This is a genomic window from Nocardia sp. NPDC050435 (genome assembly GCF_040655395.1).
Classification (GTDB): Bacteria; Actinomycetota; Actinomycetes; order Mycobacteriales; family Mycobacteriaceae; genus Nocardia.
On the sequence record NZ_JBFAJW010000012.1, the window covers coordinates 111800 to 165959 of the forward strand.

58 protein-coding genes (1 of these 58 only partly in view) are annotated in these 54160 nt (G+C 69.6%); 39 read left to right on the top strand and 19 right to left on the bottom strand.

Annotated features, from left to right (window positions below):
- Positions 1-81 precede the first annotated feature (81 nt).
- From AB0I43_RS32115 to AB0I43_RS32125, 3 genes are read right to left on the bottom strand one after another with little or no spacing between them, the layout of a single operon-like run.
- A complete protein-coding gene (locus tag AB0I43_RS32115; RefSeq protein WP_356976375.1) occupies positions 82-699 on the bottom strand; it encodes a class I SAM-dependent methyltransferase in 618 nt (205 codons plus the stop codon).
- Between the two features lie 35 nt (positions 700-734).
- Positions 735-1061 (bottom strand): hypothetical protein, encoded by a 327-nt coding sequence (locus tag AB0I43_RS32120; protein ID WP_356976376.1) that lies wholly within the window; start codon positions 1059-1061, stop codon positions 735-737.
- Between the two features lie 19 nt (positions 1062-1080).
- Positions 1081-2343, bottom strand: a complete 1263-nt coding sequence (locus AB0I43_RS32125) for a cytochrome P450 (RefSeq protein WP_356976377.1) — start codon at positions 2341-2343, stop codon at positions 1081-1083.
- A 243-nt stretch (positions 2344-2586) separates the two neighbouring features.
- On the opposite strand from AB0I43_RS32125, the gene AB0I43_RS32130 reads away from it, so the two are divergent.
- From AB0I43_RS32130 to AB0I43_RS32145, 4 genes are all read left to right on the top strand, one after another.
- Positions 2587-3573 carry an AraC family transcriptional regulator ligand-binding domain-containing protein gene (locus tag AB0I43_RS32130; RefSeq protein WP_356976378.1) on the top strand — a complete coding sequence of 329 codons (987 nt, stop codon included), beginning with the start codon at positions 2587-2589 and terminating at the stop codon, positions 3571-3573.
- Positions 3574-3759: 186 nt separating this feature from the next.
- Positions 3760-4953 (top strand): phosphotransferase, encoded by a 1194-nt coding sequence (locus AB0I43_RS32135; RefSeq protein ID WP_357433176.1) that lies wholly within the window; start codon positions 3760-3762, stop codon positions 4951-4953.
- Positions 4954-5115: 162 nt separating this feature from the next.
- A complete protein-coding gene (locus AB0I43_RS32140; RefSeq protein WP_357433178.1) occupies positions 5116-6591 on the top strand; it encodes an alpha-amylase family protein in 1476 nt (491 codons plus the stop codon).
- A gap of 106 nt (positions 6592-6697) precedes the next feature.
- Complete coding sequence (locus AB0I43_RS32145; protein ID WP_356976382.1) at positions 6698-7033, top strand: ubiquitin-like protein; 336 nt, start codon at positions 6698-6700, stop codon at positions 7031-7033.
- A 32-nt stretch (positions 7034-7065) separates the two neighbouring features.
- Here AB0I43_RS32145 and AB0I43_RS32150 read toward each other — a convergent pair whose 3' ends face one another.
- The gene (locus AB0I43_RS32150) at positions 7066-8409 is read right to left on the bottom strand and encodes a 2OG-Fe(II) oxygenase (protein ID WP_356976384.1); all 1344 of its coding nucleotides are present in this window, start codon (positions 8407-8409) and stop codon (positions 7066-7068) included.
- Positions 8410-8573: 164 nt separating this feature from the next.
- Here AB0I43_RS32150 and AB0I43_RS32155 point away from each other — a divergent pair, with 164 nt between their 5' ends.
- Together AB0I43_RS32155 and AB0I43_RS32160 are read left to right on the top strand one after the other, a co-directional pair.
- The gene (locus tag AB0I43_RS32155; protein WP_356976386.1) at positions 8574-8909 is read left to right on the top strand and encodes a DUF732 domain-containing protein; all 336 of its coding nucleotides are present in this window, start codon (positions 8574-8576) and stop codon (positions 8907-8909) included.
- A gap of 135 nt (positions 8910-9044) precedes the next feature.
- Positions 9045-9314 (top strand): hypothetical protein, encoded by a 270-nt coding sequence (locus AB0I43_RS32160; RefSeq protein ID WP_356976388.1) that lies wholly within the window; start codon positions 9045-9047, stop codon positions 9312-9314.
- On the opposite strand, the gene AB0I43_RS32165 is transcribed toward AB0I43_RS32160, so the two are convergent.
- The 5 genes from AB0I43_RS32165 to AB0I43_RS32185 form a co-directional block, all read right to left on the bottom strand.
- Positions 9301-10023, bottom strand: a complete 723-nt coding sequence (locus tag AB0I43_RS32165) for a respiratory nitrate reductase subunit gamma (protein WP_356976389.1) — start codon at positions 10021-10023, stop codon at positions 9301-9303. The genes AB0I43_RS32160 and AB0I43_RS32165 overlap by 14 nt on opposite strands.
- A gap of 131 nt (positions 10024-10154) precedes the next feature.
- Positions 10155-10391 carry a hypothetical protein gene (locus AB0I43_RS32170; protein ID WP_357433180.1) on the bottom strand — a complete coding sequence of 79 codons (237 nt, stop codon included), beginning with the start codon at positions 10389-10391 and terminating at the stop codon, positions 10155-10157.
- Between the two features lie 52 nt (positions 10392-10443).
- Entirely contained in the window at positions 10444-10569 is a 126-nt protein-coding gene (locus AB0I43_RS32175) for a hypothetical protein (protein WP_356976392.1), read from the bottom strand.
- Between the two features lie 4 nt (positions 10570-10573).
- Positions 10574-10867, bottom strand: a complete 294-nt coding sequence (locus AB0I43_RS32180) for a hypothetical protein (protein WP_356976394.1) — start codon at positions 10865-10867, stop codon at positions 10574-10576.
- 61 nt (positions 10868-10928) lie between these two features.
- Positions 10929-11981: an alpha/beta fold hydrolase gene (locus tag AB0I43_RS32185; protein ID WP_356976396.1), complete on the bottom strand. Its 1053-nt coding sequence runs from the start codon at positions 11979-11981 to the stop codon at positions 10929-10931.
- 181 nt (positions 11982-12162) lie between these two features.
- Between AB0I43_RS32185 and AB0I43_RS32190 the strand changes: the two genes are divergently transcribed.
- From AB0I43_RS32190 to AB0I43_RS32215, 6 genes are all read left to right on the top strand, one after another.
- Positions 12163-12504, top strand: coding sequence for a hypothetical protein (locus AB0I43_RS32190; RefSeq protein WP_356976398.1), 342 nt, complete (start codon positions 12163-12165; stop codon positions 12502-12504).
- A 100-nt stretch (positions 12505-12604) separates the two neighbouring features.
- A complete protein-coding gene (locus tag AB0I43_RS32195; protein ID WP_356976400.1) occupies positions 12605-13798 on the top strand; it encodes a helix-turn-helix domain-containing protein in 1194 nt (397 codons plus the stop codon).
- A 140-nt stretch (positions 13799-13938) separates the two neighbouring features.
- Complete coding sequence (gene lpdA / locus AB0I43_RS32200) at positions 13939-15387, top strand: dihydrolipoyl dehydrogenase (RefSeq protein ID WP_356976401.1); 1449 nt, start codon at positions 13939-13941, stop codon at positions 15385-15387.
- An 11-nt stretch (positions 15388-15398) separates the two neighbouring features.
- Positions 15399-16505: a pyruvate dehydrogenase (acetyl-transferring) E1 component subunit alpha gene (gene pdhA / locus AB0I43_RS32205; RefSeq protein ID WP_356976403.1), complete on the top strand. Its 1107-nt coding sequence runs from the start codon at positions 15399-15401 to the stop codon at positions 16503-16505.
- Positions 16506-16525: 20 nt separating this feature from the next.
- Entirely contained in the window at positions 16526-17518 is a 993-nt protein-coding gene (locus tag AB0I43_RS32210; protein WP_356976404.1) for an alpha-ketoacid dehydrogenase subunit beta, read from the top strand.
- Positions 17511-18776, top strand: a complete 1266-nt coding sequence (locus AB0I43_RS32215) for a dihydrolipoamide acetyltransferase family protein (RefSeq protein ID WP_356976405.1) — start codon at positions 17511-17513, stop codon at positions 18774-18776. The genes AB0I43_RS32210 and AB0I43_RS32215 overlap by 8 nt, the downstream gene beginning before the upstream one ends.
- Before the next feature lie 63 nt (positions 18777-18839).
- Here the strand turns inward: AB0I43_RS32215 and AB0I43_RS32220 are convergent, their stop codons facing one another.
- Positions 18840-19628, bottom strand: coding sequence for an IclR family transcriptional regulator (locus AB0I43_RS32220; RefSeq protein ID WP_356976406.1), 789 nt, complete (start codon positions 19626-19628; stop codon positions 18840-18842).
- 119 nt (positions 19629-19747) lie between these two features.
- On the opposite strand from AB0I43_RS32220, the gene AB0I43_RS32225 reads away from it, so the two are divergent.
- Entirely contained in the window at positions 19748-20446 is a 699-nt protein-coding gene (locus AB0I43_RS32225) for a class II aldolase/adducin family protein (RefSeq protein WP_356976407.1), read from the top strand.
- On the opposite strand, the gene AB0I43_RS32230 is transcribed toward AB0I43_RS32225, so the two are convergent.
- Positions 20435-20890, bottom strand: a complete 456-nt coding sequence (locus tag AB0I43_RS32230) for a MarR family transcriptional regulator (protein ID WP_356976408.1) — start codon at positions 20888-20890, stop codon at positions 20435-20437. The genes AB0I43_RS32225 and AB0I43_RS32230 overlap by 12 nt on opposite strands.
- Positions 20891-20992: 102 nt before the next feature.
- Here AB0I43_RS32230 and AB0I43_RS32235 point away from each other — a divergent pair, with 102 nt between their 5' ends.
- The 15 genes from AB0I43_RS32235 (at position 20993) to AB0I43_RS32305 (ending at position 37486) form a co-directional block, all read left to right on the top strand.
- Positions 20993-22081 (top strand): NAD(P)-dependent alcohol dehydrogenase, encoded by a 1089-nt coding sequence (locus AB0I43_RS32235; RefSeq protein WP_356976409.1) that lies wholly within the window; start codon positions 20993-20995, stop codon positions 22079-22081.
- The gene (locus AB0I43_RS32240) at positions 22078-23505 is read left to right on the top strand and encodes an aldehyde dehydrogenase family protein (RefSeq protein WP_356976410.1); all 1428 of its coding nucleotides are present in this window, start codon (positions 22078-22080) and stop codon (positions 23503-23505) included. Before AB0I43_RS32235 ends, AB0I43_RS32240 begins: the two co-directional genes overlap by 4 nt.
- 172 nt (positions 23506-23677) lie before the next feature.
- Positions 23678-25267 (top strand): bifunctional 3-(3-hydroxy-phenyl)propionate/3-hydroxycinnamic acid hydroxylase, encoded by a 1590-nt coding sequence (locus AB0I43_RS32245; protein ID WP_356976412.1) that lies wholly within the window; start codon positions 23678-23680, stop codon positions 25265-25267.
- A complete protein-coding gene (locus AB0I43_RS32250) occupies positions 25260-26189 on the top strand; it encodes a VOC family protein (protein ID WP_356976414.1) in 930 nt (309 codons plus the stop codon). The genes AB0I43_RS32245 and AB0I43_RS32250 overlap by 8 nt, the downstream gene beginning before the upstream one ends.
- Positions 26190-26191: 2 nt before the next feature.
- Complete coding sequence (locus AB0I43_RS32255; protein ID WP_356976416.1) at positions 26192-27022, top strand: fumarylacetoacetate hydrolase family protein; 831 nt, start codon at positions 26192-26194, stop codon at positions 27020-27022.
- Positions 27019-27990: a TAXI family TRAP transporter solute-binding subunit gene (locus AB0I43_RS32260; protein WP_356976417.1), complete on the top strand. Its 972-nt coding sequence runs from the start codon at positions 27019-27021 to the stop codon at positions 27988-27990. Before AB0I43_RS32255 ends, AB0I43_RS32260 begins: the two co-directional genes overlap by 4 nt.
- A gap of 21 nt (positions 27991-28011) precedes the next feature.
- Positions 28012-29004 (top strand): hypothetical protein, encoded by a 993-nt coding sequence (locus AB0I43_RS32265; RefSeq protein ID WP_356976418.1) that lies wholly within the window; start codon positions 28012-28014, stop codon positions 29002-29004.
- A complete protein-coding gene (locus AB0I43_RS32270) occupies positions 29001-30098 on the top strand; it encodes an alcohol dehydrogenase catalytic domain-containing protein (protein ID WP_356976419.1) in 1098 nt (365 codons plus the stop codon). The genes AB0I43_RS32265 and AB0I43_RS32270 overlap by 4 nt, the downstream gene beginning before the upstream one ends.
- Before the next feature lie 29 nt (positions 30099-30127).
- Entirely contained in the window at positions 30128-30802 is a 675-nt protein-coding gene (locus AB0I43_RS32275; protein ID WP_356976421.1) for an MBL fold metallo-hydrolase, read from the top strand.
- Positions 30803-30888: 86 nt separating this feature from the next.
- Positions 30889-31380: a DUF6069 family protein gene (locus AB0I43_RS32280; RefSeq protein ID WP_356976423.1), complete on the top strand. Its 492-nt coding sequence runs from the start codon at positions 30889-30891 to the stop codon at positions 31378-31380.
- Positions 31381-31415: 35 nt separating this feature from the next.
- Positions 31416-32831: a glutamate decarboxylase gene (locus tag AB0I43_RS32285; protein ID WP_356976425.1), complete on the top strand. Its 1416-nt coding sequence runs from the start codon at positions 31416-31418 to the stop codon at positions 32829-32831.
- 83 nt (positions 32832-32914) lie between these two features.
- On the top strand, positions 32915-33778 hold the full coding sequence (locus AB0I43_RS32290) for an alpha/beta hydrolase (protein ID WP_356976427.1): 864 nt from the start codon (positions 32915-32917) through the stop codon (positions 33776-33778).
- An 81-nt stretch (positions 33779-33859) separates the two neighbouring features.
- The gene (locus AB0I43_RS32295; protein ID WP_357433182.1) at positions 33860-35365 is read left to right on the top strand and encodes a carboxylesterase family protein; all 1506 of its coding nucleotides are present in this window, start codon (positions 33860-33862) and stop codon (positions 35363-35365) included.
- A gap of 49 nt (positions 35366-35414) precedes the next feature.
- The gene (locus tag AB0I43_RS32300) at positions 35415-36023 is read left to right on the top strand and encodes a TetR/AcrR family transcriptional regulator (protein ID WP_356976431.1); all 609 of its coding nucleotides are present in this window, start codon (positions 35415-35417) and stop codon (positions 36021-36023) included.
- An 11-nt stretch (positions 36024-36034) separates the two neighbouring features.
- Entirely contained in the window at positions 36035-37486 is a 1452-nt protein-coding gene (locus AB0I43_RS32305; protein ID WP_356976433.1) for a hypothetical protein, read from the top strand.
- Here AB0I43_RS32305 and AB0I43_RS32310 read toward each other — a convergent pair.
- Positions 37478-38206 carry an ATP-binding cassette domain-containing protein gene (locus tag AB0I43_RS32310; protein WP_356976435.1) on the bottom strand — a complete coding sequence of 243 codons (729 nt, stop codon included), beginning with the start codon at positions 38204-38206 and terminating at the stop codon, positions 37478-37480. The genes AB0I43_RS32305 and AB0I43_RS32310 overlap by 9 nt on opposite strands.
- Before the next feature lie 102 nt (positions 38207-38308).
- Positions 38309-39544, bottom strand: a complete 1236-nt coding sequence (locus AB0I43_RS32315) for a family 2 encapsulin nanocompartment cargo protein terpene cyclase (RefSeq protein WP_356976436.1) — start codon at positions 39542-39544, stop codon at positions 38309-38311.
- Positions 39545-39788: 244 nt separating this feature from the next.
- Here AB0I43_RS32315 and AB0I43_RS32320 point away from each other — a divergent pair, with 244 nt between their 5' ends.
- Positions 39789-40814 (top strand): acyl-CoA dehydrogenase family protein, encoded by a 1026-nt coding sequence (locus AB0I43_RS32320; protein ID WP_356976438.1) that lies wholly within the window; start codon positions 39789-39791, stop codon positions 40812-40814.
- A gap of 79 nt (positions 40815-40893) precedes the next feature.
- Positions 40894-41814 (top strand): helix-turn-helix transcriptional regulator, encoded by a 921-nt coding sequence (locus tag AB0I43_RS32325; RefSeq protein WP_356976440.1) that lies wholly within the window; start codon positions 40894-40896, stop codon positions 41812-41814.
- Between the two features lie 5 nt (positions 41815-41819).
- Here AB0I43_RS32325 and AB0I43_RS32330 read toward each other — a convergent pair whose 3' ends face one another.
- The gene (locus tag AB0I43_RS32330; RefSeq protein ID WP_356976442.1) at positions 41820-42227 is read right to left on the bottom strand and encodes a hypothetical protein; all 408 of its coding nucleotides are present in this window, start codon (positions 42225-42227) and stop codon (positions 41820-41822) included.
- Between the two features lie 21 nt (positions 42228-42248).
- Positions 42249-42581, bottom strand: coding sequence for a hypothetical protein (locus AB0I43_RS32335; protein ID WP_356976444.1), 333 nt, complete (start codon positions 42579-42581; stop codon positions 42249-42251).
- A 193-nt stretch (positions 42582-42774) separates the two neighbouring features.
- Here AB0I43_RS32335 and AB0I43_RS32340 point away from each other — a divergent pair, with 193 nt between their 5' ends.
- The 3 genes from AB0I43_RS32340 (at position 42775) to AB0I43_RS32350 (ending at position 44149) form a co-directional block, all read left to right on the top strand.
- On the top strand, positions 42775-43287 hold the full coding sequence (locus tag AB0I43_RS32340) for a nuclear transport factor 2 family protein (protein WP_356976446.1): 513 nt from the start codon (positions 42775-42777) through the stop codon (positions 43285-43287).
- Between the two features lie 167 nt (positions 43288-43454).
- A complete protein-coding gene (locus AB0I43_RS32345; protein WP_356976448.1) occupies positions 43455-43679 on the top strand; it encodes a hypothetical protein in 225 nt (74 codons plus the stop codon).
- Between the two features lie 206 nt (positions 43680-43885).
- Positions 43886-44149, top strand: a complete 264-nt coding sequence (locus tag AB0I43_RS32350; RefSeq protein ID WP_356976450.1) for an acyl-CoA-binding protein — start codon at positions 43886-43888, stop codon at positions 44147-44149.
- Here AB0I43_RS32350 and AB0I43_RS32355 read toward each other — a convergent pair.
- Positions 44136-44360 carry a hypothetical protein gene (locus AB0I43_RS32355; RefSeq protein WP_356976452.1) on the bottom strand — a complete coding sequence of 75 codons (225 nt, stop codon included), beginning with the start codon at positions 44358-44360 and terminating at the stop codon, positions 44136-44138. The genes AB0I43_RS32350 and AB0I43_RS32355 overlap by 14 nt on opposite strands.
- Positions 44361-44573: 213 nt before the next feature.
- On the opposite strand from AB0I43_RS32355, the gene AB0I43_RS32360 reads away from it, so the two are divergent.
- Together AB0I43_RS32360 and AB0I43_RS32365 are read left to right on the top strand one after the other, a co-directional pair.
- Positions 44574-45470: an alpha/beta hydrolase gene (locus AB0I43_RS32360; RefSeq protein WP_356976454.1), complete on the top strand. Its 897-nt coding sequence runs from the start codon at positions 44574-44576 to the stop codon at positions 45468-45470.
- Positions 45467-46006, top strand: coding sequence for an ABATE domain-containing protein (locus AB0I43_RS32365; RefSeq protein WP_356976455.1), 540 nt, complete (start codon positions 45467-45469; stop codon positions 46004-46006). The genes AB0I43_RS32360 and AB0I43_RS32365 overlap by 4 nt, the downstream gene beginning before the upstream one ends.
- A 7-nt stretch (positions 46007-46013) precedes the next feature.
- On the opposite strand, the gene AB0I43_RS32370 is transcribed toward AB0I43_RS32365, so the two are convergent.
- Positions 46014-48959: a BTAD domain-containing putative transcriptional regulator gene (locus tag AB0I43_RS32370; protein WP_356976457.1), complete on the bottom strand. Its 2946-nt coding sequence runs from the start codon at positions 48957-48959 to the stop codon at positions 46014-46016.
- Positions 48960-49030: 71 nt separating this feature from the next.
- On the opposite strand from AB0I43_RS32370, the gene AB0I43_RS32375 reads away from it, so the two are divergent.
- The 4 genes from AB0I43_RS32375 (at position 49031) to AB0I43_RS32390 (ending at position 52510) form a co-directional block, all read left to right on the top strand.
- Positions 49031-49582 carry a carboxymuconolactone decarboxylase family protein gene (locus AB0I43_RS32375; RefSeq protein ID WP_356976459.1) on the top strand — a complete coding sequence of 184 codons (552 nt, stop codon included), beginning with the start codon at positions 49031-49033 and terminating at the stop codon, positions 49580-49582.
- 47 nt (positions 49583-49629) lie between these two features.
- Positions 49630-50118, top strand: coding sequence for a DoxX family protein (locus AB0I43_RS32380; protein WP_356976461.1), 489 nt, complete (start codon positions 49630-49632; stop codon positions 50116-50118).
- A 26-nt stretch (positions 50119-50144) separates the two neighbouring features.
- Positions 50145-51458: an FAD-binding protein gene (locus AB0I43_RS32385; RefSeq protein ID WP_356976463.1), complete on the top strand. Its 1314-nt coding sequence runs from the start codon at positions 50145-50147 to the stop codon at positions 51456-51458.
- 80 nt (positions 51459-51538) lie between these two features.
- Complete coding sequence (locus AB0I43_RS32390; RefSeq protein ID WP_356976465.1) at positions 51539-52510, top strand: pyridoxal-phosphate dependent enzyme; 972 nt, start codon at positions 51539-51541, stop codon at positions 52508-52510.
- On the opposite strand, the gene AB0I43_RS32395 is transcribed toward AB0I43_RS32390, so the two are convergent.
- Positions 52507-53721 (bottom strand): lipase family protein, encoded by a 1215-nt coding sequence (locus AB0I43_RS32395; protein ID WP_356976467.1) that lies wholly within the window; start codon positions 53719-53721, stop codon positions 52507-52509. The two genes, AB0I43_RS32390 and AB0I43_RS32395, sit on opposite strands and share 4 nt — an antisense overlap.
- A 145-nt stretch (positions 53722-53866) precedes the next feature.
- Positions 53867-54160, bottom strand: the final stretch of a protein-coding gene (locus AB0I43_RS32400) for a metallophosphoesterase (protein WP_356976468.1). 1116 nt of this gene lie beyond the right edge of the window; 294 of the gene's 1410 nt are visible here — the last part of the coding sequence; its start codon lies off the right edge, out of view; it ends in the stop codon at positions 53867-53869.

Below are 54160 nucleotides of genomic sequence, written 5' to 3' on the forward strand. Positions count from 1 at the left end.
CCTGAAACGTCGGAGCCGAAGCGCCGATGTCGACATGGCTCGCCGTGATCCCACCAGAATCGATGCCGTATACGGTCCGAGCTACTCGTTCACCCAGCGCCACTGAATGGCCGACCACGGCTGGGCCTGTGGCAGGAGTTCATTCACCGCGGCGACGACGCCCGGCCAGGCGGACGGGATGTAGTCGTCGCCCGAAAGCCATCCGCCCGGGCGCACTTTAGGGCGCCAAGCCTCGATATCTGCCTTCACGCTCTCGTAGTCGTGCCGGGCATCGATGTGGACCCAGGTCAGGGAAGCGTCGGCGAACAGGGCCGCGGTGGACTCCGAATCGCCGACCACGATCAAGACTTGGTCGGCGAAGCCGCAGTCGATGACATTGCGGTGCAGCAATCCGGCGAAGGTGCCGCCACCGGAGGACACCGCGGGGCCGTGGGCATTGATGCCGCGCACGCCTTCGGGCCCGCTGCCGCGGCAGGTGTCGACTCCGACAATCGTGAAGGCTTTGCCGCTGTCGGCTACGACTTCGGCCAGTGAGCACAGGCTGCGGCCGAGATAGTTGCCCACTTCGACGAAGGTGCCGCCGCCGGAGAAATGAGCTACCGCTTCTTCCTGCGCGTCTCGCCACGTGAACCAGCCGGGAATGTCCTGCCAACGCTGGACGGGGACGTCGGCCTCAGGTTTGCCCGGATTCGACAGCATGTCCCGACTGTACGGTGTGCCCGAGACCGGGTGCGCTACATCGAGTCGCCGGATCCCGCCGCTTCGGAACCGTCGGCGCGACCAGGTCCACCCCGCCAGACTCTGATCAGACCGAACACACCGAGGCCCAGCAGCCACACCGTTGCCGCGAGGCCCGCGGTGGCGGTGGTGCCGTAGAGCATGACGAACGGTCCGAACTCCGCCAACCGTGCCCAGTAACCGCAGGGCCCCACATCCCCCGGAATGCTGGCGCATTCGGGATGCGAGCCGGCCGCGAAAGCGAGCGTCGCGGCCAGCGGAATCGCCAGGACGACAACACCTGTCGTGACGAGCAATGTCCTGAGGCGGATCCGTGCGGTCATACCACCGAACCTAGTGCGATCACCGCCCGGCCAGCGGGAGCGGCGGAGCCGGTGGAAACGTGACGGGCAAGGCCGCCAGCGCCCGATGGAACGGCCCCGGCCGCCAGGTGGGCGCGACGCCGGGCCGGGCCGGCCGCAGCTCGGGCAGCGCGTCCAGCAGTTGATCGATGGCGTCCTGCGCGATCTGGTACGCCAGCGACTGCGCCGGGCAGGAGTGCTGCCCGATGCCCCAGGCCAGATGCGAACGGTTGCCGGTGTGATCGTCGGCGCTGGTGGCGGGATCGTTGTTGCAGGCGGCGATGCTGATCAGGACCGGCTGATGCGCGGGCAGCCAGACGTCGTCGACCAGGATCGGCTGCCGGGGGTAGGTGATGAGGAAGTTCGCCAAGGGCGGGTCGTTGAACAAGACCTTGTCCAGGGCGTCGCGGGTGGACAGATTCCCGCCGAGCACGCTGCCGCCGAAATGGTCGTCGGTGAGGATCAGTCGCAGCGCGTTGGCGATCAGGTTCTGCTGGAATTCGATACCGGCGCCGTAGTGGCCGGCGACCTGATGGACCATCTCCTCGTCATCGAGTCCGGCCGGATGCCGCAACAACAGTGAGGTGATGTCGTTGCCGGGGCGGGTCTTCTTGAGCGCCACCAACTCCAGCATCGCCTCGCTGATCATCCTGTTGCCGTCGTCGGCATCGATGCCCTCGACCAGCGCGGCCATCCCGGTGGCCACGCGCTGCCCGATCTCCGCCGGACAGCCGAGCACGACGTTGACGACCACGAAGGCCAGGGGAAACGCATAATCACGGATCAGATCGGCGGAGCCGGTTTCGCAGAACCCGTTGATCAGCCGGATCGCGATCCGCTCCACCTGGTCGTGCAGCGCGTACAGATCCACGTCCCGATTGCTGTCGGTGATGGCGTTGCGATAGCGCGCGAAGTCGGCGCCGGTATTGCGGCTGGCGGTGGGACGCCACTGCATGATCGGGAGCACGGGGCAGTCGGCCGGAATGTCCTTCTGCCAGGTGCGCGGGTCGGCGGGGAAGTGCGCGGGATCGTTGAGAATCTGCCGCGCGGTGTTGTATCCGACGACCAGCGTCGCGGGCACGCCCGGTGCCAGTTCCACCGGCGCCAGGGAGCCGAATGTCGCACGCATCTCCCGATATACGCGGTGCGGATCGGCCGCGAACTCCGCCGAGTACAGCGGGACCGCGGCGGCCCCGGGGGCGAGCGGCGAACCGTGCCGGATCGGAGCGGGCGGTGTGGCGGGCACGGGATTCGGCGACGACATGGTTCCTGACGGTTGCGGCGAACACTTGCGGACATGGCACAGCGAAGCCCGAATCGGCGACATCGATGATTCGGGCTTCGCCGTGGACGATGGTGGCATCCGACCCGGCCGGACGAGAAGTGCCGCAGGTGCCAATGTGGCGGCGAACCGCGCCAAAGGTGCGCCGAACCGCCCCCGGCTGGTCGACTAGTGTCACTGACCTGCTCGCTGGGATGTCGGACGCACGGATGAGGTTGTTCGGAAGTGGATACGGTAGACAATGTTTCGTTCTCGAAGTTCATCCTGGAGAACGCCGGTTTGACCGAATCCGCGCGTCGGCAATTGGCGCGCTCGGCCGAACTGCCGCAATGGCTGCTGGACGACGGCGCGGCGATGGTGCCCAGCGCCGTTCAGCTGCGACTATGGGAGCTGGTCGAGCACCAACTCGACAACCCGGCGATCGCGCTGCACATCGGGCGCTTGAACACGCTGGGCCGCTTCGGTTTACACGATTACCTGTTCAGCACCGCGCCGACCCTGGGTGCGGGCCTGGCCCTGGCCGAGCAGCATGCCGATCTCATCACCACCAATATCGGGTTCGCGGTGTCCGGTGATTCCGAGGACGAGGCGAACGCGGATTTCCGGCTACTCCGCGGTCACGGGCGCGGACGCCAATTGGCCACCCAATTCTCCATCGCGGCGGTCGTCGCCCGGGCGCGCGCCGCCACCGGGCAGGATGTGCATCCGATCCGCGTCCGGCTCCGGCAGCGTGCGCCACGGCGGCATCGGCATTTCGTCGAGGCGTTCGGCACCAGCCGCATCGATTTCGGCGCGCCGACCGATCAGATCGCCTTCCGCACAAGCGATTTGATGTTGCCGCTGCGCAGCACCGACGCGGCGCTCGCCGCGGTCCTGCGCCGGTGCGCGACGCTGCTGCCACCGCCGCCCCGGCTCGAGGCCGGCTGGTCCAGCCAGGTGCGGCACACGCTGATCTCGATGCTGGGCGACGGACCCGTGACCATCGACCGGGTGGCGCGCCACCTGGCGACCAGCAGGCGGAGTCTGCAGCGCCGGCTCGCCGACGAGGGGACGACGTGGTCGCGCGAACTCGACCGCGCCCGCAGTGCGCTGGCGGAGCACAGCGCGCGCACCGATCCGGACCGCAGTCCGGCGGCGCTGGCCCGTCGGGTCGGGTACTCCGACACCGGGACGCTGCGGCGGGCCCGGCAGCGCTGGGACTCGCGGCCCTGAGCCCGACGCCTGGCCCGCGCGCCAATCATCCGGTAAACCGCGCCACTTCTGCGGTTTCGAGAACCTGACTTCGCGCAGGTGAGAGCCGAGAAACGCCGGCTCGGACCCGCCGCACGGCCCTCTGCGACGCCGATTCCGCTGTCACATACTGCTCTTCACCACGGCGAACGACGAAGGGCAGATGGCATGAACGAAACACTCTCCGGCGGTTCCGCGGAAAGCGTCGTGTCCGGAGTGCTGCGGCTCGGCGGGCACCGGCTGGCCGAGAAGCTCTTCCGGCGTGGCGCCGGCACCATCCCGATGCGCGGGAACGAGATCGACGCGCAGTGGCTCACCAGCGTCCTGGCGGCCGAACATCCTGGTGCGCAGGTGGATTCGTTCGAGATCCGCGACGCCGACGGTGGCACCACGAGCCGATGGACCGCGACGATCCACTACAACGAGGCAGGCAGGCAGGCGCGGCTGCCCGAGCATCTCTTCGCCAAGACGACCCTGACCTTCACCCAGCGCTTGACGCAGTACCTGGCGCACGCTCTGCCCGGTGAGCCCGGCTTCTTCCAGGACCTCCGCCCGCGGCTCGACATCGAAGCCCCCCGAGGCTATTTCGGCGCGGCGGATACGCGCACCGGCCGTTCGATCACGCTGCTCGAGGACATCAGCGTCACCAAGCAGGCGCGGTTCTGCACCCCGTTGGAGTCCATCACCTTGCCGCAGATCCAGGGACTGCTGGCGAACATGGCGGTCTGGCACGGCCACTACTGGGAGTCGCCGGAGCTGGCCCAGCGCGACTGGTTGAAGACACCGGGCGCGCACTTCGCCAACTTCGACCGCCTGCTCGGCATGAAGAAGCGAGCGACCGTCGGCCTGCGCCGCGCACCCGAAATCGTGCCCGACACACTGCCTCCCGTGCAGGACAGGCTCTACGACGCCTGCGCGCGCTCGTTGCTGATCGCCGAGCAGAGCCCGCAGACGCTGCTGCACGGTGACCCGCACATCGGCAACGCCTACGTCTGCGCCGACGGGGCGATGGGCTTCACCGACTGGCAGCTGATCCTGCGCGGCAGCTGGGCTTTCGACGTCGCCTACACGATCACCTCCGGCCTGGAGGTGGAGGATCGCCGGGCGTGGGAGCGTGAGCTGATCGCGTACTACATCGATCGCCTGCACGCGGCGGGCGGGCCCGCCCTCGCCTTCGACGACGCGTGGCTCGCCTACCGCCAACAGTGCCTGTATCCGTACTTCGCCTGGATGATCACCATCGGACGCAGCGCCCTGATGCCCGAATTCCAGCCCGCCGACGTATGCCGCGCGATCGTGCACCGCACCTCCACCGCGATCATGGACCTGGACGCGCTACGGGCGGTCGATCCCGGGCTGTGATGCTCCGGTGAGTGCCGCCGGATTCGACCGCGGCGCCCCTCGGTCGTTTCGAACGACGCACCGGACAAGCGCCTGTGCTGGATAGCGAAACGAAATTCTGATAAGCACTATTCGGCGCTTTGGGTTCGATTCCTTGACAATGCGAAATCCCGGGGAGTTGTCGTGGGCTGCACCAGCTACCTGAACCCGAAGCCGGGGCGGCGGTCACTACGCGCGCTGACCCGGGTGCCGGCAATCGTGCTTCTGGCCGGAGTTTTCCTGTGGGTGCCCGCGCGCGCTGAGCCGACACCAACGGGCGATGTCATCGCGCAGATGTTCGGATGGAATTGGCGGTCGATCGGGCGGGAATGCCGCGAGACGCTCGGCCCGCTCGGGTACGGGGCCGTGCAGACGGCGCCGGCGCAGGAGCACTCGCGGTGGCCGGAAAGAGGGTATCCGTGGTGGTCGAGCTACTCGCCGGTGTCGCATTCTCTGGACAGTCGCTGGGGCACTCGCGCGGAGTTGGCGGAGATGGTCCGCAGTTGCCACGGGGCGGGGGTGCGGGTCTACGTGGACGCGGTCGTCAACAATATGTCGGGTGTCCGAGGTTGTGACACGGGGAGCGCGGGTGCGGAGTACTGCCATTTCTCCTATCCCTCGGTGCCCTATTCCCGCGCCGACTTCCATCATTGCGGCACACCGCACGACGCGATTCAGGACTTCCGCGATCGCTACCACGTCCAGCACTGCGAGACGTTCGAGCTCGCTGATCTCGCGACGGAAAAGGACCACGTTCGCGATCGCATCGCGGACTACCTGAACGACCTCCTCGCGCTGGGCGTGGACGGATTTCGGATCGACTCCGCTAAACACGTTGCCGCCGAGGATCTTTCCGCCATCTTCGATCGCCTCGACCGACCGGCGTACATCTATCAGGAGGTCGTCTACGGGGTCGACGAAGCGGTTCGGCCGGAGGAGTATCTCGGCAACGGCGACGCCATCGATCTGCGCTACGCCGCGGGCTTGAGTGCGATTTTCCGGCACGGGCGGCTGCGGGAGCTGGGAAATTTCGGCTCGGAGCTGCCCTCGGCGTCATCGGTGGTCTTTGTCGACAATCATGACACCAAGCGCAGTCGCGCCACCCTTTCCCAGCTCGATGGCGAGCGCTATGTACTGGCCAGTGCCTTCGTGCTCGCCTGGCCTTACGGTCGGCTGAAAGTGCTGAGCGACTACGTGTTCCGCCACTACGATCAGCCGCCGCCCTCCGATCCGGACGGCCGGGCCGCGGATGCCGATTGCGCGGACCCGCGCTGGCTGTGCGAACACTCCGCTGCGGGCATCGCGGGTTTGATCGGTTTCCGCCGGGCTGTCGGTGACGCCCCGGTCCGGGACTGGGCAGACGACGGAGCGAACCTGATTTCCTTCGGGCGCGGCGAGGCCGGGTATCTCATCCTGAACGGCGGCACGAGCGACGCGCGTGCGACGTTCCGCACAGCGTTACCGGCGGGCACCTACTGCGACGTCATGCACGGCCTCGTCAGGAATGGTTCCTGCACCGGCCCGGTCTACACGGTCGACCACGGCGGACGGCTGCACGCCGAGGTGCCCGCGCTTTCCGGAATCGCGCTGCACGTCGGCTCCGCGATCTCCGGCGGGTAGTGGCCCTGAACAGTGGTCGCTTCGCCGACATGCCGTGCCCGACATTTCCGGCCGGGTGCAGTCCAATAGGAGCATGCGTATCCGAACATGCTCTGCTCTCCTCGCCGTGGCTGCGTCCGGGCTGATCGGTGCGGGCATATGTACCGCGGGTGCGGAAACGTTCTCCGCTGGCTCGACACCCGGGATCGGTCGTACCGAAGTGGCGTCCCACTATTCGATCAATATCCAGAGCCTCACCGGTAAGAAATTCGCGATCGAGACCGAACCCTCGGCGACGATCGAGAATGTCAAAGCCTTGATCCAGGACCACGAGGGCATCCCGCCGGATCAGCAGAGGCTGATCTATGCCGGGAAACAACTCGAAGACGGCCGGACCCTGCACGACTACAACATTCCCAATGGCGGCACACTCCACCTGGTGTTGCGCCTGCGCGGCGGCTGATCCCGCGTTGCCCGGCCGCGTACAGGTCAGATCTACCGACGCGGCCGGACGACGATCGCCGCACGCCGATACCAGAAATTCGCGTTGTTTCCCTCGTTGCCCATGTACCCCTCCAATTCCGAGGCGAAGGGCTCTAGCGGGGATTTCGTCGCGCCCGTGCACAATTCTTCCGCCGGAACCCGCGCCATCTCGGGTTTACCCGCTGCTCCCGACCGATCGATCAGCCATGTCAGCGTGAGGTCGGACCAGCGCAGCCCGCCGAGTTCGTCCGAGTCCGGTGCCAATGGCAGATCGGACCGCAGCGGCAGGTCCGCGGGATCCTCGGACACCGGGTCGATCATCTCGCCTTCGTCGTCGAAATCCACCTCGGAGCTTTCGACGCATTTCCACCCGTCGGCTACCCGCTCCCAGCGTTGCCGGTAGATCAGCATCGAGGTGGTGTAGTCGTCTTCCTCGTAGCATTCCTCGGCCTCCGCCAGCGCCAGCGAGGTGTCGCAGCCCGCGAGATCGGCTGCCGCGAGCAGCATGCCGGTCCGGGTCGCGTCGCGGCCTTTGAGCCGGTCCCACCCGAAGCCGCTCTGGGAATACTGATGATCCATCAGGTAGACGAGTTGGCGCGGTGGCCGCGGGGCCGATCGAGGGTAGGAATCCGCGGACTCGACGGGGGTGTCGAAGTGTGCGCGCAACTGCTCGGCCATCAGCGCGGCGGAGGGATGCCGCGCGAAATCAGGGCTGCTGCATTCCGTTGCTATCAGGTTGTAGGTCAACGCGATTCGGAACCCCTCGGTCACCGGCCGCACCTCGTGCGCGCAGTCGCTGTAGAACGCGACGAAGGACAATCGCTCCGGTGAACCTGTGTCGACGACCTGCGCCCCCTGCTGCTCGATGACGAGTTCCCCGCCGGTGAACGCCGAAGGCAGCGACACCACCAGCGTGCCGATCATGCCTGCCGCTTTCTCCGAATCCTGATGGCGCTGAAAGAACTGACCCGGTTCGTAGACCAGCATCGAATGCAGTTGCGCGGACAACTCCGAGTCCGGGGGCAGGCCCAGGTCGGTCCGCAGAGTGTCCAGCAGCGGCAGCAGCGTCGCGCGCCACCGATCCTCGTCGATGGTCAGCAGGTCGCGCGGAACCTCCCAGGTGTCGCGCACATTCGGGTCCAGCAGGGTCTGCTCGCGCAGGCCGTAGTGCGCCGGGTGGGCGACCTCGCACAATTGCCGCGCCTGATCGGGCGGCACCGGGAATTCGAGTCGCCCCACACCCCGCACCGTCAGCGCGAGGTGCTCCGCGGATCCGGAGCGCTGTGTGGCGAAAGCGCCTGCCTGCGGCACCGCGTCCAGGATCTCACCGATCGCTCGTAAAGTGTTGTCCGTCATCGTGTCTCCCTTGTTCGCCCGGCGTCGCAGAGCATCCTCTCCCGAGCCACCGACAACGCGGGGGGTGGGGCCGGACCAGCCCTGGGGTCGGTTCTCCAGCGATCGTGATGGCGGGATCGTTGGTGCTACGCCGGATTCGGCGACCTACCCCCAAGGAGCACACCATGCAGATCGACCGAATTCGCCTCCGCGCCGCCGCAATGACTTGCGCCGTGACCGCCTTCGCGCTCGGCACCGCGGTGCTGGGCGGCGCGGCCGCGACGGCCGACACCACCGCCGAGGCCGCGTTCGTCGACGAGATCAGCCTGAACAATGCCACCCTGCCCGGTAAGTCGGCCGCCGAGATGATCAGCGCGGGGTACCTGACGTGCGATCACCTGCGCGCGGGCGCCTCGGTTCTCGACGAGACCGCCGCGGTCGAGCGGGCCTACCGGTTCGAGCAGGGCACGTTGTTCGTCAGCGCGGCGGCGACGAATCTGTGCCCTGATTTCGCTGGCTGATCCGAAAACCATCAGAGTCCAAAACACTTGGTGGAGCGTGTCATTCGGCGTGTTGAGCTACGGTCGCCGGTAACGGAACCGGGCTTGCCGGACGCGCTCATACTGGGGCCACGGACCGAACGATGGAGAATTGTCGTGGCTCAACCCGTTAACGCGAATCAGAACGAGGCCGCGGTCGTCGCGGCGGCGAATCTGGCGGCAGACGCTGTCCTCGGCACGGCGGCCAATCCCGGCACCCAGGCCCAGCTGGCGCAGAACACGACCGCCGCCGGACGGCAGAACATGCACACCGGCCTCGAAGCTCATTCGGATGCTCTGGACGCGCTGCCCCACACCGCCCTGGTAGCGGCGGCCACCGCCCGCGTGCAAACGGCGCTGGAGTGGCTCGAGGCTATCGACCCTTAGGAAGCCATTGCGGGTCCGTCGCCGCCCCGGCCCCGGCGAATTCCTGACGACCTCGTGCAGCGCCCCGGATCGCGCGTGCCACAAAGATGATCGCGCGGCAGATCGGCCGGGCGAAGGTGCCCGCCAGGCGCGTGTAGGGCCAGATCGCGATGAGTAGCACCAGGATCAGCGCGCGGGCCTGGTACAGCAGCGGGGCGTGCTGCATCACGTCCACCTGCGGGTGGGCGGTGAGCAGGGAGCGGAACCAGCTGTAGAGGGTTTCGGCGCTGCGATAGCGGGTGCTGTCGGAATACGGGTCGACCTGGATGGCGACTCGCGACAGCACGCTGGCCGTCAGCAGCGGGAACGTCACGCGGTCGAGCGGTGTCACCGGTCGACCGGCGGTGGCCGTGATCAGGTTCGGCACCAGCAGCAGCGCCGCCCCGATGATCGCGGGCGCGACGGCGACGAGCTCGACGAGGGTGATGGTGAATCGGATGGCGCTGCTCGGCGGGGTGTGCGGGCCCGATGCCGCCACGTCGACGATCCGCGCGAGGACGACCACGCCGACCGCGAGCCCGAACGTCGTCGCGCCGAGGCGTTCCACGCGTTCCAATCCGGCGCCGCTGGTGTAGTGCCGGAAGCCGTCGTGCCGTAGTCGCCACACGTGGCCCAGGATGAAAGAGAGGAAAGCGCCGTAGGGCAAGACGATCCAGATCAGCGCTGACACTCCCGCACCCTTTCGCCGGCGAAATTTCTGCTCGGCAATGACCCTGGCAGGGATGCGCATCGGTCGCTAGGGACCAACGGCACCTACCCGCCGGGACCATGTTCGCTGCGCGGGCGGCGTCAGCCGAGACGTCAGTCGACCGGCCCGCGCGCGGTGAGTACGGTCCTGAGGACGTGCTCGACCGCGGACTCGAACACCGCGCCGCGCAACTCATCTCGTGCGGCGAGAGTGCGCGTGGCGAGATCCAGCACCTGATCGGGGCTCAGGCGGCGCACCACCAGGGCGGCGATGTCTTCCAGATCGAGTTCGCTGTTCGCGTGGTCCAGTCTGGTGAGCGCGAACGAGACGACGATCTCCTCCTCGGTCATACCTCACCTCCGCCTGGTCAGGCCCTGATCCTACGTCGCGGCCGGGCCGCTCTCACTGATCGAAGCCACGGAAGACCCCGTCGTCGTCGACGTTACCGGCGTAGTCCTCGAAATCGACACTGGCCAGCAAGAAATTGACCTCGACCTCGGCCACCGCGCGCGGCGCGATCCGGAACACCGGCTCACCGTCCCCCCCGAACCTCCGCGTCGCTGGTATCGACCACCAGCAACGGATGCTCCGGATCGGTCATGGTGACGCCATCGGCGAGGAACACATAGGTCCGATCCTCGCTCAGCTCGCCCAGATCATCGACCGTCAGCCCGTCGAACACCACGTCGTCCACGGGCGTCAGCTCCGACGCCGTGTCCTCGTCGTAGGAGCCGAGGACCGCCGCGAGCGTCTGCGCCCACGCAGCGTCATCGGTGAAATCCGTACGCACCAGCAGTGATTCACCCTCGGGCAGCGATCGTGTCATAGCCCGATTGTGCAGCACCACCGGCGTTACCCCGGAGCCGGCACCCACGCGGCGGCCGAGCTCAGCGGTTCGTCGTCTCGCGCAGCCAGGATTTCACGTAGTCCAGGACGGCAGGATCGATGGTGGTCGGGATGGTCGCGTATTCGTCGGGCATGCCGGTGGTCGCCTGTTGCAGGAGGTGGTTGGCGCCCTCGACCGTGTGGACGGTGGCGGCCGGGCCGGCGGCGAGGAACGAGCGCATCAAGGGGGCGTTCGCGGCGGCGTCGACCTGGACGTCCTTGCTGCCGAACACGGCGAGGACGGGGATGCGCAGGGCGCGGAGGGCGGGCTCGGGGTCGTAGGTGGCTTGCGCCGCGTAGGCCTGGTCGATCGCATGGTCGATGTCTTCGGGGCGGGCCTGCTGCGCCGGTGGCAGGTGCCGGTTCGCTTCGCGCGCGTTCTGTCGGGCCTCGTCGAACCGGCCGTTTCGCAGCAGGTCGCATTCGAGCTGCTGGGCGTTGTCGGCCGCCGCGAGCTGCGCGGCGGAGACCGGACCGGTCGCTTGCCGTTGTACGCGCATCTGGTGTTTCAGGATTTCGCAGCCGGTCTGGGCGGGGCCGGCGAAGAGGATCGTGAAGGCGATCCGGTCGGGGGCTTGCGCGGCCGCCAGCGGCGCGAGTGATCCGCCCTGACTGTGACCGAGGATTCCGATGCGGGAGCGGTCGATCTCGGGCTGTTCGCGGAGGTAGGAGACCTGGACGAGGATGTCGGACACGAGATCGTCGTAGGTGGCGTCGTCCTTGTTTCCGGTGGTCGCGCCGACGCCGCGGTCGTCGGTGCGCAGGACCGCGTATCCGGCGGCGGTCAGCGAGTCGGCCAGGGTGCGAAAGGGCTTGTGCCCGGCGAATTCTTCGTCCCGGTTCTGTTTGCCGCCGCCGGGCACCAGGATCACCGCGGGAAACGGTCCGCCGTGGTGCGGCCTGGTGAGGGTGCCGCCGATCGAGACCGCCTCGTTCCGGATGGTGACCTCGGTCGAGTGGTACGGCGCGGCCGAGGGCTCGGGCGTCGGCGTACACGCGGCCAGCGCGCCCGAGAGCAGCAGCACGGCGGTGAGCGAGGCATGGAAGCGGGTCATGCTCGAACGGTAGGCAGCGCGGGCCGGGGCGCGGATCGGGGAAGACCCGGAGCTTTGCCCGGAAATGGTGGAACCCCCGGGCACGCGGCAACGCCGTTGGGATACCGCACGTTTCACGGCAGGACAAACGGGAAGATCCTGACCAGGCCGGCGGCTGATCGGCTCGGAGGAGGTCACTATCTTGTCGGAAGAGCAGCGCGTACCCGGGGCGGAGACGACACCGGAGAACGGCGTCGAGAGGCGTCCGGGCCTAGCCGCCCTCAGCCTGAGCGAAGCCAACGGTGTGCTCACCCTCGTCGCGGCCGAGGGAACCCTGTTGCCCGCGAGCATCACCGCCGTCGATGCCACCGGGGCGCCCGTGGCGGTGTATTCGGCGCAGCTGGTCTCGGGCTCGCTGTCCTCGGGTGCGAACCCGGGTGACGGCGTGGAGTTCGGGCTGGTCGACCTCTACGGCGAGGCCATCGTCGGCGACCTGGCCAAGCAGCAGGACGACCCGGCGCCCGCGATCGAGGCGTCGCACTAGAAACTCGGAACCCGGCCCGCTCCAGGCGCTCGCCTGCGGCGGGCCGTGCTCATAAAGCCTGGTTGGAGCGGTGCGAACACGGCCGGGTAGCGTTCGACGGATGGCGGCTACCCCCAAGCACACCGGGCTTCCGGCCGGGACCCGGCAGCTGGCGGTCGAGTGCCGGGCCGAGGTGCCCCTGCTGACCAAGCGCCTGATGTCGGCGATCTTCACCGATATCCCCGAGTGGACCGATTACTCCCCGGTGAGCCGGGATGATCTGCGCGCCGGCTGCCAGAGCTATCTGACCGAGGTGCTCGACCGGCTGGCCGGTGCCGCGGCCGCCCGCGCCGACGTCGCCACCGCGATCGGCCGGGATCGTGCGGCGCAGGGCGTTCCGCTGGAGGTCATGCTGCGGACGTTCCGGCTCGGCGGCCAGGTCGTGTGGGAGGCGCTGCTCGACCGGGCCGGGGAACTGCCGGCCGCCGCCGTCCGGGAAATCGGCGCGGCGACCTGGTCGGCGATCGACGGCATGTCCTCGGCGCTGGTCACCTCCTATCGCAGCACCGAATTGGAGCAGGTGCGCCGGGACGAGCGGCACCGCCACGGGTTGATCGAGGACCTGCTGGCCGGCAGCGCGCGGGATCCGGCGTTCGCCGCGCGCGCGGCGCGCGAGCTGAATCTGCCCACCCACGGCGGCTATCTGGTGGTCGCGGTGCGCGGCGACCGCCCGAACATCGAGCTGGGTACCGAGCCGGCGTTGGCCGCCTTGGGGATTCGCTCGGTGTGGCACGATCGAGTCGACACCGTGGTCGGGCTGGTCTCGATGGAGCAGCGCGCGAGCGCGTTCGTGCTCGAGCAGGTCGGGCAGCGGATCCGGGGGCGCGCGGCCGCCGCACCCGTTGTCGCCGGACTGGCGCAGATCGGCACCGCGCACGCGCTGGCGACTCTCGCACTGGAGACCCTGCCCGCCTCCGCGCACGGCGTGGTGTCGCTGGAGGATCGGTACCCGGAGGCGCTGCTGCTGCGTTCCCCCGATCTGACCGAGCTGATGATCGCTCGCACCCTCGGTCCCGTGCTCGCGCTGCCCGGCAAGGAGCGCGAGATCCTGCTGAGCACCCTGACGGTCTGGCTGGCGGAGAACTGCTCGGCGGCGCACGCCGCACCGCGCCTGCACTGTCACCGCAATACCGTCATCAACCGGTTGCAGCGAATCTCCGCGGTGCTGGGCCGGCGGCTGGAGGGGCAGCGCTCCTACCTGGAGCTGTCGCTGGCCTTGGCGGCGTTGGAGCTGACCGCCGACACCGCGCACTGATTGGGCTCCGCGCCCATTTTCGACGCGGGAAATCTGGGCTGTCTGTCCGTTGATTGGGCAATCGTGGACCGTGAGACTCGATGAACAGCCCGCACCGCGACCGCGGCGCGGCTGTTCCTGCGAGCTGAGGAGCACCACGAGTGCCGGATTTCGATCTATTGGTGATCGGTGGCGGACCGGGCGGATACGTCGCCGCGATCCGCGCCGCGCAACGCGGCCTGCGGGTCTGCGTGGTGGAAAAGGAGCGCCCCGGCGGCGTGTGCCTGAACTGGGGCTGTATCCCCACCAAAGCGATGCTCCGCTCCGCGGAGGTCTTCCAGATGCTTTCCGACGCCGCCGAATTCGGCGTCCACGCGGACAACGTCCGCTACGACTTCGCCGCCGTGCGCGGCCGCAAGGACGGCATCGTCAAGGAGCTGACCGACGGCGTCGCGGGCCTGCTGAAGGCCAACGGCGTCACGGTGGTCGAGGGGCACGCCCGGTTCGTGGCGCCGACCGTGGTGGAGGTGCACGAAGCCGGGCCCTCGCCGGTCTTCGACGGCGGCCCGCGATACGCTGCGGCCGCGGGCGCGCCGATCCGCCGGGTGAGCGCCCGCGACGTCATCGTCGCGACCGGCTCCGTGCCGGTGCGGCTGCCGATCCCCGGCGCGGATCTGCCCGGCGTTGTCACCTCCGACGGCGCGTTCGGATTGACCGAGGTGCCGAGGCGATTGGTGATCGTCGGCGGCAGCGCGGTCGGGGCCGAGTGGGCCAGCCTGTTCGCCACCTTCGGCAGCCAGGTCACGGTGGTCGAGATGCGGGATCGCCTGGTTCCGCTGGAGGACCGGGAGATCGGCGAGGCGCTCGGGCGCTCGTTCCGCAAGCGTGGCATCACCGTGCTGACCGGCGCCACGGTCACCGCGATCACCGAGACCGACGCGCTGCGGGTCTCGGTGGGCGGTCCCGACGCCCGGGAGATCGACGCCGACATCGTGCTCGTCGGGGTCGGGCGGCGCCCGAACACCGCCGAACTCGGGCTCGACACCGCCGGAATCGCCACGGACGCACGTGGTTTCATCGTCGTCGACGATCAGCTGCGCACCGCCGCCGAGCACGTCTACGCCATCGGCGACGTGACCGGCCGGGCCCTGCTCGCCCACGTCGCCTCGCATCAGGGCCTCACCGCGGCCGAGGTGATCGCCGGCAACGAGGCCCACATCGACTACTCGGTCATCCCCGCCGCGACGTTCACCCATCCGGAGATCGCGAGCGTCGGCCTGACCGAGGAGGCGGCCCGGGCGGCCGGGCACGAGGTGGTCGTCGCCAAATTCCCGGTCGCCGCGCTCGGCCGGGCCAAGACCTACGGCGAGACCGAGGGCTTCGTCAAAATCGTTGCAGGGCAATCGCATCAGGAAGTGCTCGGCGTGCACATCATCGGCCCCTCGGCCAGCGATCTGATCGCCGAGGGCGCGCTGGCGATCACGCTGGAAGCCACGCTCGACGAGCTGGCCGACACCATCCACGCCCACCCCACTCTCGGCGAGATCGGCATGGAGGCGGCCATGGCCGGCCTCGGCCTGCCGGTACACATCGCGCCGCGCAAGCGTTGAGGAGCCCCGACATGACCACGACCACCGCGCGCAGCAAGCCTGCCCGCAAACCCGCGAAAGCCGTTGCCCCGGTAGCGATCACGGCGGATATCGAGTCCGGTTTCGCGGGCGAGAGTCCCGAAACCCTGCGTGGCCTCTACCGCGACATGCTGTTCGTCCGGCGCTTCGAAGAGCGCACCGCGCAGAGCTACCAGCAGGCCAAGATCGGCGGATACTGCCACCTCAACCTCGGTGAGGAAGCCACCGTCGTCGGCCTGGGCGCGGCGATGCGGCCCACCGACTACCTGTTCACCAACTATCGCGAACACGGCTACGCGCTGGCCAAGGGCATCGAACCGGGCCGGGTGATGGCCGAACTCTACGGCCGCGCCACCGGCACCTCGAAGGGCTGGGGCGGCTCGATGCACATGTACGACACCGCGACCCGGCTGCTGGGCGGCTACGCCATCGTCGGCGGACAGGTGCCGCTGGCGATCGGCGCGGCGCTGGCCATCGACTACCGCGACGGCGACGACGTCGTGGTGTGCCAGATGGGGGAGGGCACCACCAATATCGGCGCCTTCCACGAGTCGCTGAACATCGCGGCGCTGTGGCGGTTGCCCGTGGTGTTCCTGGTGATCAACAACCAGACCGGCATGGGCACCACGGTCGAGAAGTCCTCGGCCGAACCGGATCTGTGGAAACGCGCCGCGGGCTACCGGATGCGCGGTGAGCGCGTGGACGGCACCGACGTGCTGGCCGTGCGCGACATGGCGAGCGAGCTCATCGAGCAGGCCCGCCGGGATCGGAAACCGGCCCTGCTCGAGGCGGTGAGTTACCGGCTCAAGGGCCACTCCGTCGTCGACCCGGCCAAGTATCGCAGCACCGACACCGTCGCCGAGGCGCGCGAGCACGATCCGATCGAGTTGTGGCGCGAGCGCCTGCGCACCGCCGGCGTGCTGACCGCGCAGGCGCTGACCGATCTGGACCGCGAGGTGGCCGACACCGTCGCCGCCGCGGTCGAATTCGCCGATTCGAGCCCGCATCCGGAGCCGTCGAGCCTGTTCGACTACACCTACGCGACCCCCGTGCCGGGCGATTCCCGCCGTCTGCCCGCCGACCCGCTCTTCACCCACTGAGGAACCCCACTGTGCCTGTCATGACCTATCGCGAAGCGTTGCGCGAGACCCTGCGCGAGGAGATGCGACGCGACGACGACGTTTTCCTGATCGGTGAGGAGATCGGCGTCTTCGAAGGCTCCTACAAGATCACCGCCGGCCTGCTGGACGAATTCGGTGAGAAGCGGGTGCGCGACACCCCCATCGCCGAGGAGGGTTTCGTCGGTGCGGCGATCGGCGCCGCCATGCTCGGCCTGCGCCCGGTCGTGGAGATCATGACGATCAACTTCTCGCTGCTGGCGCTGGACCAGATCGTCAACCACGCCGCCAAGATCTACGGCATGTTCGGCGGGCAGACCAGCGTGCCGATGGTCATCCGCACGCCCGGCGGCGGTGGCCAGCAGCTCGGCGCGACGCATTCGCAGAACATCGAGTTGTACTACGCCTTCGTGCCCGGTCTGAAGGTCGTGGCGCCCAGCACGCCCGCCGATGCGCGGGCGCTGCTCAAGGCCGCGATCGAGGACGACGATCCGGTGCTGTTTCTGGAGAACCTGTCGCTCTACAACACCAAGGGCGAGGTGCCCGAGGATCTGCCGCCCGTCCAGATCGGCAAGGCCGCCGTCACGCGCACCGGGTCCGACATCACGCTGATCGGCTACTCGCGCATGGCCACCGTCGCCACGCAGGTGGCCGAACGCCTTGCGGGGGAGGGCATTTCGGCCGAGGTGATCGACCTGCGCAGCCTGCGTCCGCTGGACCGCGACACCATCGTGGCCTCGGTCCGCAAGACCGGGTGCGCGGTGATCGGCGAGGACGACTGGCTCACCTACGGCATCGGCGCGGAAATCGCCGCCTCGATCTCCGAGGGCGCGTTCGACTATCTCGACGCGCCCGTGCGCCGCGTGGCCATGGCCGAGGTGCCGCTGCCCTACGCCAAACCGCTGGAGACCCTGGCTCTGCCGTCCGCGGACTCGCTCTACACCGCTGCGAAACAGACCCTGGCGGCCGTCGGGAAGGACACCCGCAATGCCTGAGATCATCATGCCCCGCCTGTCGGACACCATGGAGGACGGTGTCGTCTCCGTCTGGCTCAAGCAGGTGGGCGACCAGGTCCGCCGCGGCGAGATCGTCGCCGAGATCGAGACCGACAAGGCCCTGATGGAGCTGGAAGCCTACGACGACGGGGTGCTGCAGCAGATCCTCGCCGAGCCGGGCGTGCGGATCGCGATCGGTGAGCCGATCGCGATCGTCGGGGACGGTACCGCGGTCGAGACGACCCCGCCCGCGGTGCCGGTTGAGGCCGCCCCGCCCGCGGTGCCGGCCGAAACGGCCCCGCTGGTCGCAGCCGCCCTACCGGTCGAAGAGGCTGCGCCACAGCATGTTCCGGGCAGCTCCGGCCCGGACCGGGGCGAGGTGATCAAGTCCTCGCCGCTGGCCCGCAAGATCGCGCGCGAATTGCGGGTCGACCTGGCGGCCGTCATCGGTACCGGTCCGGGCGGGCGGGTCACCAGGCGCGATGTCGAGGCGGCGCACAGCGCACCCGTCCCGGCACCGCCCGCCCTCGCGGAGCCCGTTGTGGCGCAGGATGTTCCGGCGTCCGGCGAGTTCGAGGAGATCGCGCTGACCAGTATCCAGCGCGTGTCCGCGACCCGGCTCACCGAGAGCAAGCAGCAGGCGCCGCACTTCTACCTGACCAGCGCGATCGACGTGACCGAGCTGTTCGGCTTCCGCGCACGGGTCAACGCCACGCTGGACGCGACGGGCGCGGGCAAGGTCAGTGTGAACGATCTGCTGGTCAAGGCGGTGGCCGCCGCGCTGCGCGCCGACGGCGCGGTCAATGTCAGCTTCGCCGGAGACAAGCTGCTGCGGCACAAGGGGATTCATATCGGCGTGGCGGTGGCGACGCCGGTGGGCCTGCTGGTTCCGGTGATCCGGGACGCGGACCGCAAGAGCGTCTCCGAGATCGCGGCCGAGAGCCGGGACAAGGCGGCCCGCGCCCGCGACCGCAAACTGCGCGCCGAGGAGATGACGGGCGGCACCTTCACCATCTCCAACCTCGGCATGTTCGGCATCGAGCAGTTCACCGCGGTCATCAACTCGCCCGAGTCCGCCATCCTCGCCGTGGGAGCCGCCGCCGACGAACTGCGCCTGGACAACGGCGAGGTGGTCGCCCGCAAGATCCTGCGCGTCACCCTGTCGGCGGACCACCGCGCGCTCGACGGCGCGGTCGCCGCGCAGTTCCTGGCGACCCTGAAGGAGCTGGTCGAAAACCCGCTGCGGATCGTCACCTAGAACGTCTCCGGCCGAGCACGGCGAAGCGGCCCCCTCGTTACGGCGAGGGGGCCGTCTCGATGTTCAGGAGTCGCGGAGTTCGAGTTCGTGCGAGATCGCCGCGGCGGTGCTGCGCACCGCGCTCTCCACCTCGCGCAGCCGGGTGCGGGGAATGCGGGCGGCGAGGGCGGCGATGCTGACCGCGGCGCAGACCGATCCGGCGGCATTGCGCACCGGCGCGGCCACGCCGAGGATGTGCGGGTCGAGTTCGCCCTGCGACACCGCGATTCCGGCCTTGCGGATCCGGGCGAGCCGGGTGCGCAGCGCGTCGGGATCGGTCAGCGTCTTGGGGGTGAATCGTTCGAGCGGGGCCTGTTCCAGCACCGCGGTGACCTCGTCGGGGTCGGCCCAGGCCAGCAGGACCTCGGCCGCCGCGCCCGCGTTGATCGGCAGCACCTGGCCGCGTTCGTAGGAGAGCCGGACCGTGTGCTGGGCTTCGACGAGATCCAGGCACACCACCGAGCGGCCGGAACGCCGGGTCAGGAGCACTGTTTCGTCGAACTGCCCGGCCAGCGCCCGCATCACCGGCAACGCCGCCTCGGACAGGCCGAGGCCGGCGCGGGCCAGGCGGGCGAGCTGAAAGATCCTGGGGCCGAGCCGGAATCCGCCGGCGGTCTCCTCGACGAAGCCGTTGCCGGACAAGCTCTGCAGGTAGCGATAGCCGGTTGACCGGGCGACGCCGAGCCCGGCGGCGACCTCGGCCCCGGTCCACACCGGCTTGTCGGCGGAGAACAGCAGCAGGATGTCGAGCGCGCGATCGGCGGTGGAGTTGCGTTCCCGGTAGGTGCTCGCCGCGGCGGTGCGTTCGGTCATGGACACACGGTAGACGCGTGAGGAATGTCCTGTAAAGCAGGATGTATGTGCCGCAATGCAGGATCCTGCCGCTATCGTGGCAACGGCGGAGGATCTAGGCTCGGTCGGAGGAGGTTCACATGGAAGACCCCAGGTACGCGGTGGTCCGGGCCGGTCGCGCGCTGGCCGCCGCCGGGCTCGGCGACATGGTGTGGGGGCACGCGTCGGTGCGGGACCCGGGCGGCGACGGCGTCTGGATGAAGTCGGCCGGGTGGGGCTTCGAGGAGGTCGAGCCCGACACCGTCGTGCTGGTCTCGCCGGCGGGGGACGTGCTGGCGGGCTCCGGGCGCCGGCATCTGGAATTTCCCATCCACACCGAGATCATGGCGGCCCGGTCCGATGTCGGGGCGGTGGTGCACACGCACGCCCCCGCGCTCGCGGCGTTCGCCTCCCTGCGGCGTGAGTTGCTGCCGATCTCGCACGACGCGGTGCCCTTCACCCACCCGCAGCTGCCGCGATTCGAGGAAACCGGCGCGCTGATCGCGACGGCGGAGCTGGGTGGCGCGCTGGCTCGGCGGCTCGGCGACGCCCACGCGATCCTGATGCCCAACCACGGGGCGGTGACGGCGGGGCCCGATATCGGCACCGCCGTCATGTACGCCGTGCTGCTCGAACGAGCTTGCCGCACACAGCTTCTCGCCGCCGCGGCGGGCGGGCCGGCGGTATGGTCGGATCGGGCGGAGACGGAGTTCAAACGCGAGCAGGTCTGGAATCCCGCGCAACTCGATGCCGGGTGGCAGTACCTGGTCCGGCGCGGCGGGCCCGGTTCAGCGGTGTGAGTCCAGCGCCGCGGCCAGGGCCCGCAGGTCCGGCAGCGCCGCCGTGATCCGGGCCCGGGCCCGCTCGCTCAGCGTGGCCAGCGCCTCGGACACCCCGGCGTCCAGGCGATCGGCGAGTTCGGTGCTCGTGGCGCGCATCTTGGCGGTGGGATGGAGCTGGATCACCCGGCCGTCCGCCGGGTCGGCGCGCCGTTCCAGGAATCCGGCCTTGGTCAAGGCCGAGACCAGGGTGCTGACATTGTTGGCCTGCATGCGCAGCGTCGCGGCGATCTCGCGCACGGTGATGCCCGGGCGGCTGTCGACCAGCATGAGGACCTCCACCTGAGCCAGTGGCCGCGGGTTTTCGCCGCGCGGGGTTCCCTGGCTCTGTCGCAGCGCTCGGTGCAGCGTCCAGCTGGTGCGGGTGATCTCGGCCGGCAGGTCGGCGGGGTCGGTGGTGGGCACACCGCAGTTTACCTCTAGCGGTAGACCGTTCCCGTAATGAGAGTGTCCTGTATTACAGGATGGAACTACCGTAATGCAGGACCCGATCGTAGCGTGGCCGCCATGCCGATCGAAACCATTGCCGCGGTCGCTCGTCCCGCGGCCGACGAGTTCTCCTGGGAGACCGTCATTCTCGACGACCCCGGACCCGGTGAGGTGCTGGTTCGCCTGGTCGCCGCCGGGGTCTGCCACACCGACCTGTCGGTCCTCGCGGGCCGGCTGCCGACGCCGCTGCCCGCCGTGCTCGGACACGAAGGCGCCGGCGTGGTCGAAGCGGTGGGCCCGGGCGTCACCACCGCCGCCGTCGGCGACCGCGTCGTCCTGTCCTTCGCGTCCTGCGGTGCGTGCCCGCGCTGCCGGACCGGCCGTCCCACCCAGTGCCCCAGCTACTTTCCGCTCAACTTCGGCGCCCGCAGGCCCGACGGGACGACGCCGTTGCGCGATCGGTCCGGGCAGCCGATCGGCGGCCTGTTCTTCGGCCAGTCGTCGCTGGCGCGGTACGCGGTGGCCTCGCAGCACAGCGTGGTGCCGGTGGACGCCGCGGACGAGGACGAACTGGCGATGTTCGCCCCGATCGGGTGCGGTATCCAGACCGGCGCCGGCGCGGTGCTGAATCTGCTACGCCCGCCGCCCGGTTCGCGCGTCGCCGTGATCGGGGCGGGCGCGGTCGGCCTGTCGGCGGTGATGGCCGCGCGGCTGTGCGGTGCGGCCGAGATCGTGGCCGTGGATCGCGTCCCCGCCCGGCTCGGGCTGGCCCGCGAACTCGGCGCCACCGCGACGACCGACCGGGCCGAGGAACTGTGCGATGTCGACTACCTCCTGGAGACGACCGGTGTGCCGCGCCTGCTCGAAGCGGCACTCGGGCAGATCCGGGCGGGCGGCACCGTCGCCGTCATCGGCGCGCCCGCCGCTGGCACCCGGATCGCGGTCGACGTCAACGCCATGATCGACGGCCGGACCCTGCTCGGCGTCACCGAGGGCGGCAGCGACCGGATCACCTTCATCCCGGCGCTGATCGCGCTGTACCGCGCCGGCCGGCTGCCGCTGGATCGGCTCGTCCGCTTCTATCCACCGACCGAGCTGCGGCGCGCCGTCCAAGACGCGCGCTCCGGCAGCACCGTCAAACCCGTCATCCGATTCGAGGCCCCATGACACTCCCGCACGCCCGCAACCTCATCGACGGCCGATGGCACGACGGCCACGACGTCGGCACCAGCCTCGACCCGGCCACCGGGCAGCCGCTGGGCACCTTCGCCGACGCCGGCGCGGTCACCGCGCGGGCCGCGCTCCAGGCAGCCCGCCGGGCATTCGACAGCACCGGCTGGTCCCAGGACCGGCAGGCTCGGGCGACCGCGCTGAACGCGCTCGCCGACGCGATGGCCGCGCGCCGCGACGAACTGGTCGAGCTGCTGTCCCGCGAGAACGGCAAACGGCTCGCCGACGCCGCGATGGAGGTCGACGCCACCATCCCGAAACTGCGGTACAACGCCGCCCTCGCACTGACCGACAGCGGCCGGGCGGCGCAGGTGGCGCCCGGCGCGTACTCGATGGTGCTGCCCCAGCCGATCGGTGTGGCCGCGGTGATCGTGCCCTGGAACTCGCCGATCATCCTGGCGGTGCGCTCGTTCGCGCCCGCGCTCGCCGCGGGTTGCACCGTGGCGATGAAGATGCCCGCGCAGACCGCGCTCACCAACGGACTGCTCTACGAGCTGATCGCCGGCGCGCTGCCCGCCGGCGTCGTCAACGCGTTCACCGAGTCGGGCAATACCGGTGCGCCGGTGCTGGTTTCGGACCCGGCCTCCGATGTCGTCAGCTATACCGGCTCCACCGCGGTCGGGCGCGCCATCATGGCGGCCGCGGCGCCCGGGCTCAAACCGGTCTCCCTCGAACTCGGCGGCAAGTCGCCGATGATCGTGTTCGACGACGCCGATCTGGACGCGGCCGTGCCGGTGCTGACGGCGGCGATCACCACCTTCGCCGGACAGTTCTGCATGGCGGGCAGCCGAATCCTGGTGCAGCGCGGCCGCGCCGACGAACTCCGGGAGCGGCTGACCGCGGCGTTGTCGCGGGTCGTGGTCGGCCCCGGGGCCGATCCGGCCACCGACATGGGCCCGCTGATCGACCGGGCCGCGGCCGAGCGCGTCGAGCGGCTGATCGAGGAGGCGGCCGGGTACGCGACGGTGCTCGTGCGCGGCGGATTGGTCGAGCCGACCGGGGTGGACGCCTTCGTGCGGCCCGCGCTGATCGAGGTGGCCGATGTCGGGACGCCGGTGGTGCGGGACGAGATCTTCGGTCCGGTGGCGACGTTCGAGATCTTCGACACCGAACTCGACGCGATCGAGCGCGCCAACGCCACCCAGTACGGGTTGGCCGCCTCGATCTGGACCCGGGACGTCGATCGGCCGCTGCGCGTCGGCCGCCGGATCGACGCGGGCACCGTGTGGACCAATACCTGGGGCGTCATCCACGACCAGATGGAGGAGGGCGGCTTCAAGCACAGCGGGGTCGGCAGGCTAAACGGCACCCGCGCGCTGGAGGAGTTCCAGGAGCTCAAGCACCTCGTTCATCAAGTCTAACACTATAGGTATAGCACTAGAGTAAAGTGAGAGGCGCGAGGTGAGTGCGGTATTCGCGGACCGAATCGCAATGTCCTGCTTTATAGGACGATGCTTTCGGAATATAGGACACCATGCCTAATGTCGGTACATCGAATCCCCCGACAGTGCGAGAAGTGAGGTGATGGCGCCGGTGAAGTCGCCAGAGGAGACCGAGGTGGTGATCTGCGGCGCGGGGCCGGTCGGCCTGACGGCCGCGGTCCTGCTCGCCGCCCGCGGCGTCGAGGTGATCGTGGTCGAACAGAATTACTCGACCAGCGACGAACCCAAGGCGATCAGCATCGACGACGAGTCCCTGCGGGTGTATCAGCGAGCGGGCATCGTCGAGCAGGTGCTGCCGATCGTGGTGCCGGGCACGGGCACCCGCTACTACGACCGCCACGGGAAGCCGCTGTTCCAGGCGCGCGGTCCGCGGCCGTTCCGCGCGGGCCACCCGTTCAAGAACCCGTTCGCCCAGCCCGATCTGGAGCGGGTGCTGGTCGACGCGCTGGCGCGGATGCCCAATGTGTCGCTGCGGTTCGGCGTCGAGGTCACCGGCTTCGACCAGCTGGCCGACTCGGTGCGTGTGCACGCGCACACCGCCGCCGGCCCAGCGGTGTTCGACGCTGCCTACGTCCTCGGCTGTGACGGCGGCCGATCGATCACCCGGCTCGGTCAGGGCATCGAGATGACCGGCCGGAGCTACCCCGATGTGTGGCTGGTCGCCGACACCCTCGACGATCCGCACACCGAACGCTTCGCCATGCATCACGGCGATCCGGCCCGTCCGCACGTCATCGTGCCCGGGCTGGACGGCCGCTGCCGCTACGAGTTCCGGCTCTTCGACGGGGAGGGATCACCCGCCGAGCCGCCCTCGTTCGACCTGATCCGCGCCCTGGTCGCGCCCTACCGCGACCTGCGGCCCGAGCAGATCGAACGCGCGGTGAACTATCGGTTCAACGCGGTCGTCGCCGACGAATGGATGGTCGGGCGTTCCTTTCTGCTCGGCGACGCGGCGCACATGATGCCGCCCTTCGCCGGACAGGGCCTCAACTCCGGCATCCGCGACGCCGCCAACCTGACCTGGAAGATCGCCGACGTGCTCGCCGGGCGGCTGGCGCCCGCGGTGCTGGCCAGCTACCAGCGCGAGCGGGCAGCCCACGTGCGGGACACGGTGCGGATGTCGGAGCGGTTGGGCCGCGTCGTGATGACCACCTCGCCGCGCTTCGCGGCGCGCCGCGACAGCGTCATCGAGCGGGCGCTGAGCACGGCGGACGGCCGCGCCTACCTCGAGGAGATGCGCTACCGGCCCGCGCAGCGCTGCACCGAGGGGCTGGTCCTGGACGCCGATCGGCACCCCGGAGTCGGTGTCGTCGTGGGGCAGCCGCTGGTCTTCGACACCGCCGGGCACACCGTCGCCCGCTTGGACGACGTGCTCGGCAGGGAGTGGGCGCTGATCGGCGTCGACGTCGAGGACCGGGACTGGGCGGCGGTCGAACCGCTCGTGCGCCGGCTCGGGGCGACCACGGCGACGCTCGCGCTGCGGGAGCGCCTGCCGCGCACCCGGCGCCGGGTCCTGATCGACGTCGACGGGGCCGCGATCCGGGAATTCGACACTTACGCACAACAATTCGTGCTGCTGCGGCCCGACCGGGTGGTCGCGGCGGCCTGGCCGCCGGACCGGAGCGCCGACACGGTGACCGCCATCTCGACCTGGACAGAAAGGGCCCTGACCCATGGATAGACCACAGCGAATCGTCTTGCGGGAGCGCGAGGCGGCCGGCACGCTGACCCGGACCACCGTGTCCCACATCGGCTTTCGAGTACCCGATGTCGCGGCGGCGGCCGCCTTCTACGGCCGCGTGCTCGGATTGCAGGTGCACGAGCGGCTCCCCGGGGGCGGACTGCGCCTGGGCTGGGGCGCCGGACATCACGTCATCGAGCTGCTCGAGGGCGAAAAGGGGCTGCACCACTACGGTTTCGAGGTCCGCGACCTCGACGGCGTCGCGGGCATCGCCCAGCGGCTGACCGCCGCCGGGCACACCGTGTCGCCCCTGGACCCGGCCTATCTCGACGCCGGTCTCGGCGCCGCCACCGGCATCGTGGTCGCCGACCCGCACGGCACGCCCGTCCACTTCCACACCGCGGTGGCCCGCGAGGGCGAGAACGCCGCCGACACCGGGCGCCGGCCGATCAAATACCAGCACATCACCCTGGCCACCGACGATGTGGTGCCGATGGTGGCGTTCTTCGTCGACACCGTCGGTTTCCGCATCTCCGATCAGCTCGAGGACGGCCGGTTCGCCTGGCTGCGCAGCGACCGCGACCACCACACCCTGGCGGTGGTGAACGTCGGCGCGGGCGGCGACATCGACCACTACTCCTTCGATCTGGCCGAGTGGGCGGACTTCAAGGCGTGGTGTGACCGGCTGACCGACGAGAACGTCGATGTCACCTGGGGTCCCGGCCGGCACGGTCCGGGCAACAACCTGTTCGTCTTCTTCGACGACCCGGCCGGCAATCACATCGAACTGTCCGCCGAGATGGAGAAGTTCCACGACGACCGCGTCACCTATGTACCGCGCCGGTGGCAGCCGATCCCGCACTCGGTGAACCTGTGGGGCGGCCAGCTCGCCTCCTGGCGCAAGACCAGCGAAGGACACTGACAATGGCGTACGCGACCTACGAATATCGCGGCGAACGCCGCGTCGGCGAAGTTCAGGGCTCGACCCTGGTGCCGCTGGGCGGATTCTCCGAAATCGGTTCGGCGACAACACCGGAAGCCCTGGCGGCCGCCGAGCGCGACACCGGCGGCCGGGTCGAGATCGAGCGCGTCCGGCTGCTGCCGGTGGTGCCCAGCCCCTCGAAGGTGTTCTGCGTCGGGCTGAATTATCGCGCGCACGTCACCGAGGCCCACCGCGAGCTGCCGACCTATCCGGTGCTGTTTCCCAAGTTCGCCGACAGTCTGATCGGCGCCTACGACGACATCGTGCTGCCGCCGGAATCGAGCCAGGTGGACTACGAGGGCGAACTGGCCGTCGTGATCGGACGGCCGGGCCGCCGCATCGCCGAAACCTCCGCGGCCGAGCACGTTCTCGGCTACAGCGTGGCCAACGACATCACGATGCGGGACTTCCAGTACAAGACCCATCAGTGGATGCAGGGCAAGGCGTGGCAGGCGAGCACGCCGCTGGGGCCCGCGTTGGTGCCCCCGGCCGAGGTGGACCTGTCGACGGCGGGGATCCGCACCGTGCTCAACGGCGAGAAGGTCCAGGAGTCGGACCTGTCGATGCTGATCTTCTCCATCCCCCGCCTGATCGCCGAGATCTCCACCTTCACCACCCTGGCCGTGGGCGACGTGATCCTGACCGGCACGCCCGGCGGCGTCGGCTATCGCCGTGACCCACAGCTTTTCCTGCGCGACGGCGATCAGGTCAGCGTGGAGATCGACGGTGTCGGCTCGGTCCGCAACCTGGTTCGCGCGGAGGTCACGGCATGAGCGCCCGTCCCGTCGAACCCAGGATCGATCGCTCGCTCCGCCTCGAGCTGCAAGGCGACTGGGGCATGGCCAACCTGCACCGGGTCTGCGGCTGGATCTCGCAGGAACTGACCGACCGGGCCGGCCCGCACACCCGCGTCGGCATCTGGAACGGCCGCGGCTTCTCCGACAATGTGCGCGCGGTCGGCCGCGGGGTGGTCGACATCGCCCTGACCACCCCCGCCGCCTTCACCGCGGTCGCGCTGGACGGCCGCGGCACCTATCGCGACGAGCACTATCCCGGCCTGCGCGCGCTCGGCGTAGTGCCGCAACGGGATCGGCTGGTCTGCGCGGTGCACGCCCGGCACGGGATCGGCTCGTTCGCCGAACTGCGCGAGCGGAAACCGGCGCTGCGGGTGGCGACCTCGGTCGACGACGGCATCAACGCCGTCGGCCTGGCCGCGCACGAACTGCTGGCCCGATCCGGCGTCGACATCGAAGCCTGGGGCGGGCAGTTCCTCGGCGACGAGCGACCGTTCGAATCCTTCGATCACGTCCTGGTCGGTCGCGCCGACGCGATCGTGCACGAGGCCGTGATGCTGCCGCAGTGGCAGCAGTTCGGCGGCGACTTCCATTTCCTCGAGGTCGAGCCCGAGGTGCTCGCCTCCTTCGACCGGGACTTCGGCTGGCCCGCCGCCACCGTCGCCGACGAGTTCTTCCCCGGTCGGAGCGCCTTCCAGACCCTGGATTTCTCCGATTTCCTGGTCGTGACCCGCGCCGATCTTCCCGAGGACGTCGCCTACGCGGTCGCCTGGGTCCTGGGGGAGACCCGCCATCTCCTCGAGGCGCAGTACCTGCACATCGCGCCCGAACGCAGTCCGGTCACCTATCCGCTCGACCCGCAGACGATGGGCCGCACCCCGATTCCGCTGCACCCCGGTGCCGCGGCCTACTACCAGGCGCTGCCCGGCGCCGAATTCGCTTCCTGACGAGACAAAGAGGTCTCTGGCATGAGTGTTGTCATCGAAGACATCGTCACCATGACGTCCGAGGTTCCGCTGCGCAGCATCCGCCGCGACGAACGGGATCTGCTCGCCCCGCCGCACCCGGGCACGCTGCCGATCAAGCTGTGGCGCGACCACCCGCCGCTGACGGTCGTCCATTTTCCGCAGCGGTACCGGGCACAGCCGTTCGCGCCGCCGCGCGGCGTCTACGAGAACGACCAGATCCGCATCGAATGGCAGACGATGGACAATCGCCAGCCGTTCTATCACCGCAATTGCGATGTCGACGAGATCTCCTATCAGATCGACGGCGAGCGCACCCTGATGACCGAACTCGGCACCATCGAGCACCGGCCCGGTGAGTTCTCCCGCATCCCACGCGGGGTCGCGCACGACAACTACGGACGCACCGAAAGCCACCTGCTGTTCTACATTCCGGCACCGGTCACCGAAATCGGCAGCGCCGTAAGAACATCGGCGGCAGTGCTGCCGCCCTTCCCCGGGTGGCAGCCGGGGCAGCTCAACGAGGCCGTCACCCAGTGCATGGGCTCACCGGGGCACGACATCACCGTGTTCCCCATCGATGAGCACGCACTGCTGAACCGCGTCGGCGCGGAGAGCGAGCGGATGTCGGTCTTCGCCGTCGAGCCGGGCTCGAATCCGTTGTTCGCGACGGATCGATTCCGTTTGGGCACACACACTTTCACCGCCGAGGGCGCGCGACGCTACCGCCGCACCCTGGACGCCGACGAGATCCAGTACCAGATCAGCGGGGTGCGCACGCTGGTCACCCAGCGCGGGATCGTCGACCTCGAGCCGGGTGATTTCGTCCGGATCCCGCTCGGCATCGCCCACGCCAGTGTCGGCCGGGACGAGGGGGCCTACCTCAGTCTGCTCTCCGATCGCGCACTACCGCAGGTCGCCGAGACCTCGCGCACGGCCGAGCCCTGCACCGCCGAGCGGCTCGAGGCTCTCACCGCGGAGCGGAGCGCGCGATGAGCATGCTCGCGGTCCGTGCCACCCAAGGCGCACACACGCTGTCCCTCGAACAGATTCCGATTCCGCGGCCGGGACCCCTCGACGTCGTGGTGCGGGTCGCCGCCGCCGGCCTGGCGCCCGGCATGATCGCCCTGCTGAAAATGGGTGCGTTCAAACATCTTCCGACCACACTCGGGCACGAAGCGGCCGGCACCGTCGCCGCGGTGGGGGAGCAGGTCGCCGACGTCGCGGTCGGCGATCGCGTGCGGGTGCACCCCAACCTGAACTGCCGCAGCTGCGAGTACTGCCGCACCGACCGCGACATGATGTGCCCGCAACAGGCGATGATCGGGCACGCCGCGTTCGGTGCGGCGCCGATGCCGCTCTACGAGCGCTACCACGACGGCGGGCTCGCCGAATATGTCCGGGTGCCGCACTGGCTGATCGACCAGCTCCCGGCGAACGTCGGCTTCGACGTGGCCGCCAAGGTGCACGATCTGGCGAACGTGGTGCGAATCCTGAAATGCGCCCAGCTGCCGCTGGGCGCCACGGTGGTCGCCACCGCGGCCACCGGGACGATGGGCACCGCGACGATCAAACTCGCCGAGCACTTCGGCATCGCGCGGCTGCTGCTGGTCGGGCGCTCCGCCGAACGACTCGACGCCGTCCGGCCGCTGGCGGGCGCGGTGCGGGTCGAGACGATCGCGCTGGAGGAGTTGCCGCCGGACTGGGAGAGCACCGGCGGTCTCACCCGCCGGCTGCGCGAGCTGGCGCCGGCGGGCGTGCACGCCGTCGCGGACTACATTCCGGCCGGCGCGGCCACCGCGCAGGCGATGGCGGCGCTGCGCACCGGCGGCACCCTCGCCCACATGGGCGGCAACGCCACGCCGATGACGCTGCCGCCGCTGGCGCTGATGGTCAACTGCTGGCGTTTCGTCGGCACGCGCGCCTGCACCAGATCCGACGCCACCCAGGTCCTCGAACTGCTCGGCTCGGGCGCGTTGCGAGCCGACGAGCTGATCACCCAGCGTTTCCCGCTCGCCGACGCCGCCGCGGCGGTGGAGGCGATGGTGAATCGCGCCGAGCCGATGTGGATGACCGTGGTCAACCCCTGAGACTTCGCTCCGACGGAAGACGAAAAACCATGAAACTCACCCACTTCGGGCACGCCTGCGTGCTCGTGGAACTCCCGGCCGCCGAGACCTCGACCCGGATCCTGTTCGATCCCGGCACCTATTCGCGGGACTTCGAGGACCTCACGGGCCTCGACCTGATCCTGATCACCCACGCCCACCCCGATCATCTCGACGCCCCCCGGCTCGCGGCGTTGCTGCGGGCCAACCCGGCCGCCCACCTGGTCGTCGGCAAGGATGCCCTGACCGCCGTCGACGATCCCGGCTATCCCGCGCACATGCGCAGGCCCGCGCGGATCGCCGAGCCGGGCCGGACACTGTCGCTGCTCGGGCACGAGATCGCGATCACCGGCGGCGCACACGCGTGCGTCCATCCCGACCTGCCGGCCTCGGAAAACGTCGGCTATCTGATCGACGACCGGGTCTTCCATCCCGGGGACGCCTTCGACGAGATCGCCGTCGCGGTCGAGGTGCTGTTGCTGCCGATCGGCGGGCCGTGGATGAAGATCGGCGAGGGCATCGATTTTCTGCGGCGCATCTCCCCGCGGGTCGTCGTGCCGATCCACCAGGCCGGTCTGGCGCCGGCGCACCAGAACATGCACTGCGGGCTGCTGCGGAACCTCGCGCCCGAGGGCACCGAGGTGCTGGTTCTCGAACCCGGGAGCTCGCACTCGATCGCGTCCTAGCCGCGAGCGCGAACCGCGAGGAAATCGGCGGACCGGCCGCGCGTGGGAGCGGCCGGTTCGCCGCGGGGCAGTAGTACCTTCGAGCTATGGCCGATCCCCGCTACAGCTACGGACCAGAGGACCCGCGCTACCCCTCCCGGGAGGAGCCGCCCTCGAAGGTGAACCTGGGCAAGCTCTGGGCCGGGGGCATCGGCACGGCGGTCGTCGTCGCGCTGCTGGTCGTGGTCGCCATCATGCTGGTGCGCGGAGTGCTCGGCGTCGCGATCCTGTCCCCGGAGGGGGCCGGGGCCTACGGCACGGTGTCGACCACCTCCTACGCGCTGGCCGCGGCGGGCGCCGCCCTGGTGGCGACCGCCCTGCTCATGGTGCTGCTGCTGGTCATGCCGAGCCCGCTGACGTTCTTCACCTGGATCTGCCTGCTGCTCACGGCCGTCGCGGTCATCGCCCAGTTCACCCTGGTCGCCGACCTGGACGCCAAGATCGCGACCGCGGCCCTCAATCTCATTGTCGGACTGTGCATCACGTCCATGCTCAGTTCCGTCGGCGCCGCCTCGCTGAACGACGCGCCGCGGTACTGACCGCACGACCCCGGCAGCAATCCAGTGGAGGCGAGATGACCGACGACCGCGATCGCGACGATCTGTTCGCCATGCCCGGCATCCGCCGGAGTGCGCCCAAAGGCGAATTTCCGAGCCAGGAGATGTTCCCGCAGGTCGCCTACGAACTGGTGCACGACGAACTCATGCTCGACGGCGTCTCCCGGATGAATCTGGCCACCTTCTGCACCACCTGGATCGACGACCAGGCCCGCCGGCTGATGAACGAGTCGCTGGACAAGAACATCGTCGACAAAGACGAATATCCGCAGACCGCCGCGATCGAAGAACGCTGCGTGCACATGCTCGCGGATCTGTGGCACGCCCCCGAACCGCGCAGCACCCTGGGCACCTCCACGACCGGTTCCAGCGAGGCCGCGATGCTGGGCGGGCTGGCCGCGAAATTCCGCTGGCGCAAGAACGGCGGCACCGGGATTCCAAATTTCGTATGTGGCGCTGTCCAGGTTTGCTGGGAAAAGTTCGCGCGCTACTTCGACGTCGAGATCCGCCAGATCCCGCTGCGCGGGGACCGCCTCACCATGCACCCCGACGACCTGGCCGCGCATGTGGACGCCAACACCATCATGGTCGTGCCGACATTCGGCCAGACCTTCACCGGCCTGTTCGAAGACGTCGCCGCCCTCAGCGCCGCGCTCGACGACATCCAGGCCACGACCGGCCTGGACATTCCCCTGCACGTCGACGCGGCCAGCGGCGGCTTCCTGGCGCCGTTCTGCGCGCCGGACCTGGTGTGGGACTTCCGGTTACCGCGCGTGAAATCCATCAACGCCTCCGGCCACAAGACCGGCCTCGCGCCGCTGGGCGCGGGCTGGGCGATCTGGCGCGAAGCCGCGGACCTGCCCGAAGAGCTGATCTTCAACGTCGACTACCTCGGCGGCAGCATGGCGACCTTCAACCTGAACTTCTCGCGCCCGGGCAGCCAGACCATCACCCAGTACTACGATTTCATTCGTCTCGGCCGTACCGGGTACAGCCGCGTGCAAGCCCAGATCTACGCGGTAGCACAGCATTTGGCGGCCGGGCTGACGAAACTCGGCTACTTCGAGATGATCCACGACGGCGATCCGCGGCGCGGCATCACCGCGGTGTCCTGGCAGTTGAAAGAGGAGGACATCGGCTTCAACCTCTACGACCTGTCCGATCGGCTGCGCACCCGAGGCTGGCTGATCGCCGCCTACCCGCTGCCCGACAATCGCGGCGATCAGGTGATCATGCGTGCGGTGCTGCGGCACGGGTTCACGATCGACATCATCGATCTGCTGCTCGCCGACGTGGAACGCAGCATCGCCGCGCTGCGCAAGAACCCGATGGCCGAGCCGCTGACGAAGGCGGACGCGGGCGGGTTCACCCACTCCGCGAAGGCGGCCGTGCCGGAGCCGGGGCCGACGGTCGGAGCGAAGGTCTCCGGCTGAGCCGCGGCACGGTCGGAGCGATGACTTTCGGGCGGCGCTGTCGTCGGTATCTGTGAGGTAGATCGACAGACAGGAGTTCAGGCATGACAGGACCGATTCGGGCGGGCACGACCACCGTGCGGGCCAACGGGGTGGATCTCGGCATCGAAAGCTTCGGCAACGAGGATGATCCGCTGATCCTGCTGGCCGGCGGCACCACCATGCTGTCCTGGCCCGACGCGCTGTGCGCGCGGCTCGCCGCTGGCAGTCGGCGCGTGGTCCGCTACGACCTGCGCGACTCCGGCGCCTCGACCACCCTCGACCCGGAGCATCCCGCCTACGACCTGCGCGATCTCGCCGCCGACGCGGCCGCCCTGGTCCGGGCGCTCGGCGCGGAGGCAGCGCACCTCGGCGGCGTCGGCGTCGGCGGGATGGTCGCGCAGGTCGCCGCACTGGATTATCCGGAAGCGTTCACCGCCCTGACCCTGGTCGGCACTCGCCCGGTGGCCCCGGGCCCCGTGGACCCGGATCTGCCCGACCACGACGGCGCGGTCCTGAACGCCCTGTTCGCCCACCCCTTTCCGGACTGGACCGACCGCGACGCCGTCGCGACATTCGCCGCCGCCGGCGCCGGACCACTGGGCGACGACCCGGAGTACGCGCGAGCCACCGCGGCCCGCATCTGGGACCGCACCCCCTCGGCCGACCCCGCCGTCCACCAGGCCAACCAACTCGGCATGGTCTTCTCCCGCCTCGACTGCACCCCCCGCTGGCGCGAACGCCTCCACACCCTCACCACCCCCACCCTCATCGTCCACGGCCGCACCGACCCCTTCTTCCCCGTCGGCAACGGCGAAGCCCTCGCCGCCGACATCCCCGGCGCCCAGCTCCTCGTCCTCGACGACATGGGAACCGGTTTGCGCCCCAACGCATCCGACCAGATCGCGACCGCGATGCTCGCGTTGTAGCCGCTCGGCAACACGCTCGGCTGTTCCGGCTCGACGGTAGTGTTCGATCTCGTTGGAGCTGCGCAGGTTTCAGGGGGAGTGATGGACGCCGAGATCCGTACGGCGGCGGGGTGGGTGCGGGGCGGCTGGGAGAACGAGATCGCGGTGTTCCGCGGCATCCCCTATGCCCCACCGCCGTTCGGGGCGCGCAGGTTCCAGGCGCCCGCCGAACTCGAGGGCTGGGATGGCGTGCGTGCGGCGGTGGCGTTCGGTTCTCCGGTGCCGCAGGCCGGGCACTCGGGTTCGGTGATGCGCGCCGCGGGCGGTGTCGTCGAGGACGGGTCGGATGACTGCCTGACTGTGAATGTCTGGTCGCCCGAGCTCGGCCGGGTGGGGATGCCGGTCATGGTGTGGATCCACGGGGGAGCCTATCTGGAGGGGAGCTCGGGCGATCCTCATGTCGACGGCGCACGCCTGGCGGCCGCCGGTGTGGTGGTCGTCAGCATCGAGTACCGCACCGGATTCGAGGGATTCGCTCACATCGCCGGCGCTCCGGACAACCGCGGCATTCTCGACCAGATCGCCGCCCTGCACTGGACGCGGCGCAATATCGACCGGTTCGGCGGCGATCCCGGCAATGTCACCGTGTTCGGCCAGTCCGCGGGCGCGGGCTGTATCGCGGCGTTGATCTCGATGCCCTTGGCGGCCGGACTTTTTCGTCGCGCGATAGCGCAAAGCGTGCCGGGCACCTTCTTCGCACCCGATCTCGCGGCGGCGATCTCGGGTGTCATTACCGGGCGACTCGGCGCTCGAGTCGAGGTCGAGGATCTTGCTTCCGTTCCTCCCGGTGCCCTCGTCGACGCGACACAGGCGCTCATCGCGATCATGCCGGAGTTCGCCGAGCAGTGGGGTCCGATGGCGCTGACTCCGACGCCCTTTTCGCCGGTTCTCGACCATGACCGCCTGCCGCGGGCCCCGTGGCAGGCGTTGGCCGACGGTGCGGCCCGCGGTATCGAGTTGCTGGTCGGGCACACCCGCGACGAATACCGCTTGTTCGTCGCGGATTCGGATCGAGAATGTACGGGCGAGCAACTCGCTGAGACCATCGCGCGGCTGCGTGGGGTGCCCGGCGACGGCGGGTATCTCGCCGCGTACCCCGACGCCACGGCCGCGCGGTTGCACGAGATCGTGAATGCGGACTGGCTGTTCCGGATGCCTAGTTTGCATCTGGCCCAGGCGCAGCACGTCGGCGGTGGTCGCGCTTGGATGTACGAACTGTGCTGGGGGTACAACCGAGACCAAGAAGCCTCGCACAGCCTGGATTTCCTGCTCGTCTTCGGCACGCTCACCGCCGCGGACATAGAAGCTCACCCGAGCGCGTATCGGAACGCCGTCGCTGAGGCGGTCGAGGTCGGGGAGCGTATGCGCGCGGATTGGGTGCGGTTCGCTCGGTCCGGCCATCCGGGATGGGGCGAATTCGACGCGCGGCACCGATGTACTCGCGTGTACTCGGCACAGCCGTACGACGGCGCCTATCCGGAAGAGCGCTCGCGTTGGATCTGGCGCTCGCACCGGTTCAAGGCATTACGTGTGTGCAGTGCCGAGTAGTTCGCTAGATACGGTTGCGGAGCTACGCATTCGTAGCTAAGATTTTCGTATGGTTCGGAGCGACGAGAAACAGGTGCGCCGACGGTCGCTGGAGGATGTGCTGCACGCATGCCGGAGTGCGGTGATCGCCGAGGTTGCCGAGGTGGGGCTGGGGCGGCTGTCGGTGGAGGGGGTGTCGCGGCGAGCCGGGGTGGCGAAGACGTCGATCTACCGGCATTGGACTTCTGCGGAGGAGTTGCTGCTGGACGCGCTCGCGCAGGCTCATCCGGTGGAGACGATCGCGCTGGACGGTGGGGGGTTGCGGTCGGATCTGGTGCGGGCGCTGGAGCAGTTGGTGGGCTGGCTGGCTGGGCCTACGGCTCCGGCGGTCGCGGCGATTCTCGCCGAGCGGCAGCGGCGGCCGGATCTCGTCGAGGCGTTGTACGCCAAGGTTTTCGACACCCATGGCACCCGGTTCACTCGCACCGTCATCGAACACTATGCCGCGCAGGGCCGGATCGACGCACGGCTGGTGACCCCGGTGGTTGTCGATATCGGTGAGGCGCTGGTGATCAAGCATCAGATCGATACGGGGGAGCTGCCGGATGCCCCGATTCTTGCCGCGATCGTTGATCAGGCGATCCTGCCTGCCCTCGGCGTCGCGCGTTCGCTGGAGTGAGGAACAGGCACATGAGTACAGACGCACCCGTCGCGGCACCGCCCGTCACCGTGCAGATGAATTGGGGCGAAACGACTTTCACCTCGCGGACCACCCTCACCACACACCTGTGGACCGCGCCCCCGCTACGCCGGGAATCGCCGATTCACGACAGGGCATTCGAGGCGTTGCGCGCCCTGCGCGTGGACCTGGCCCGGTTCCTGCCTTGGTTCAGCCATCCCCGGGTGGCGGTGCCCGAGCTCACTCCGCCGACCGACACCGAGACCTCGTGGGATTTCACGCTGCTCGATCCGTTCGTCGAGGATTTCATCGCCGCCGCCGAGGGCAGACCGGTGGTGGCGAACTTCGCCACCATTCCGACCTGGATGTTCGTCACCGAGGCGCCCGTGGTGGTTTCGGAGGATCTCGACGAGAACCACTGGGACTACGAGCAGGGCAGTGAACTGCGCGATCCCAGCTGCGCCGAGGTCGCCGACTACTTCTACCGGCTGGCGAGCTGGTACATCGCGGGCGGGTTCACCGACGAGCTGGGCCGGTGGCACGAATCCGGGCATCGCTACCGGTTCGCCTACTGGGAGGTGCTGTGCGAGCCCGACATCGGGCATCGGATTCCGCCGGCGGTCTACACGAAACTCTACGACGCCATCGTCACCCGGCTGGCCCCGCTGGACCCGGACATGAAGTTCGTCGGGCTCTCGTTGAGTCACGTGCACCATCAGCCGAAGTACTTCTGGCACTTCCTCGATCCGGCCAACCATGCCGAAGGGGTGCCGATCGACGCCATCTCCTATCACTTCTACGCCCAGCCCGAGATCGCCAATCCCTTCGGACCGCAGGGGAACGCGCCGAGCGCGCATTGGCGCGACATCTTCTTCGCCCAGGCCGACGCGTTTCTCGACCAGGTCCGTTTCATCGATTCGCTGCGCAGGCGGCTGGCGCCCGGCGTCGCGACCTTCATCAACGAACTCGGCACCTACGCGCCCGACGTGATGAACCCCGCGCCCGAGATTCCCGACTCGTACTGGGCGTTGAGCGCCTCGGTGCAGACCTACCTGTGGGCCGAACTCGTCGGCCTCGGCATCGATCTCGTCGGTATCGCCGAATTCATGGACTATCCGGGCATGATCCCGGGCGTGAGTCTGATCGATTGGGAGACCGGCGCGCCCAACACCCGCTACGAGGCGCTCGCGTTGCTGCTGCGACACTTCGGCGTCGGTGACGGGCTGGTGACCACGACGACCGGGGTGCAGGGGTTTCCGGATCCGCGCGTCCACGCGCGAGGGTTCGTGTGCGCCGCCGGTGACCGAAAGGTGTTGCTGATCAACAAGACAGCGAGCACGGTCGAGGTCGCCATCCCCGAGTTCGACGGAGCGGGCGAAGTCGACACGGTCGATGGACGGAAACCGTTCCGAGGGGGCATCCTCACGCTCGACCCGCACGGTATCGCAGTAGTCTCACTCTGAGCCGGCTCGCCACAGGGCCTGGACCAGGGGGTTCGAGTCCAGCAACTCCATGGCCGGGCCGGTGGCGAGCACACGGCCCTCTTCCAGCAGCACCAGTTGGTCGGCGAAGCCGCCGGTGATCATCGTGCGCAGTTCGTTGCTCACCACGAGCACCGCCGCTCCCGAGTCGGCATAGGCGCGCAACGACTTCCACACCGCGTAGGCCGTGCCCGCGTCGAGGGAATTGGTCGGGCCGTCGGCGATGAGAATCGGTGGCGCGGGCAGCAATGCCGCGGCCAGTGCGGCGCGCTGGATTTGTCCGCCGGAGTGTTGGTGCGGGAGCAGCTCCTGCGTATCCAAGGGGTAATACGCTGCGGCACAGGCACGTTCGATACTCCACGCGTGATGACGGGCGTGCAGGGCGCGCAGCTGCGCGCCGACCGTCTCGTGTGGATCGAAGGCGCTCAGCCCTTCCTGGGGAACGTACCCGACGACCTGGCTCTGCAGCCCGGGGTACGGGGGCACGGACTCGGCCCCGATCAGAATCTGCCCGCGACATTGCGCCGTGGCGGGCAAGCGCCCGGACAGGGCCGCCGCGATCATCGACTTGCCCGCACCCGGACCGCCGAGCACGGCGGTGATGGCGCCCGCGGGCACCGTCAGATCCACGGCGGTGAGGACGGTCTCGCTCCAGCGTCCGGTATCGATGTGCACGGTGAGGTTACGCAGTGCGGCGTTCAAGGTGGCTCGCTTCCCGGATGGTGCGGCCGACTGTAGCCGACTCGTCCGGGCGCGGAATCCGGTCGCGAGGTCAGCGCTGTCCTCGCGGCCGGAACGGGCGGGTCAGCGGTAGCGGGGATTCGTGTTGTGCCATTCGAACGACCCGGCCATCCAATCGCGCACACCGCGCAGGAACAGCTGCAGTTCGGGGGAGGGGATCGCCCGCAGCGCGCGGTGGTCGTCCTCGAACTGGCGCACCATCCGGTTGTGCAGATCGACGGTGATCTCGGTCGCCTCCTGGATCGAGCACCCGCGATCGGCGGCGATCTGCAGCACCATATTGCTGACGGGCATCTCGTCGGCGGCGTCCTTCTTCACCGAGAACAGATCGTTGACCAGCACGGCCGCGGTGCCCGCGCGGAACGCGGCCTGGCGGACCCGGTCGTCGTAGAAGAGGTTCGCGGGCACCTCGTATCCGGCGACCGGATCGATCAGCGTCATCGAGGTGTAGAAGGTGTCGTGCTGGCGGGCCGCGAGATACTCCCACGCCGTGGGTGATTCGCCGGTGTGCCGCCATGCGGCGTAGGCGGTCCAGGACACGAACATCGTGAATGTCGCGTAGCAGGCGCGCTGCACCTGGGCGGGGGTGGCGTGGGCGCGCAGGTTCGCGATCGCCGAACCGAAGGCGCGCAGCACCTTGTCCTCGCGCAGCACCTCCGTCAGCGGGGTGCTGAACTCGCCGGCCTCGGGCAGCGGGTCGAGGGCCGCCATCGCCAGGGTGAGGCGCTGCGGCAGCCGGGTCGGGTCCGCGCCGAGGGCCGAATCGTCGGCGTAGTAGTCGTCGGCCATCCACCAGGCGGTGTTCATCTGAGCCGGGACCAGCAGACGATCGGGGTCGTCGGAATCGGTGTGGGTCAGCATGACCAGCCGTCCGTAGCCGGTCCGGCGCAGCTTCTCGAGTTCGTCGTCGGTGAAGCCGAGGGAGTGCGCCCAGGCGACGAGGCGGTCGTCGATCCGGTCGGCGAGGTCGTCATCGATGCGGGTGGCGAGCGGGCAGTACAGCGGCGGGGCGGACCCGTCGCCCCACTCCAGGTCGTGATAGGGCTCGAGCTCGGCCGCCGGGCGCCGGATCGGAATCCGAAACGCGCTCTCGCCCAGCGATTGTCCCGGATCGCGAAGATTCGGGACGCCGGCTCGGGGTGGCGGCGGCGTCGGTTCGGGTTCGGCGCGGGCCGGTGACGAGAAGCGGGTGGCGAGGTCGGTGCCCAGCCCGTGTGGTCCGTCCAGTAGCCGGGTGTGGCGGCCGGGTGGTTGCGGTTCGTCGGTCGGGCTGGTCTGGTCGTGGTCGAGACTTGTCACAGCACTTCTCCCGTCGCAGGTCATGGTTGAAGACAGCACGGAACGCCGACCTCGACTATCGGCTGCCGCGCCCGGCGGCGCAGGCGATTGCGCGATTTCCGTGATCGCGACACGCTGATCGCGCGTTGCCATTCCAGGTGCGGACCCCTGCGGCGTCGGCAAAGTTAGGGTAGCCTTACGTGCGCGTGGGAATGTTCTGTTTCGAACTGTGCGGCAACATATTTCGAGTAGGCGAGGAGCTTTGATGGCGGAGAATCGGGGTGCGTTCGTCGAGCGCGCACAGCGGCTGGCCGAGGAAGTGCTGTATCCGGCGGCGTCGGCGGTGGACGGTTCCGGGCAGGTGCCCGGCCGGCACTGGGAAGTCCTGGCGGAGGAGGGGTTCTACGGCCTGCCGGTCGCCGGGCTGGAATTCCCGGAGATCGTGCGCGTGATCGAACTGCTGGCGGGCGGTTGCCTGGCAACGGCTTTCGTGTGGTTGCAGCACAACGGGGCGGTACTGAGCCTGGCGGGCTCGCAGAACGCGGCACTGCGCGAGATGTACTTCGACGATCTGGTGAGTGGGCGTCGGCGGGCCGGTGCGGCGTTCGCGGGGGCCGTCACGGAACCGGCGAAGCTGTGGGCGCGGCCGGTCGAGGGCGGGTACGTCCTCAACGGCACCGCGCCGTTCGTGAGCGGCTGGGGGATCGTGGATCTGCTCCAGGTGGCGGCCCGGTCCACGGACGAAAAGCCCGGCGACACCGTGGTTTCCGGACTGATCGAGGCGTCCGCGAGTGACACGATGTCGGCCGAGCCGATCGCGCTGATCGCGGGCCAGGCGACGGCGACGGTGCGGCTGCGCTTCGATGACCATCCGCTGCCCGCCGCGCGTGTGACCGGGGTGGCCCGGTTCGGCGATTTCGCCGGGCTGCAAACCTTCGGCTCCCGGCTCAACGGTGCACTGGCCTGCGGGATCGCCGACCGGGCGATCATCCTGCTCGACGCGGCCGCCGCGACATCGGCGGCCAAGGCGCTGCGGGAGCAGTTGGACGGCGTCCGGGTCGCGCTGGATCAGGCGATGGCGGACGCGGCGGCACTGCAGGTCGCGCGCGGTCAGGCCGCGGAACTCGCGGTGCGCGCCGCGACGGCGCTGGTCGCCGCCACCGGCGCCGCGGCGCTGCTGCCGGAACTCCCGGCGGGGCGGCTGCTGCGGGAAGCGGCCTTCACCTCGGTCGCGGCCAGCCGCCCGGAGATGCGCGCGGCCATAGTCGACGTCGTCAGCGCCCCGCGCTGACAGCACCGGTACAGCGGCAGGCGGAAACTAGTACTGGCAGCACCTGGATAAGCCGGGCGGCATCGGCGACGATCGGAGAATGACGACACCGGGAGACGCCCGAGCGCTGAGCAAGGCGCAGCGAAACGAGTTGGGCGCCTTCCTCAAATCGCGGCGCGCGCGGATCACGCCGGAGGATGTCGGTCTGCCGCCGGGCCCCCGGCGGCGGACCCCCGGCCTGCGGCGCGAGGAGGTCGCCCAGCTGTCCGGCGTGGGCGTCACCTGGTACACCTGGCTCGAGCAAGGCCGCAGCATCAATGTCAGCGTGCAGGTGCTGGACGCGGTCGCGCGCACGCTCGGCTTGGACGCCGCCGAACGGTCGCACGTCTACCGGCTGGCCGGGGTGCCGACCGTGCCGAGCCCGCACACCGAAACCGGACTGCCCGAGGAACTCCAGATCATTCTCGATCACCTCGCGCCGCTGCCGGCGGTGCTGCTCAGTGCCCGCTACGACCTGCTCGCGCACAACGACTCCTACGAGTCGCTGTGCCCGATCCGGGCCCTCGGGGATGTGGTGACCGACGTCAACATCGCCAAGCGGGTCTTCCTGACGCCCAAGTGCTGCAACGCCTATCACCACAGCTGGGATGATCTGCGGCGGATGGTCGCCTACCTGCGCGGCGCCTACGCCAAGAACCTCGGCGACCCGGGCTGGCAGGAGCTCATCGAGGAGCTGTGCGCCAAGAGCCCGGATTTCGCCAAGCTGTGGGCCCGCAACGATGTGGCGGTGCCGATCAGCCGGGTGAAGAGCGTCCGCAATCTGGCCGTGGGTGACCTGGACATGTTCGTCACCTCGATGTCGCTGCCCTCGGTGCCCGGCTCGTGGGTGCAGATCTATACGCCGGTCGACGAGGACGCGTGGACGAAACTGCGGGCCCTGCTGGCGATGTCGCAGCAGGAGCGCGGCGAACCCTGGCTAGATCATCGCCGGACCTATCACCCGGAATTGCTGGCCGGGTAAGGCGTTCAGGACTCCCAGGGCGCTTCGATCGAGGGATCGTCGAAGGCCGTGGCGGCGTCGTGATAGAGGTCGGTGATCCGGTCTCGCACCCGCTTGCGTTCCGCGTCGGAGATATCGGCCTGGTCGAGCCGTCCGGCGGCGTGGGTGACCGCGCTGAAGACGCGTTTGGGGGTGCCGCCGATGATGTCGGCGACCGGGAATTTGTAGGCGGCCTCGGTCGCCGGATCACCTTTCGGATCCCGGTACAGGTAGACGCTGGCCAGTTTCAGCGGGTCGCCGTCGGCCCAGCGGCGTGCGCGTGACTCCGCTTTCTGCCCGGACCAATCGTGGTCTCGCGCCGCCCACGGCAGGTCGACGTCGGCGGCGTTGTCCGACGCGGGCGGCACCGGCTTGCTGTCGTCTTTCGGACTCATCGCTTCTCCCGAGGACGGGGGTCAGTGGCCTTGCTGATCGGTGAGTGCCAGACCTTCGCGCGCTTTGACGCGGCGGTGTTCGAGCAGGATCCAGCCGACGCCCGAGACGATCAGGGCCCCGGTGGCGATGGCTCCCACCACGGCCCATCCGGCGAATCCGTAGCCGGCGGCGGTCAGTGTCAACGCCAGGGCGGCGATGCCGATCGCGCACAGGATGATGCCGGGGATGTTGTAGCCGTCCTCGATGCCCTCACCCGCGTGGTTCCTGGTCGTGCGGCTCTGGTCGGGAAACTCCCCGCTGGCCCGTGGGCGCCGATGGGGTGCGTGGCCCAGGTACTGGTTCGAGACGGTCATGGGGCTACCTCTCTCTCCTCGCGTTCCGTGGACGCGATGCCCACGGCCTACCCGGAGGCCGGGCCAGTAAACATCGAGCATCGATGCCCGCGGGCGGCCCGGAACCCCGGGTCCTCACATTCGGCTCGGCTGCGTCGTCGGATTCCCGGAAGCGGTCGCGAGGCGCGGCCGGGGATATCGAAACGGAGCAGGGATGACCTCGAACGAATCGCAGATCAGGATGTTGCTGGAGCGCCGCACCGAGGCGCAGCGGTCCAAGGACATCGATCGGCTGATGTCCTTCTACTCGCCCGCGGTCGTCTATTTCGACGCTGTCGCCCCGCTGCGCTTCACGGGGACCGAGGAACTGCGAGCCAACTTCGTGCGGTGGTTCGACGGGTATGTCGGCCCGATCGGGTTGGAGACCCACGATCTGACCATCGACGTGGCCGGAGACGTAGCCTTCGCCAGCATGCTGCATCTGGACTCGGGTAAGCGCCGCGGCGGCATCGAGTTGCCGATCTGGGTCCGCGAGACGGTCTGCTTGCGACGCTCGGCGGCGGGCTGGAGCATCACGCACGAACACATCTCGATTCCGATCAATCCGGCGAACTTCCAGGTCTGGTTCGCTTCCGGGAAGGACGCGCCGGTTCGCCGCGGTGGCCGCACGATCGTCGGATTGGTCGCCGGTGCCGTGCGCACCCGGTTGCTGCCGAAGCGGCGGTGACCGAGGTCACAGGATTGCCCGAGACGATCTCTCGTAGTTGTGGTGTTCGTGGGTATAGCGGGCTGCGGGATACATCGGAGTGCCCCCGGCCGAGATGCGTCGACGTTGCCGCGTCTTGGCCGCGTCGCTCAGGGCTCCGAGAGTAAAGGGGAGGGCAGATGTGGTGGATGCCGTTGTTGTTCGTGCTGGGTCTGCCGATCATCGCGGTCGGTGCCGCGTATAGCACTGTGCTGCTGACGTTTTGGTGGGAGTTGCGGAACAGCCGGCCGCGGCCGGAGGTCGGGTCCGGGTGGGTGGCGGCCTGCGGGCGGGCGCTGCACGAGACGGTCTCGGACTTCGTCGCGGCGGTACGTGCGGGCTGCCGGGCGCAGCACTCCGAACGCGCGCGCTGACAGTCCGGGTTTCGGTCTCGGTGTGCCGGGTAGCTCGATTGCCGTCCGTTGCGAAAGGAGACACCGATGACCGACGCCCTGCCGCCGATCCGACGCGCCGCACCTACACGCAGACGCTCGGTATCGAGGCCGATATCGCGGGCGGGTCGATCGCGAAGGAGACCCGTACGCCGGAACCCGGGATCGACGAGTGATCGGTATGCGAAATGAGTGAACCCCTCGCCGCCTTCGAGACCGCCCATGCCGAGGCGCAGCGACTGAACCCGGCGCTGTCCGAGCGCGTGCAGCTATACGCCTATTACCAGCAGGCTGTGGTCGGCGACAACACCACCGCGGCACCCGAGGCAGACGGCACCGACGCGCGCGCGAAATGGAACCTCTGGGCCGGGATGAAGGGCATGAGCGCGCGCGAAGCTCAGTCGGAATACATTGCCCTGGTGGAGAACCTGAAACGGCTCACAGGGGAATGATCGCGCGATCCTCGAGGCGCGCGATGGCCGGTTCCGGGGCGGCTTCGGTGTAGGCCCACCGCCCCGGGCTGAGCCATTGCCACCGGGTGCCGCAATCTCGGCACTGGAACCGGGGGGCGCTGTCCGCGTGCACGGTGACGCCGCCACAGTTCGGGCAGGCGGACGGCAAACCGAACAGACTCTCGAAATCCAGCTTCGCAGAAAATGTCATCGTCCGAGTTTCCTGTGCGGGGGCCGCTGCGGCCCGGTCCGGAAGAGCTCTGTCCTGACGCTGCTACGAGTCGATAGTACCCACCACCGGGGCAGTTGAACCTTCGTCGGCGAAATAGTTGGCAGTCGATTCGACCGAATCGGCGAGTAACCGTTTAAAGCGCCTATTTGGGTTACTCCTTTCGTTGTAGACGTCGAACGAAAGGAGTACGTCATGAGGCACGCGACCAAGACCAGACACCGCTACCGCGAGCCGGCGGGCTTACGGGTGCACTACCGGGAATCGGGAACACCGTCGCCGACCGCGGTCGTCCTGCTGCACGGGTCACCGAGCTCGTCGTATTCGTTCCGCGAGATCCTGCCGATGCTGGGCGACACCACCTATGTCGTCGCGCCGGATCTCCCGGGTTTCGGGTTCTCGGACGCACCGCCGCTGGGCGAGTTCGAGTACACCTTCGAGCGGCTGTCCCAGGTGATCGAAGCGCTGCTCGATGATCTCGGGATCGAACGGTACGTGCTGTTCGTGACCGATTTCAGCACGCCGGTGGGCTACTACCTGGCGACTCGGCGCCCCGAGCGGGTGCTGGGGCTGGTCGTGCAGAACGGCAGCGTGCACGAGGCCGGAATGACCGAGGCGTGGGACGCGCCGCGCCGGTTCTGGGCGGCGCGGACCGAGGAGACCACGGCGGCGCTGCCGGTGTGGCTGAACTTCGAGGGCACGCGCGACACCTACCTCTCCGGGCTGCCCGAGGAACTGCGGGAGTTGCATCCGGTGGAGTCGTGGCATCTGGACTGGGAACGCATGTCGCGGCCGGGCAACGTCGAGGTGCATTTCGAGCTGTTCTACGACTACCGCAGGCATGTGGCGCGTTTCGCGGAGATCGCGGCCTATCATGCCCGCTATCAGCCGCCCTGTCTGGTGCTGTGGGGCCGGCACGATCCCTTCTTCGATATCGGCGAGGTGCTCGCCTTCCACCGGGAAATGGCCCACCTCGAGGCGCATCTGTTCGACGCCGGGCATTTCCTGCTGGAGACGCACGCCGCCGAAGTCGGCGAATTGCTGGTCACTTTCGTGGCCGACGCGTTCGACCGCCCCGCGGCCGAAGTGTGAGCGTCGAGTGGAGCGCGGGCCATTTCATCGCCGGTGATCTCGCGCTCGATTTCGCCAACACCGTCTTCCGGCGCCGGCCCGAACTCGGTGCGGACCTGCTGACCGACGCCGAGGCGTTCGGCGCCTGGCTCGTCCACGCGGACCTGCCCTTCGACGGCCGTGTCTCCGAGGCCGCCGTCGAGCAGGCGCGGGCGTTGCGCGCGACGCTCTGGACGGTCTTCGACGCGCAGACCGGTGGCCGGACCATCCCCGCGGAGCCGTTCGCGCGGCTACTCGAAACCGGCCGCGGCAGTACCGGTCTCGTGGTGCGCGCCGACGGATCGATGACCGCGACCGACACCGCGGGCGCCCTCGCGATCCTGGCGCTGCGCGCCGTCATGCTGCTGCTCGACCCGCCGTCGCCCGGTGTGCGCGCCTGCGACCGCTGCGGCTGGTTCTTCCTCGACTCCTCCCGCGGCCGGCGCCGCCGCTGGTGCAGTATGCAGACCTGCGGCAATCAGGCCAAAGCCGAGCGCCACCGCGCCGCCGGGCGGTGACCGCGCCTCAGCGCGGAGCGTACTGGGCCGGATACCAGCCGCGCGGGCCGAATTCGGCGAGCCGGAGCCCGGCCCGCGAACGAACGGTCGTGACCACGGCGTCGAGCAACTCTTGGACGTCGGCGGCCTCGGGCACGTCCAGCGCGCGGTAGCCGGCGAGCGCCGACTCGGCGTGCCGCCGCGCGGCGGCGAGTTGCCCCAGCACACGATGCGCACGGGCCAGTCCCTCGTGCGCCCGCGCGGACTCCGGGCGATTGCCGGTCTCCTCGGCCAGCCGCAACGCGGCGGCGTGGGCGAGCAACGCCCGCGCGGGATCGCCCGCGACGCGGGCGGTTTCGCCGAGGCCGTTGACGGCCGCTGCCTGATCGAACCGATTGCCCAGGGCGGCATACAGATCCGCGGCCTGCCGATGGTGCGCCGCGGCCGCGTCGAGGGCGCCGGCGTGCCGGTGCGCTGTGCCGATGGCGGTGAGCACCAGCGCCGCACCGCGCTGATTGCCGAGCTCCCGGTGCAGTGCCAGGGCGCGGTGCAGGTGCTCCTGCGCGGCCGGTCGCAGCCCGCTGCGGTCCAGCACGACACCCAGGTTGCCCAGCACGTGCGCCTCGCCGACCCGGTTGCCCGCGCGCTGCGCCAGCAGCAGCGCCCGCGCGAAGAATTGCCGGGCCGCCGGATGGTCGCGGCGGCGGGTGGCGACCAGTCCGAGGGTATTGAGGGCGCGTCCCGCCTCGTAATCCGCACCCAGTTCCAGGCTCAGGTCGGCGGCCTGCCGGGACTGCAGCACGGCCTGGTCGTAATCGCCGCGCCGCCAGGCGGTCCAGCCGAGGTCGATGCGGGCGCGGGCCTGCGCGCCGCGGTCACCGGTACTGTGCGCGGCCCGCAGCGCGGCCTCGTGCACGATCGTGGATTCGGTGTGCCGGGATGTGGCGTCCAGATAGGGGCGCAGGGTGGCCGCCAGTTCGCCGCCGCGCAGCGGCCACGCGCTGTGCGCGGCGGCTCCGGTGACGGCGACGAGGTTGTCGCGCTCGGTGTCCAGCCACGCCGACGCGGCGTCGGCGTCGGCGAAACCGGTGATCGGCGGTGCCGACCGCTGGTCCGCGCCGTACCGGAACAGCACGTCGACGGCCGCGCGGGCGTGCTGTAGATAGTGCTCGAACAGCCGGTGCTCCGCAGCGCGACGCTCGTCGGCGGGTTCGTCGGCGGCCGCGGTGCCGCGGGCGAACTCGCGCAGGAGATCGTGGAAGGTGTAGCGGTCCGGTTCGTGCTGGGCCACCATGTGCGCGTCGAGCAGGTCTTCCAGCAGGTCCGCGGCGGCCGGGTCGGCGATGCCGGCGAGTGCGGCGGCCGTGCGCGGATCGATGTCGCGGCCGGGGTGCAGGCCCAGCAGCCGGAACATGCGCTGCTGCTGGGCGTCCAGCTGCCGGTAGGACAGGGTGAACGCGGCGGCTACGCCGCGCTCGGCGGTGGCCAGTTCGGCCAGCCTGCGGCGTTCGTCGCGGAGCCGGCCGGCCAGATACTCGACGCTCCAGCGGGGCCGATGCTGCAACCGCGCCGCCGCGATCCGGACCGCCAGCGGGAGGAAACCGCACAGTTGCAGCACGTCCAGCACGGCGAGCGGTTCGGCGTCGGCGCGCGCGCCCACGATCCGACCGAACAGGTCCACCGCGTCCTGCACCGGCAGCAGATCCAGTGAAACAGCGTGTGCCCCATCGAGATCGACCAGCCGGCGGCGACCGGTGACGACCAGCAGCGCGGCCGCCACCGGACCCGGCAGCAGCGGCCGGATCTGGTCGGTGTCGGCCGCGTTGTCCAGGACGACGATCACCGCCCGCTCGGCCAGCTCGCCGCGCCACAGCGCGGCCCGGTCGGCGGTGCTCGGCGGGATCCGCTCGGCCGGTAGCCCCAACTGCCGCAACAGGATCTCCAGGGCGTGCCCGGGACGCACCGGCGTGCCGGCGGGAGCGTGGCCGCACAGGTCGACGAACAGTTTGCCGTCGGGATATCGGCCGGCCAGGCGGTGCGCGGCGTGGATCGCGAAGGTGGACTTGCCGATGCCGGGCATGCCGTCGATCGCCACCAGCCGGGTGGCCGGGTCGGCCGCGGTGGTGAGCTCGGCCAGGGCATCGAATTCTGTTCCACGTCCGGCGAAATCGGGGATGTCGTAGGGCAGGAAATCGGGTGTCGCACGGACCGCCGGTGTCGCGGGCGGCCCGGCCAGCTTCGGGTCCTCCCGCAGCACAGCCTGTTCCAGCGCCAGGAACTCCTGGCTCGGGTCCAGGCCCTGCTGTTCGGCGAGGGCGGCGCGGAAGGCGCGGGCGGCGGCGAGCGCGTCGGGTAGGCGGCCGCCGCGGTAGAGCGCCAGCATCAGGTGGGCGTGCAGGCGCTCGCGCAGCGGGTGCGCCGCGGCGTAAGTGCCGAGCTCGTCGCGAATTTCGTCGTGCCGGCCCAGCGCGAGTTCCAAATCCATCAGGCGTTCGACGGTGCTCAGCCGCTTTTCGTCGAGCCGGGCGCGGGTGCGTGCGACATAGTCGGCGCTGACATCGGCCAGGGCGGTACCGCGCCACAGCGCCAGCGCGGAGCGCAAGGCAGCCACGGCGGCCACGGGATCGCCGGCCGAGCTCGCCTGCCCGGTCGCGACCAGCGCGTCGAATTCGGCGAGATCGAGGTGGCCCGCACCGGGGCGCATCAGGTAGCCGCCGGAACGGGTTTCGAGCAGATCGGCGGCGTCGGCGGTGCGCAGCACCCGGCGCAGCGCGGTCACCGCGGCGTGGATCTGCGAGCGCGCTGTCTCGGGCGGCCGCGGGCCCCACATGGCGTCGATGAGGCGCTCCGCGCTGATCACCTGGCCCGCGTTCAGGAGCAGGTAGGCCAGCACCGCGCGATGGCGCGGCGCGGTTCCGGGCACCGGAACGCCGCTCGCGGTGAGTTCCACCGCGCCGAGAATTCCGAAACGCATACCCATCTCCATCGTGCCCCTATCGCGCGGGCATCGAAAATGTATCAACCCGGGACCGCAGAGTTCTCCGCATGCAAGCACTTCCACTCGTCGAGCCCGAGAACGCGGCCGGCGCCACCGCCGCGCTGCTGGCGCTCGCACAGCAACTGTGCGGCGTCACCCCGAACCTGATCAAGGCGCTGGCCAACAGTCCCGCCGCCCTGCGCGGCTTCGTCGACCTGGCCGAAGCCACCCACACGAGCGAACTGTCCGAGGCCGACCGGGCCCGGATCGCGCTGCTGGTCGCACAGGAGAACCGGTGCGACTACGGCCTTTCCGCCCATAGCTTCCTCGCGGCGAAGGTGAGTGGCCTCACCGCCGAGCAGGCGGCCGCCGCGCGCGCCGCGACGGCGGCGGATCCCACCTCCGCGGCGCTGCTCGCCTTCACGGCCGCGGTGGTGCGCCGCCGCGGCGCGGTGACCGACACCGAGTGGGCTGCGGCGCGCTCGGCTCTGACCCCCGCCGAGATCGTCGCCGCCATCGCACAGGTGACGCAGAACCTGTTCGGCAACTATCTGGCGGTGGCCGTCCGGCTCGACAACGACTGGCCGCTGGTCCGGCACGACGCCGACGCCCTGGTCTGACCCGCGACCTGTTCCGAGTATCGAAATACCCCCTGGGAGAAAGAATTATGAACGCACACAACGCAACGCAGACTCCAGCGACCGAGCACGGATCGCTGGATCGAATCAGCGCCCTGGTCGGCGGCACCGCGGGCGAGCGCACGCGCTTCGCCGCTTTCGTCGTCGCCTCGGGCATCGTGCTCACCGAATCGGTGGTGGGCGCCTACTGGGATCTGGCCCGCGTGCCCTACGTGGTGGAGACCTTCGAGGGCCTGCGCTACCCGATGTACTTCGCGACGCTGCTCGGCATCGCGAAGGTCGCGGCGGTCGGCGCGCTCGTGGTCCCCGGCTTCGCGCGGCTCAAGGAATGGGCTTATGCCGGACTGGTTTTCGTCTACGGCGGCGCCGCCTTCTCCCACATCGCGATCGGCGATCCCGCGCCCAAGTGGATCGGCCCGCTGGTGTTCACCGGTCTCACACTGATGTCGTGGGCTCTGCGCAAGCCCGCACAGCGCGATCCGAAGCCGCTGCCGGTGGCGTTCCGATTCGGCCGCTGACCGACTATTCCGAAAGCTGGGAAATCATGTCTTACGAAGATCTCCGCGCCGCCCTGTCCGGCCGGGTACTGCTGCCGGGCGAAGACGGCTTCGAGGCCGCCGCGCGCCCCTGGAATCTCGCGGTTCCGCAGCGGGTAGCCGCCGTGGTCGAGGTGGCCGACGCCGCCGACGTGGCCACGGTCGTCGAACGTGCCGGGGCCATGGGCGTTCCGGTGGCCGCCCAGCCCACCGGGCACGGCGCGGCCGGTGCGCTCGAGGCGGCCATCCTGTTGCGGACCGGCCGGTTGGATCGGATCGAGATCGATCCGCGGCGACGGATCGCCTCGGTCGGTGCGGGCGTCCAGTGGGGAGCTGTGCAGGCCGCGGCGGGTGCACACGGGCTGACCGGGCTCGCGGGCAGCAGCCCGGTGGCCGGGGTCACCGGATACACCCTCGGTGGCGGGCTGAGCTGGTTCGGGCGCAAGTACGGCTGGGCCGCGGACGCGGTGCGCGCCTTCGAGATCGTCGACGCGGCCGGGACCCCGGCCCGGATCACCGCCGACTCGGACCCGGAGTTGTTCTGGGCACTGCGCGGGGGTGGTGGCGATTTCGGGATCGTGACCGGGCTGGAATTCGACCTGTTCCCCGCTCCCGCGGTCTACGGCGGCCGCGTGATGTGGCCGGGCCAGAGGACGCCCGAGGTCTTCGCGTTGTTCCAGCGGATCACCGCGAACGCGCCCGAGGAGCTCTCGGTGTGGTTCCACCGCGTACTGCCGCCCGGCGCGCCCGGCGCGATGGTCGGTCTGGACAGCGTCTATCTCGGCGATCCCGAGACCGGCCGGGAGCTGCTGGCGGTCCTGGGCGAGATCGGCGGTGCGCTCACCGACACTCGTGGGGTGATCGCGGTCGCGGATCTGGGCGCTATCGCGGCCGAACCGACCGAGCCGAGCCCGGCGGTCACCCACGGCGAACTGCTGACCGGACTCGACGCGGCGGCGCTGCGGGCCGTGGTGGCGGAACCGGTCGCACCGCTGATGACCATCCAGATCCGTCACCTGGGCGGCGCGCTGGCGCGGACCCGGCCGGGTGGCGGCGCGTGCGGTCCGGTGGCCGAGCCGTACCTGCTCTACTTGCTCGGGCTCGGGCTGCCGCACCTGGTCGGCCCGGTCGCCGCCCGGCGCGCCGAGCTCACGGCGGCGCTCGGTGCACAGCTCAGCGGCCGCAAGCCGTACACCTTCCTCAGTGGTGCGGACACGGCGACGGCGGCCTTCGACGCCGGCACGCTGGCCCGGCTCCGCGAGATCAAGCGGGAGCGGGACCCGAAGTCGGTGCTGCGCGCCAACTTCCCGGTGCTCGGGTAGGAATGGGGCGATCGACCGGCCGCGGATCCGCAGGGGTCCGCGGACTGTCGCGTACGGGTGCGCGGCCGTACAGTCCGCCGATGCTCGCTCCGGATTACGCCGACGTGCAAGCCGCCGCCGCACGCCTCACCGGAATCACCCGGCCCCTCGGCGTGATCACCGGCGATCACGATCTGGTGCCCGGCGCCGTGGTCTCGCTCGGGCTGGAATTCATGCAGCACACCGGGTCGTTCAAGGCACGCGGTGCGGTGAATCTGCTCGGCGCGCTGCGGGAGGCACGACGAGTGCCGCCGGCCGGGATCGTCGCCTCGACCGGGCGCAACGCCGATCTCGGATTCGCTTGGGCAGCAGCGTGGTTCGAAATACCGGTCACCGTGTTCCTGGCCGATACGGCGCGAGCCGACACCGTGGCTCGGCTGCACGGCTACGGCGCCGAGGTCCGGCTCGGTGGCGCTACCCAGGCCGAGGCGGCCGGTTTCGCACGCGAATTCGCCGCACGCACCGGCGCGCTCGACGCCTACACCTGCGACGCGGTGCTGAGCGCGGCCGGTGCGGGCACCATCCTGCTGGATTTCGCGGCCGCGGTGCCCGATCTGGATACCGTCGTCGTCGCGGTGGGCGCCGGCGGCATGTTCTCGGGAATCGCGGCCGCCGCGGACCATCTCGGCATCCGGGTCGTCGGTGCGGAGCCGGTGGGCAGCCAGGCATTGCACGCGGCGGTCCGGGCCGACAGCGTGCAGAACGTCGCAATCGACTCCGTGGCAGCTGATTCCCTGGGCGCGGTGCGGATCTGTCCGGCGGCACTGGCGTGGGCCCGCGCCGCCGACGTGGTCTCGGTCGTGGTCGACGATGCCTCCATCGTGGACACCCGGCGGCTGCTCTGGCAGGACTATCGGGTCGTCGTCGAGCACGGGGCGGCGACGGGTCTGGCGGCCCTGCGGGCGGGGGCCTACCGGGCACGCCCTGGTGAGCGCCTCGGGATCGTGTTGTGCGGAGCCAACTCCGATCCAGGTGATCTGACGGGCGGTGCTACGAGCAGGGCGTGCGGCTAGCAGTTGCTGGGCGCGGGTTCGCCGCGGAATCGGGCGTCCAGCCAGGCCAGGGCCGCGGGCGCGCCGAGTACGGCGGTGCTGAGGTGGTCGGGGCTGGGGTAGAGCTCCGAGAGCACGCGCGTGCCCGCGGCGCAGTAGCGATCCATGGTGCTGTCGATGGAATCGACCGGGATCAGGGCGTCCTGGGGGGAATGCCATTCGTAGACGGGGGCGAGCGGGGTGCCGTCGTAGAGTTCGAGGCTGTTGGCCTCCACGACCTGGCGGGCGCCCGGGTCGGCGATCAGCGAGGTCGAGGTCGCGACGTCCATGACGCCGCGGCCTGCCCCGGCCGCGAGGATCTCGTTGGTGCAGCTGTTGGCGATACGGGCGCGCAGCGCGAGCCCGGCGGGGTTCATGTGTTCGCTGATCGGCAGGAGCCGGGGGTATTCGCGTTCGAGCCCGATCGCGGCGGCCAGGGCCAAGCCGAACACCGGATGCCGTTGGTAGCCGAGCACTTCGATCATCTTGACCAGGTTCATCGGCACGCCGCCCTCGGCGGCCCCGACCAGTCGCAGTTCCGGGGCGTATTCGCGGTGCAGGGCGGCCGCCCACGCGGTGGCCATGCCGCCGCCGGAGTAGCCGAGCATGGCGACGGGGCTGGCGCCGAGCCCGAGTTCGCCGACGCGCTGCGCGGCGCGGATGCCGTCGAGGGTGATCAGGCCGCCGAGCCGGGCCGCGCCGTAGGCGGCGTTGGGGCCGAGGTGATCGGGCAGCGCGATGGACCAGCCGCGCAGCAGGATCGCGTTGAGCGCGAGCGCCTCTTTCACGAACAGGTTCGGGTCGTGGGTGTAAAGAATCCGCGAGACAGCGCATTTGGCGCCGAGGCCGTTGATGATGTGCTGGTAGGACAGCAGGGGCGCGCCGGGCTGATGATTGGCCGGGGTGAGCACCGTGGTGGTGGCGGCGATCGGCTGGCCGGTCGAATTGGTGGACCGGAACTTGATCATCGTGACCCGGGCTCCGGGGAAGAACAGCAGCGGCGGCATTTCGCGAGTCGCCAGCACGTCGCCGGGGGCCGCGGCTTCGAGATTCGGTGGGGCGAGATAGAACGGGTCCGGGTCCGGTGTCGGATAGAGCGGCTCCGCCGTGGCGGGCGCGGCGCCGAGCGTGAGCGCAAGGGCCGCCCCGAGCGCACCGAGGAATCGGGCCGAGCGACGAACGAGTACCGACACAGCTGGGATCCCTCCCGTAGCGGCTGACGTTGCGGGACTGTCCGAGTATCGAGGCGCCCCGGAACCGGCCGCGCCGGACACGCCGCGCGCGGGGTAGCCCTGGCCAGCCACGCGACCGGTCAGTGGGCACCTCGGACGGAGGTGATCACGGCCGGTGGGGGATCGGCGGTGCCGCCAAGCCGGAGAAATCGCGTCGCACGACGTGGTTGCGGTCGGCGAAACTGCCCAGCGCGTAGTCGGGGAGCAGGCCGAGGTATTGGCGGCGCGTGCGGGTGCTCCAGTGGCGGGCCGCCGCGGATCGGGTCTTGTAGAAGTTGAGGGTGTAGCCGCCCTCGTAGAGGCGCAGCAGGGCGTAACCGCCGGGGTATTCCTTGACCGCCGCGAGCTCGAGGAATTCGACGTCGGCGCCGTGATCGGGCCGGGTGCGGCGGGTGCGGTG

What these genes read in the sequence shown, in the direction of transcription:
- AB0I43_RS32115 (WP_356976375.1), bottom strand. Translation starts at nt 699, where the DNA reads ATGCTGTCGAATCCGGGCAAACCTGAGGCCGACGTCCCCGTCCAGCGT.
- AB0I43_RS32120 (WP_356976376.1), bottom strand. Translation starts at nt 1,061, where the DNA reads ATGACCGCACGGATCCGCCTCAGGACATTGCTCGTCACGACAGGTGTT.
- AB0I43_RS32125 (WP_356976377.1), bottom strand. Translation starts at nt 2,343, where the DNA reads ATGTCGTCGCCGAATCCCGTGCCCGCCACACCGCCCGCTCCGATCCGG.
- AB0I43_RS32135 (WP_357433176.1), top strand. Translation starts at nt 3,760, where the DNA reads ATGAACGAAACACTCTCCGGCGGTTCCGCGGAAAGCGTCGTGTCCGGA.
- AB0I43_RS32150 (WP_356976384.1), bottom strand. Translation starts at nt 8,409, where the DNA reads ATGACGGACAACACTTTACGAGCGATCGGTGAGATCCTGGACGCGGTG.
- AB0I43_RS32155 (WP_356976386.1), top strand. Translation starts at nt 8,574, where the DNA reads ATGCAGATCGACCGAATTCGCCTCCGCGCCGCCGCAATGACTTGCGCC.
- AB0I43_RS32170 (WP_357433180.1), bottom strand. Translation starts at nt 10,391, where the DNA reads ATGACCGAGGAGGAGATCGTCGTCTCGTTCGCGCTCACCAGACTGGAC.
- AB0I43_RS32180 (WP_356976394.1), bottom strand. Translation starts at nt 10,867, where the DNA reads ATGACACGATCGCTGCCCGAGGGTGAATCACTGCTGGTGCGTACGGAT.
- AB0I43_RS32185 (WP_356976396.1), bottom strand. Translation starts at nt 11,981, where the DNA reads ATGACCCGCTTCCATGCCTCGCTCACCGCCGTGCTGCTGCTCTCGGGC.
- AB0I43_RS32195 (WP_356976400.1), top strand. Translation starts at nt 12,605, where the DNA reads ATGGCGGCTACCCCCAAGCACACCGGGCTTCCGGCCGGGACCCGGCAG.
- pdhA (WP_356976403.1), top strand. Translation starts at nt 15,399, where the DNA reads ATGACCACGACCACCGCGCGCAGCAAGCCTGCCCGCAAACCCGCGAAA.
- AB0I43_RS32210 (WP_356976404.1), top strand. Translation starts at nt 16,526, where the DNA reads ATGACCTATCGCGAAGCGTTGCGCGAGACCCTGCGCGAGGAGATGCGA.
- AB0I43_RS32215 (WP_356976405.1), top strand. Translation starts at nt 17,511, where the DNA reads ATGCCTGAGATCATCATGCCCCGCCTGTCGGACACCATGGAGGACGGT.
- AB0I43_RS32220 (WP_356976406.1), bottom strand. Translation starts at nt 19,628, where the DNA reads ATGACCGAACGCACCGCCGCGGCGAGCACCTACCGGGAACGCAACTCC.
- AB0I43_RS32225 (WP_356976407.1), top strand. Translation starts at nt 19,748, where the DNA reads ATGGAAGACCCCAGGTACGCGGTGGTCCGGGCCGGTCGCGCGCTGGCC.
- AB0I43_RS32235 (WP_356976409.1), top strand. Translation starts at nt 20,993, where the DNA reads ATGCCGATCGAAACCATTGCCGCGGTCGCTCGTCCCGCGGCCGACGAG.
- AB0I43_RS32240 (WP_356976410.1), top strand. Translation starts at nt 22,078, where the DNA reads ATGACACTCCCGCACGCCCGCAACCTCATCGACGGCCGATGGCACGAC.
- AB0I43_RS32250 (WP_356976414.1), top strand. Translation starts at nt 25,260, where the DNA reads ATGGATAGACCACAGCGAATCGTCTTGCGGGAGCGCGAGGCGGCCGGC.
- AB0I43_RS32255 (WP_356976416.1), top strand. Translation starts at nt 26,192, where the DNA reads ATGGCGTACGCGACCTACGAATATCGCGGCGAACGCCGCGTCGGCGAA.
- AB0I43_RS32260 (WP_356976417.1), top strand. Translation starts at nt 27,019, where the DNA reads ATGAGCGCCCGTCCCGTCGAACCCAGGATCGATCGCTCGCTCCGCCTC.
- AB0I43_RS32265 (WP_356976418.1), top strand. Translation starts at nt 28,012, where the DNA reads ATGAGTGTTGTCATCGAAGACATCGTCACCATGACGTCCGAGGTTCCG.
- AB0I43_RS32270 (WP_356976419.1), top strand. Translation starts at nt 29,001, where the DNA reads ATGAGCATGCTCGCGGTCCGTGCCACCCAAGGCGCACACACGCTGTCC.
- AB0I43_RS32275 (WP_356976421.1), top strand. Translation starts at nt 30,128, where the DNA reads ATGAAACTCACCCACTTCGGGCACGCCTGCGTGCTCGTGGAACTCCCG.
- AB0I43_RS32280 (WP_356976423.1), top strand. Translation starts at nt 30,889, where the DNA reads ATGGCCGATCCCCGCTACAGCTACGGACCAGAGGACCCGCGCTACCCC.
- AB0I43_RS32285 (WP_356976425.1), top strand. Translation starts at nt 31,416, where the DNA reads ATGACCGACGACCGCGATCGCGACGATCTGTTCGCCATGCCCGGCATC.
- AB0I43_RS32290 (WP_356976427.1), top strand. Translation starts at nt 32,915, where the DNA reads ATGACAGGACCGATTCGGGCGGGCACGACCACCGTGCGGGCCAACGGG.
- AB0I43_RS32295 (WP_357433182.1), top strand. Translation starts at nt 33,860, where the DNA reads ATGGACGCCGAGATCCGTACGGCGGCGGGGTGGGTGCGGGGCGGCTGG.
- AB0I43_RS32300 (WP_356976431.1), top strand. Translation starts at nt 35,415, where the DNA reads ATGGTTCGGAGCGACGAGAAACAGGTGCGCCGACGGTCGCTGGAGGAT.
- AB0I43_RS32305 (WP_356976433.1), top strand. Translation starts at nt 36,035, where the DNA reads ATGAGTACAGACGCACCCGTCGCGGCACCGCCCGTCACCGTGCAGATG.
- AB0I43_RS32320 (WP_356976438.1), top strand. Translation starts at nt 39,789, where the DNA reads ATGGCGGAGAATCGGGGTGCGTTCGTCGAGCGCGCACAGCGGCTGGCC.
- AB0I43_RS32325 (WP_356976440.1), top strand. Translation starts at nt 40,894, where the DNA reads ATGACGACACCGGGAGACGCCCGAGCGCTGAGCAAGGCGCAGCGAAAC.
- AB0I43_RS32330 (WP_356976442.1), bottom strand. Translation starts at nt 42,227, where the DNA reads ATGAGTCCGAAAGACGACAGCAAGCCGGTGCCGCCCGCGTCGGACAAC.
- AB0I43_RS32335 (WP_356976444.1), bottom strand. Translation starts at nt 42,581, where the DNA reads ATGACCGTCTCGAACCAGTACCTGGGCCACGCACCCCATCGGCGCCCA.
- AB0I43_RS32340 (WP_356976446.1), top strand. Translation starts at nt 42,775, where the DNA reads ATGACCTCGAACGAATCGCAGATCAGGATGTTGCTGGAGCGCCGCACC.
- AB0I43_RS32345 (WP_356976448.1), top strand. Translation starts at nt 43,455, where the DNA reads ATGCCGTTGTTGTTCGTGCTGGGTCTGCCGATCATCGCGGTCGGTGCC.
- AB0I43_RS32350 (WP_356976450.1), top strand. Translation starts at nt 43,886, where the DNA reads ATGAGTGAACCCCTCGCCGCCTTCGAGACCGCCCATGCCGAGGCGCAG.
- AB0I43_RS32355 (WP_356976452.1), bottom strand. Translation starts at nt 44,360, where the DNA reads ATGACATTTTCTGCGAAGCTGGATTTCGAGAGTCTGTTCGGTTTGCCG.
- AB0I43_RS32360 (WP_356976454.1), top strand. Translation starts at nt 44,574, where the DNA reads ATGAGGCACGCGACCAAGACCAGACACCGCTACCGCGAGCCGGCGGGC.
- AB0I43_RS32370 (WP_356976457.1), bottom strand. Translation starts at nt 48,959, where the DNA reads ATGCGTTTCGGAATTCTCGGCGCGGTGGAACTCACCGCGAGCGGCGTT.
- AB0I43_RS32375 (WP_356976459.1), top strand. Translation starts at nt 49,031, where the DNA reads ATGCAAGCACTTCCACTCGTCGAGCCCGAGAACGCGGCCGGCGCCACC.
- AB0I43_RS32380 (WP_356976461.1), top strand. Translation starts at nt 49,630, where the DNA reads ATGAACGCACACAACGCAACGCAGACTCCAGCGACCGAGCACGGATCG.
- AB0I43_RS32385 (WP_356976463.1), top strand. Translation starts at nt 50,145, where the DNA reads ATGTCTTACGAAGATCTCCGCGCCGCCCTGTCCGGCCGGGTACTGCTG.
- AB0I43_RS32390 (WP_356976465.1), top strand. Translation starts at nt 51,539, where the DNA reads ATGCTCGCTCCGGATTACGCCGACGTGCAAGCCGCCGCCGCACGCCTC.